This is a genomic window from Asanoa ferruginea (genome assembly GCF_003387075.1).
In the GTDB taxonomy this organism is placed as follows: Bacteria; Actinomycetota; Actinomycetes; order Mycobacteriales; family Micromonosporaceae; genus Asanoa; species Asanoa ferruginea.
This window is the reverse complement of record NZ_QUMQ01000001.1, coordinates 452,035-507,323: the sequence shown is the minus strand read 5'-3', so window position 1 is coordinate 507,323 and position 55,289 is coordinate 452,035. Positions and strand designations below refer to the sequence as shown.

The window sequence follows — 55,289 nt, the reverse complement described above, 5'->3', positions numbered from 1 at the left end:
GGTCGGTGACGGCGCCGATGGCCGGGCTGCCGACGCTGGGTGGGAACGGCGCCGCCTCGCCGACCGAGCGGGTCAGCGCGGCCGAGATCGAGTCGCCGAGCAACACGGCGTCGCCCGTGACCGTGCGGGCGACCTCACCCTGCTGCCACGCCGACGCCGAGCCGGCGAACGCGACGAACGCCTCCTGCTGGCTGGTCAGCGTCGCGACGAAGGCGGAGAACTGTTCCTCGCTCAGGCCACCCGAGGAGAGGGCGACGAAGACGACCGCCTCCTCCTCGGCGGTGGCCGCTTTCGCGCGGGCGAACGCGGCCATCGCGCGCAGGCTCTCGGCGAGGTCGCCCTCACCGGAGACCTGGCCGAGGGTGTCGCCGTAGGCGACCAGGTCGTTGAGCACGACGCCGTAGCGCAGCACCACTTCGGCGACCGACATCTGGCCGCGGGCCAGCGCTTCGTCGCGGATGCCGCCCAGGCCGGCGAGGTGGCCGTCGATGGCGGCGAGCCGGCGCTCGACCGGCTCGGGCAGGCCGGACAGGTTGGCCCGGCGGGCTTGGTAGGTGGTCACCAACGCGTCGGTGCTGCGTACGCGCAGGTTGTAGGCGTCGGCTTTGGCCTCCGGCGTGGCCAGGAACGCGGCCGCTGACATCCGCTCCTTGTGCAGGTTCTGCGTCAACGCCGAGACGTCGATGGAGATCTCGCTGAGGGAGCGGATGAGCGTCGCGTCGGAGGCCTGCCGGGAGACGTCGACCAGCCGGGCCGCGGCGAGCGCGACCACAGCGACCAACGGCACCAGCAGCAGCAGGCCGAGCTTCGAACGGATGCGCGCGTCAGCGAGGCGGGGCAACCCGCGCCGCTCGAGCCCGGGTGTCCCCGGGCCGCGCGTGGACAGCAACATCCGTCCGGTGCTCACGCCATCGCCTCCGTGGTGTTGAACGTGGCGGGTCCGCCACCGGTCGTCACGGCGCCCCCGCACTGCACGCGGCACGGCGGCGATTTCATCAGGTTTCGACCCTGGACGGAAGGGTGAAGCGGGTAGCAAACGGTCGGCGGGCACGCATCGGTCAGTCGGAGGTTCGGGGTGGCCATTCGGCCAATGCCCTGAGCTGCCTGGTCATGATCTGCGTATCCGCACGGGCACGTAAAGTAATGTCCATTGTGCGGACTCCGATCTCATATTTCGAGACACTCAGATATGTGAATGCCTGTGCTTGACCAGAGCTGATGTGGTTGGCAAGGTTTCACAACGCTTGCCGACCCCAGCCGGTCGTCGTCTCTCCATTGAGGAACTTGCTCCGTCAAGGAGGCATCCCGTGACGCCCGTCCGTTTCCTGGCCTTCGTAGCTGCCACCGCGGTGGCCCTGGCCGCTGCCGCTTGCGGCTCGGCGGACGACGGGGGTGACGCGGAAGAGCGGGGACCGATCGTGGTGGCCGCCGACCTCGAGCTCTCCGGTGCCGACGCCGCCGCCGGCCGCGCCTTCCAGCGCGCCCTCGAGCTACGCGTCGACCAGCTCAACGGCTCCGGGCTGACCGGTGGCCGCCCGGTCCGGCTGGTGGTCAAGGACAACCGCTCCGACGCGGCCGAGAGCCTGCGCAACATCCAGGACTTCACCGGCGACCGCGCGGTCAGCGCGATCATCATGGGCTCCTGCGGGCAGTGCGCGGTCAACGCCGCGAAAACGCTCAACGCCAAGGCGATCCCGGCCATCTCGCTGGCCGCCGCCGGCTCGGTGGCCAGCCCGGTCGCCGAGCGCCGCTTCATGTTCAAGCTCGGCCCCAACGCCAACGACAACGCCGCCGCGCTGGCCGCCGAGTTGCACCGCACGCCCGGCCTGCGGAAGCTGGGCCTGCTCTACACCCGCGACGGGTACGGCACGGAGGGGCTCGAGGCGCTCGACCGCGAGCTGGGCAAGGTCGGGCTGACGCTGGGCGCGAAGGTCGCGGTGCCGCCGACCGACGACAACCTCGACGGGCCGATCGAAGAGCTCACCGAGGCGACGCCGGACGGCATCATCGTGTGGACCGGTGCCGAGCAGGCCGCGCGGGCCAGCGCGGCCATCGCCGATGTGGAATACCGGGGCCGGCTGTTCTTCGACGCCACCGCGGCCGGCGACCTGTTCCTGGGCAGCGGCGACGGCCGTACCCCCGATGGCAGCACGATGGTGTTCACCCAGACCATGGTGATGGATGACGTGATCGCGACGACGCCCGCGAAGGCGGCGCGTAAGCAGTGGTTCCGCGACTACACGGCCCGCTGGGGCAGTTACTACGGGATCGCGTCGTTCGCCGCCGACGCGCTGCAACTGGTCACCGACGCGGCCGTGCGGGTCGACGCCGACGCGGCGACGCCGGACCGGTCGGCGATCCGGGACCAGCTCGAGATGTCGCAGATGGACGGTCTCTCCGGCCCGATCCGGCTCACTCCCGACAACCACTCCGGGTTGATGCGCCAGTCGTTGACGATGCTGGTCGCCCGTGGTGGCCGCTGGCGCCTGGCCGGCTGACGGCTCACGCCGTGGTTGCTCGTACCCAGGGCAGGGTCATTCGTTCGATCGCCACCAGGGCGTAGAACAGCACGATGCTGATCGCCGAGAGCAGGGCGACGCAGGCGAACGCGAGCGCGGTGTTGCCGCTGCCGCCCGACGAGGTGATCAGGTAGCCGAGGCCGGCGTCGGCGGCGAACAGCTCGCCGACGACCGCGCCGACCAGCGCCAGTGGAAGCGCCACCTTGAGGCCGACGAACACCTGCGGCAGGGCGGCCGGGAAGCGGATCTTCGCGAAGGTCTGCAGCCTTGACGCGGCCAGCGAGCGGCTCAGCTCGACGAGGTCGGCGGGGGTGGTGGTCAGGCCGGCCGCGGTGGCCAGGGTGATCGGGAAGAAGCAGAACAGGACCGCCATCACCACCTTCGGCGCGCTGTCGAAGCCGAACCAGACGATCAGCAGCGGCACGATCGCCACCTTGGGCGCCGCGTTGAGCGCCACCAGCATCGGGTAGACCGCCCGCTCGACGGTGCGCGAGCCGGCGATCAGGGTGCCGATCAGCACGCCCGCGAGCACCGAGATGCCATAGCCGGCAAGGGTTTCGCCGAGCGTCACCTTCGCCTCGGCGAACAGGTCGCCGGGCATGTCGGCGAACACCCGGGCCACCTCGGGCGGTGCCGGGACGAGGTAGGGCTCGATGTCGAAGGCGACAACCGCGAGCCACCAGAGTGCGACGGCCGCGGCGGTGCCGACCACCGGCAGGGTCGCCGCGAGCACTGGGCGCTGCTGCACCATCGTTCCTCCACGGGGGTGCCGGGGGCGGCCGTCGCGACCGCCCCCGGCGGGGATCAGGCGGCCGGCTTGGGGATCAGGTTGAACGAGATGACGTCTTCGGGCTTGAGGCCGTCGGGGATCGCGCCGGCACCCTGGAGGATCGCGATGCTGCGGGCCGCGCGGGCCTGGTCGATCTGGCCGAGGCCGGAGCCCAGGTCGACGTAGGGGCGCATCAGCGTCATCTCCGCCGCGGCGACCGGCGCCGGCTGGGTCTTCTCGAACTTGGCGTAGATCTGACCCGCTTCCTGCGGGTTGTTGATCGTGTCGGCCAGGCCCTTCAGCAGCGCGGTCATGAACCGCTTGACCTGGTCGGGCTTGTCCTGCGCGGTCTTCTTCGACACGCCGATCGCGCCACCGAACAGGTCGGTGATCACGTCGGTGTAGGGCAGCACGACCGCCTTCTTGCCGCCGGCGGCCCGCTCCACGCCCGGCTTGCCGACCGGGAACTGGGTGATCACGTCGACCTTCTTCGAGGCGAGCAGTTGCGGCTGCTGCTGCGGCGCGACGTTCTGGAACTTGACCTTGGTCGCGTCGATGCCGGCGAGCCGGGCGTAGGTCGGGAACAGCACCTGGTTGACCGACCCGGGCTGCGCGCCGATGGTCTTGTTCTCCAGGTCGCGCGGCGTGCTGATGCCGCTCTCCTCGAGCGCCATCAGCGCGGTCAGCGAGCGCTGCTGCACCGCGCCGACGATGGTGAAGTCGTTGATGCCGCCGGCGCGGCCATACTCGAGGAAGGCGCCGGTGAGGTCGATCGAGGCGTACTGGACGGTGCCGGAGCTCAACGCCTTGAGGTTGGGGTTGGTTCCGGTGCCGGGCTTGACCTCGACCTCGAGGCCGGCGTCCCGGAAATAGCCCTTGTCGATGGCGGCGTACACATAGGACTCACGGCCGAAGAGGCCGAAGCCGCTGAGGTAGGTCACCTTCTCGAGGGCGTCGCCGGCGGCGTTCTGGGCGGTGTCGCTGGGCGCTTCGTCGTCGGAGCCGGAGCAGGCAGCCATCGTCAGCAGCAGGGCTGCGGCACCGATGGCGGCTACTGCGCGGAGGGTTCTCATAGCGGGAGGTCCCTTTCGAGGCATCGAAGTATTGACACGCATTGGGGGGGACGACGCACCACCCTAGGGGAAACCCGGCGATTGGCACAGCCCGCCCACCTATCCTTTCCGGGCAGGAAAGGGATAACCTGACGTCGATGCGTCTGCGGATCTTCGCCTCCACCAAGGGAGGCACAAGCTATGACCAGATCGCCGGCCTGGCACGGCATGCGGAGGCCTGCGGCTTCGACGGCTTCTTCCGGCCAGACCACTATCTGCCGCTCGGCGGCCCGCCCGATCCGACCCCGACCGACGTCTGGATGACCCTCGCCGGCCTGGCCCGCGACACCAGCAGGATCCGGCTCGGCTCGCTGATGAGCGCGGCCACGTTCCGGTCGCCGGGCCCACTCGCGGTGGCGGTCACCCAGGTCGACCAGATGAGCGGCGGGCGGGTCGAGTTGGGCCTGGGAACCGGTTGGTACGAGCCGGAGCACGCCGCGTTCGGCATCCCGTTGCCGCCGGTCGGCGAGCGGTTCGCGCGGTTGGCCGAGCAGCTGTCGATCATCACCGGGCTGTGGACGGCCGAGCGCTTCGACTATCTCGGTTCGCACTACCAGCTGGCGGGCGCGCCCGGGCTGCGCGCGACCCAGCGCCCACACCCGCCGGTCATCGTCGGCGGCAAGGGCCCGCGCCGCACGCCGCGCCTGGCGGCCCGCTACGCCGACGAATACAACGTCCAGTTCGCCAGCCCGACCGACACCAAGGAACTGTTCGCCCGGGTCGATCTTGAGTCCGCCCGGGTAGGCCGAGGCTCTCCCGGGCGGCGGCCGTCGGTGCGACGTTCGGTGTGCGTCTCCGTCGCGTGTGGACGCAATGCCGCGACGGTCTCGCGACGGGCGGCGCTGTTGCGGCCGCCGGTGCGGGCGGCCGCGTCGGGCGCCTACGGTTCGGTCGACGAGGTGGTCGACTACCTCGGGCAGTTCGCGTCGATCGGGGCCGAGCGGGCCTACCTGCGGATCGCCGACCTGACCGACCTCGACCACCTCGACCTGATCGCGGCCGAGGTCATGCCACAGGTGGCCGGATGATCCAGCTCTTCGGAGTGTCCCAGGTCTTCAGCGGCCGGGCTGGCACGGTCGAGGCGTTGCGCGACATCGACCTTCAGATCGCCGAGGGCGAGTTCGTCGCCGTGGTCGGCCGGTCGGGCTGCGGCAAGTCGACGCTGCTGCGCCTGGTGGCCGGCCTCCTCCCACCGACCCAGGGCGAGATCCAGGTGGCGGGGGAGCGGGTCACCAAGGCCCGCCGCGACATCGCCCTGCTCTTCCAACGCCCGGCGCTGCTGCCTTGGCGCACGGTGCTCGACAACGTGCTGCTGCCCGCGGAGATCTTCCGACTGGGCCGGTCTTCACTGCGCGCCCGGGCCCTCGGGCTGCTGGAGATGGTCGGCCTTCAGGGTTTCGAGAAGCGGTTGCCCCATGAGCTGTCCGGCGGCATGCAACAGCGGGTGGCACTGTGCCGGTCGTTGCTGACCGGCCCGCGGGTGCTACTGATGGACGAGCCATTCTCCGCCCTGGACGCGTTGACCCGGGAAGACCTGTCGACAGAGCTGCAACGAATCCACATGGAACACCGACCCACGATCATGTTCGTGACGCACTCAATCGACGAGGCCGTGTTGCTCGCCGACCGCGTCGTGGTCCTGAGCCCGCGCCCAGGCCAGATCGTCGAGATCCTCGACATCGACGTCCCGCGCCCACGCTCGCTGGGCCGCACCGCCCATGTGGCCGAGCTCGCCGCCGCCCAAGCCGAGCTGCACGAACTGCTAATGCGCCGCGAGGCGGCCCCGGCCTGACACACCGCGTGCCCTGGCGCGGTGTAGCCACCGGTGCCCGGCCGTAGTGCCTGCGCGAGGCAGGCGACAGGGCTTCGGATGATCGTTTGCACCTGGTCAGCACGGGCGGCCCAGCTCCGCGTGATCGTTTGCACCTCATCGACAACCCGCACGGCGTGTCGTGCCGACCCGATGCACATGATCATGGTGGAAGTCGTGGGTGGTGCAGTTCGTATGCAGACGATCAAGCCCAACGTCCCGATCGAGTAGATCTAGGAAAATTCTGGTAGCTATGGCTACCACTCTTTTCCTAGATCTCCCCGCCACCGGCGCGGCGCCGCGCGACACGCCGACGAAGCAGCGCGGCAGCGCCCGAAGCGCGTGGCGCCGGGCGCCGCCCATTCGTCATCTACCGCGACGCGGTGGCGGCGTTGACGCGGGTGGTGGGTGCTGAGGTGGCGGCGGCAACCACTCATTGGTGGGCTGCCGCCGCGCGGCGGTGTTCCGCGGGGCGGGCGTTGAAGCGGCGGTGGGCGCCGGCGATTGGTCACCGACCGCCGCGCCGGCGGCGGCGTTAGCCCGTGTGTTGGGCGCTGAGGTGGCGCCGGGCGCCGCCCATTCGTCATCTGCCGCGACGCGGTGGCGGCGTTTACGCGGTTGGTGGGTGCTTAGGTAGCGGCGGCCACCACTCATTGGTGAGCTCCCGCCGCGCGGCGGTGTTCCGCGGGGCGGGCGCTGAAGCGGCGGTGGGCGCCGCCGATTGGTCACCGACCGCCGCGCCGGCGGCGTTAGCCCGTGTGTCGGGCGCTGAAGTGGCAACGGGCGCCCCTTCGTCATCCACCGCGACGCGGTAGCGGCGTTAGCCCGTGTGTCGGGCGCTGAAGTGGCGGCGGGCGCCCCTTCGTCATCACTGCGACGCGGTGGTGGCGTTAGCCCGTGTGGTGAGCGCTGAAGCGGCGTCCGGCGCCGCCCAACGCAGACAGACCGCCACGCGGCGGCGGCTTTGACCAGAAACCCATACCCCACCCGCAGGGTAGGGGTGGATCTCCTCGTCGGGCGTAGCCCACAAACCAGGATCTGCGGATGGGGACAAGGTGGAGCGCCCAACTGGACGAACGACCTTGTCCCCATCCGGAGATCCTGGTGCCCTAAGCGAAGCCCGACGAGGAGATCCTCCCCCAGACGGCTGGCATCTCTTTAGAGCGGCCGGGGTCCGGGGCAGCGCCCCGGTGGGGGAAAGGGGCAAAGCCCCAGAAGACCCCCCGCGGACCTGGTGTCCGGCGGGAGCGACGGTCGCGCCCCCGACGGACCCGGGCAAGCCAGCTTTCGATCTAAGCAGCCGGCTGCCACACGTAAGTCTGCGCTGGCACGCTGCGTGACACGGACCGGAAGCGGTTGTTGACCGTCGCGGCTTCGGTGCTGTTCGGGAACGCGTTCGTGCAGGAGACTGGCGCGCTGCTGCCGGACATCAGGTCGGCGCACAAGCCCGTCCGGCGATCCGGCAGGCCGAGGATGTGGCCGAACTCGTGTGTGGAGATCCGCGGCTGGTAGTAGCCGTCGTTGACGGCCTCGCGGCCCATGTACCAGTAGCCGTTGCCGAGCGACGTTGTGTAGGTGCGCGGCCAGCCGTTGTCGGCGTAGACCCGGATGTTGGGCGTGCGGCCCGCGGGCACCGGCTCCAGGCGGACGTTGGTCACCCGGCTGTTCCAGTTTTGCGCGCCCTGGCGGACCACGGCGACGAACTCCTGTGCCTGGCTGGCGTCGTAGTAGAGCACCCGGACCGCGGCCTGGGCCACGCCGGCCGATGCGAGCTGGACGCCGACCAGGGCGGCCGCGATCAGCGCGAGGGATAAGAGTCTGCGGCGTAGGACCATCGGGGGCCTCCTTGTGGGATGGGTGGCTCCCAGGCTATCGAGAGATATCGATCGACTGGCCATCCCGGCGGGCACCTACCGCGGCGGGATGGTAGGGCGGGCCCTACCTCCGGTTGGGTTGCCAGTGGCAATGACTGGGCGCCGCGTACGCGGGAGAGTCATAGCGTTGGGATGCGGTGAGGGGGAGCGACATGGAACGGCGATCCACAGTGGGCATCCGCTTGGCGGCGTTGGTGCTGCTGGCCGCGCTCGGGGTGATGGCGGGTGGTGCGCTGGGGCGGCTGCCCGCGGTGGCCGATCTGACGCGGTTGCCTTCGGTGCCGCCGGTGGGATGGGTGGTCGGCGGGGGACGGTGACCAGGGGCGCCTCCGTGACATTTGGGGCATAAGCCGCGTTATTAATGCGGGCTCGTCCCCGTCCCCAGTAGATCCACGGAGGCTTTGTTGAAAAGAATCCTGGTCGCCCTGCGGCGGCGGTTACCGCTGCTGATCGCGATCTTCGCGCTCGCCTCGCTCGCCGTGCCGTCCGCGGTGGCCGCGGCCCGTCCCATGAGCACGGAAGACGCCTACCCGGTCAAGCCGACCATCGTGCTGGTGCACGGCGCCTGGGCCGACGGCTCGTCCTGGAACGGCGTCACCGAGCGGCTGCACGAGGCGGGCTATCTCGTCCGGGTGCCGCCGAACCCGTTGCGCAGCCTGGCCGGCGACACCGAGACGATCGGCGACTTCCTCTCCACCATCTCAGGGCCGATCGTCCTGGTCGGACACTCCTACGGCGGCGCCGTCATCACCAACGCGGCAACCGGAAACCCGAATGTGCGGGCACTGGTGTACGTGGACGCGTTCGTCCCCGACGAGGGCGAGAAGGTCGCCCCGCTGGTCGGCGACGAGTCGGTGCTGTCCGGCGACCCGGCCCTGGTCTTCGACTTCGTTCCCTACCCGGGTTCCGCGCAGGGCGACGCCGACCTCTACGTGAAGGAGTCGGTGTTCGTCAACGGTTTCGCCACCGGGTTGCCGGCCGAGGCCGCCCGCGTGCTGTGGGCCAGCCAGCGCCCGCTCGCGGCCAGCGCCAGCGATCAGCCGTCGGGGCCGCCGGCCTGGAAGACGATCAGATCGTGGTATGTGCTGGGCACCCAGGACCAGGTCATCCCGCCCGACCGCCAGCACGCGATGGCCGAGCGCGCGGGTTCGGCGATCACCAAGGTCGACGCCGGCCACCTGTCACTGATCACCAACCCCGACGAGGTGACGTCGGTCATCGTCAACGCGGTGGAGCACTCCTGACCGGAGCGCGTGGGGCGTGCCCGGCTATCGGCTGGGCGCGCCCTCGCGGGCTTCGTTGAGGCCGCGGTTGGCCAGCCGGTCGGCGCGCTCGTTCTCCGGGTGGCCCGAGTGGCCCTTGACCCAGAACCAGCTCACCTCGTGCGGCGCGAGCGCGGCTTCGAGCCGCTGCCACAGGTCGACGTTCTTCACCGGGGTCTTCGCGGCGGTCTGCCAACCGTTGGCCTTCCAGCGCTGTAGCCACTTGGTGATGCCGTCGCGGACATACACGCTGTCGGTGTGCAGCCGAACCGTCACCGGCCGGGTCAGGCTCTCCAGCGCGCTGATCGGCGCCATCAGTTCCATCCGGTTGTTGGTGGTCGAGGTCGCCTCGCCGCCGCACAACTCCTTCTCGACCGTCCCGAAGCGCAGCACCGCGCCCCAGCCGCCCGGCCCCGGGTTGCCGCTGCACGCGCCGTCTGTCCAGATGTCCACGGTCATGCCGGCACCCTACCGACGGCAGATGGCCGGGTGCCGCGCGGCTCGCCCGCATGTACCATCTGGTACATGATGCTGACGACGAGCGCTGTCGCCCGGGCCGACCTGGGTGCCGCCTGGGCGGTGCTGCGCGACGTGACGGACTGGCCGCGGTGGACGGCCTCGATGACGACGGTCGAGCGGCTCGACGACGGGCCGTTGCGGTTGGGCAGCCAGGCCCGGATCAAGCAGCCCGGCATGCCGGCGCTGGTCTGGGAGGTCACCACGTTCGAAGACGAGGCCGAGTTCTCCTGGACCAACCGCTCACCGGGGGTACGCACGGTCGGCCGGCACCTGCTGCACCGCAACGCCGACGGCTCCACCCGGATCACCCTCGAGCTGCACCAGACCGGCCCGATCGCCGGCTTGCTCAACCTGATGTCCGGCCGGCGCAACCGGCGCTACCTGGAGCTGGAGGTGGCGGGGCTGAAGGCCGCGAGCGAAGCCGCCGACCAGGGGTGAGCGCCGCCCGCGAAGCCCTGCTCGACCGCTGCTTCGAGGTCGTCCGGCGGCGCGGGTTCAGCGACCTGAGCCTGCGCGAGATCGCCGCCGAGGCGGGCACCAGCCACCGGATGCTGATCTACCACTTCGGCTCCCGCGACGGCCTGCTCGCCGAGGTGGTCGGCCGGATGGAGGCGGCGCAGCGGGCGCTGCTGGCCGACCTGGTCACCGAGGAGGCCGACATCTTCGCCGTGTCGGCCGCCTTCTGGGCGCACCTAACTACCCCGGACCTGCTCGCCGCGCAGCGGTTGTTCTTCGAGATCTATGTGCAGGCGCTCTACGGTCGAGAGTGGACGACCACGTTCCGCGAGTCGGTGATCCGGGCGTGGGAGGGTCCGCTCGTGGAGCTGTTCTCCCGGGTCGGTATCGCCGGCGACCGGGCGCGGGCGCACGCGCGGCTGGGGCTCGCCGTCACCCGCGGGTTGGGGCTCGACCTGCTGATGACGGGGGAGCGGGCCGAGGTCGACGCGGCGATGACCCTCTACGGCGAGCTGGCCCGGCGCGACCTCCCGCCGGCTTAGTTGATCTCCTCTTGCTCTGCTGCCACATAGGCAGCACCAGCGGCGGTGCCCGCTGCCTATTTGGCAGCAGAGCAAAGGACTCACGCACTGGCCGCAGGAGCCGGCTCCGGAACCGGCCGCGCTTCGGCCCGGACCAGCGACGCCGGACCCGGGCCGGCCAGCCACCGGAACGTCAGCCCGGCCACGATGCAGCCCACCCCTTGCACGGTCAGCAGGGTGATCACGTCGACCTTGTCGCCCAACGCCCCGGCCACCGCCGCGCCGATCACCGACGCGATCGACGCGCCCATCCAGATCGCCGAGAACGCGCGGCCGCGCAGCCGGTCCGGGGTCTCGATCTGGAACAGCGTCCAGATCGCTCCGAGATGGATACCGACCGGAAGACCGACGATCACGAACAGCGCGAGTACGGGCCAGAACGCACCGTCCCACCGCGGATAGTTGAAGATCACCACGTCGACCACGCCGAAGAAGGTCCAGCACGTGGCGATCAGCGGAACCGGGCGGAACCGCGCGGTGACCCGGGTCGCGGCCAGGCTGCCGATGATGCCGCCGACCGCCTGGGCCGACATCAGCCAACCGAGTTCGCGGCCGCCGGCGTGGAGGGCCTTCGTGACGTAGACCGCGAACAGCGTGCCCATCATGCCCTCTCCCACCGACGAGACGGCGATGATGACGAAGATCGCGCGGACGATCCGGTTGCGGCCGACGGCGCGAAGGCCCTCGGCCAACTCACGCAGCAGATGCCGTTCCGGTTCGGATCCGGTCTCCTGGACCGCACGATGGCTGCCGCGGATCAGTCCACACAGCACGGCCGCGATCGCGAACGTGCCCGCGTCGACCAGCGCGGCGCCGGCCAGCCCGCTGGTCACCGCGATAACCCCGCCGAGCGCCGGGCCGACCAGGCGGGCCAGGTTGTTGTTGAGGGTGTTGAGCGCGTTGGCGGCCGGCAGCCGGTCGGCGTCGACCAGGCGGGGCAGCAGCGCGTTCTCGGCGGGCTGGAAGAACTGCGCGAGCGCCTGCGAAGTGAACGCGACGGCCACCACGATCCAGACCCGGTCCGCGTCGTCGACGAGCAGGAGCGGCAGCAGCGCGAAGACCTGGAGGACGTTGACGACGACCACGACCCGGCGCCGGTCCCAGCGGTCGACGTAGACGCCGGCGACCGTACCGGCGGCGATCGTGCCGAGCAGCGACGCGGCCACCACGGTCGCGACGGCGGCGGGTGAGCCGGTCAGCCCGAGCACCGCGACCGGCAGGGCGATGCCGAGCACCCAGTTGCCGGTCAACGAGATCAGTCCGGCGAAGAACAGCAGGGCGAAGTCGCGCTGGCGAAGCGGGCCGAGGTCCACCCGCCGACTATTCCAGTTCCGCGAGCGCTGCGGGGCCGCTATGCTGAATCAAAATTCAGTGAATCAAGATTCAGGGGGTACGCCTGATGCACGCGATCGTGATCGGCGGCGGAGTGGCCGGAACCGTCAGCGCCATCGCCCTGCGCCGCCAGGGCGCCGAGGTGACGCTGTTCGAAGCCCATCCCGACCCGGGCGGCGAGGTCGGCTCCTTCGTCAGCCTGGCGGTCAACGGATTGCGCGGCCTGGCCGCGATCGACTGCCTGGAGCGGGTCCAGTCCCGCGGCATGCCGATCGCCCGGATGCGCATGTGGTCAGCGAAGGGACAACTGATCGCCGACGTACCCCGCGGCCGCCGCACCACCGACCCGATGCGCAGCATCACCCTGATGCGCGGCCACCTGGTGGCCGAGCTACGCGCGGCGGCCGAAGAGGCCGGCGTCCGGCTGGTGACCGGCGAGCGGCTGGTCGCCGTCGACCCGGACGGCACGGCGCGCTTCGCAAGCGGCCTGACCGCGACCGGCGACCTGCTGGTCGGCGCCGACGGAATCCGCTCAGTGGTGCGCGGCGCCCTCGACCCGGATGCACCGACCCCGCGCTACGCGGGCGTCTGGGTGATCTCCGGCCGCTCACCGGGTGCGGTGGCTGGTCCTTCCGCGCGTGATTCGTCCCCGCGGTCGGTGGGCGAGGTGGGTGCGTCGGTGGTGCCGGTCCCGGGTGATGGGTCCGGACGGTCGGTGGGCGAGGTGGGTGCGTCGGTGGTGCCGGTCGGGGGTGATGGGTCCGGACGGTCGGTGGGCGAGGTGGGTGCGTCGGTGGTGCCGGTCGGGGGTGATGGGTCCGGACGGTCGGTGGGCGAGGTGGGTGCGTCGGTGGTGCCGGTCCCGGGCGTGGCCGGGCGGTCGGTGGGCGATTTCGGCGTGCCGGTGGTTCCGGTCGCGGGTGATGGGTCCGGGTGGTCGGTGGGCGAGGTGGGTGCGTCGGCAGCACCGGTCCCCGGTGTTGCGTCGCGGCGGGCGGTCGATGAAGTGAGCGGCGCGTCGCCTGGCGAGGGCACGTTCAACATGACCGTCGGGGCGCACGGCGCGTTTGTCCACGTTGTCCCACCCAGCGGTGGTGAGGTCTGGTGGCAGGCCCAGGTGAACAGCCCTAACCCACCCGGCGAGCGCGGTGGGGAATGGCTGCTGTGGCTTGACGGGCTCTTCGCCGCGGAGCCGGTGCCGCGGCGGATTATCGCGGCCACCACCCAACTGCACCGGCACAGCGTCAACCAGGTGCTCGACTTGGTGCGGGTCTGGCACGACGCGCGCATCGTGTTGGTCGGCGACGCCGCGCACCCGGTCGGGGCCGGGCAGGGGGCCTCGATGGCGATCGAGGACGGGGTCGTTCTCGGGGCGATGATCGGTGCCGCCGGGACCGTCCACGACGGGCTTGCCCGGTATGAGGCGGCCCGGCGGGAGCGGGTTACCCGGGTGCTGCGGGCCGCCGACGACAACCGTGAGGCCAAGCAAGCCGGGCCGGTCCGCCGGCGGCTCACCGAGATTGGGATGTCGCTCTTCTTCGAACGCTTTTACGAGCGCGCCACCGGGTGGCTTTACGACTACGAACCAGTGCCGACGCTGAAGAGCTAGCCGCGTGTCGCGGCCGCGACACGCCGCCCCGGCCGAGATCTATTGGGGCTAGGGCTAGGGCTTGGTGGTGCGTTGGGGGGCCAGGCCGCTGGCGATCACGGCGGTGGCGACCGTCAGCAGGTCTTCGGTGATCGCGGCGGTGAAGGCGGTGACCTTCTCGGTTCCGGCCCAGCGGCGCCAGGCCGCGCCCGCGTAGCTGCCCGCTATCGAGCCCGCCGCGCCGCACAGGGCGCCCAGGCCCACGTTGGCGCCGGAGCGCCGGGCCAGGGCCGCGCCGGCCAGCAGGCCCGTGGCGATGCGGCCGGTCAGGCCCTGCCTCGACAGGCGGCTCGGGATGTTGGGGAGTTTGTCGCCGACCAACTCCGCGGTGGCGCCGGCCGTCAGCAGGACCCGGCCGCGGGTGGTTGCCGCGCGGTCGAGCAGGCGGTCTTCCCTCGTCGGGTGGGTGGTCAGGGCGATCGTCGCGAGACCGGTCAGGCTGCGGCCGCCGGTCGCGACGCCGACGAGGAAGGCGCCGGTCAGCGCAGTCGACTCCATGGTGGTCACGCTACCGAAAGGCGGCTGGGCAAAGGGGCTAGTCGACCAGGCGGGCGCGGGCCGCCTCCAGCACCTGGGCGTCGACGCCGCAGTCGGCCAGGTATTTGGCGACGCCGCCGTATGCCTGGTGTAGGTGTTCGATGGTGTTGACCATGACGATTCGTTGCACGCCCTCGGTCAGGGCGTAGTCGTCGGCGACCTCGTCTTCCGGCACGCCGGCGACCAGCAGGAGCAGGGCGACCAGCACGCCCGTGCGGTCTTTGCCCTCGTGGCAGTGCACGACCACGCCGCCCGGCGGTGCCTCGGCCACCGCGCGGAACGCGGCGCCGATGCCCGGGCGGCTGTGGTCGAGCAGCGGGGCGTAGGTGTGCGGCAGGATCTCGTAGTCGTTGTCGCCGAGGAGGGGCACGTGCGCGTAGAGCGGGTCCGCGGCGAACGGGCTCGGGTGCGCGGTGCACTCGCGGGCCCAGCGCAGGTCGACGATCCGGCGGACGCCGCCCGCCCGGATCGCCGCGATCGTCTCGGCGGTCAGCCGGTGGTGGTTGTCGGAGCGGAGCAGCGCGTCGGGCCGGATCCGCCGGCCGTCGGTGGTGGTCAGGCCACCGAGGTCGCGCACGTTGGTGCAGTCCGGCCAGTCGAGGATCACGGCGCCGGCTCCTTCCGTGGGGGATCGGAAAAGCCATGATCTCCCACGGAAGCGGCCGGGCGCGACCCGGCTACGCGGCGCGACGTCGGCGGCGTCCGATCAGGACGGTCCCGGCCACGACCAGCGCGGCCACGGCGGCCAGCACGGCGAGCCGGGGCGACGGTCCGGGTCCGGACGGCGTCGACGACGCGACGGGCTCGACCGCGACCGGCTCAACAGCGGCTGCGACCGGCGCCGCCGGCAGCGCGCCGGAATCGGTGGTCACGAACGGGTCCCGCGTCTCGTCGACCGGCAGCACCGGTGGCTTGACCGCGCCGGGCCAGTATTGCGCGAGGTGCTCGGCCGTCAGCGGGGTGACCGTCGGCAACTGCCGGAGGCCGCCCTTCGCGCTGATCGTGCCGACCCGGTAGGGCGCGAACCAGCCCTGGTCGCCGATGACCGTGAACGGCCCCTCATTCGGGAGCACGACCGACACCGCGTAGTGCGCGGGATCCGTCAGCTTGACCGCAGCGAAGCGACTCTCCTTGCCACCCTTGTCGACGAGCCGCAACCCGACCTGGTCGAGCGTGCCCTCATAGGGATGGAACCCGTGCTGGAGCACCCACATCCCGACCGTGTAGGTCTGGTTGACCGTGAGCTGCGCGGGCATCGGCTCCAGGACGGTCGCCGCCCAGCCGCCGGCGTGGGCCGGGCCGGGCGCCGCGATCGCGCCGACGACCGTCGCGAGCAGAGCGGCCGCCGCGGCCGCCAGGGTTCGGCGCAGTGTGTCGGACATATTCGCCACCTCCGCTGGTGACGAGCCGCCCGCGGGTCAGCCGGTTCCCGTCGACTGGGCGCGCAGGGCGTCGAAGCTCAGCGCCGGTCCCGGTAGGACGGTCGTCGCGGCCGCCGCCCGCAGGCCGTCGAGCACGATGTCGGCGTGCCGGTGCGCGAGCTCCGTCTCGACGCCCGCCGGCAGCCCGCCGGGCAGTGGCCGGGACAGCCGCACGACCAGCGTGCCGAGGTCGCCGACGGTCACGTCCGGGCGGAGCAGGCCGGCCGACTGGGCCGAGCGGACCAGCCGGTCGAGGAGGGCGCCGCCCTCGGCGGTGAGCGCCGGGTCGGCGTGCGGCACAAAAGCCAGCAGCGTGGGGATGACCGCGGCGACGCCCAGGTCGAGCGCCTCGTGCACGTAGCGGCGCAGCGCCGCGAACGGATCGGGCTCGGCGGCGATCGCGGCGCGGACGGCGCCGGCGGCCGCGCGCACCGCCGCCTCGACCACCGCCAGCGCGAGCGCGGACCGGTCGGGGAAGTGCCGGTAGAGCGTGGCGATCCCCGTGCCGGCGCGGCGGGCGATCTCGTCGAGCGGGGCGTTCGGCCCGCGCTCGACGAACACCTCGCGCGCGGCGACGAGGATCCGCTCCCGGTTGGCGAGGGCGTCCTTGCGCGTCACGCGACCCACTATACGGAGAAAGATCCTCCAGAAATGGTGGTACGGTCGACGAAGCGGAGGAATTTTCTCCAGAACGAGGGAGTGACGAGCCCCATGCGCCTCAGCATCAACATGACCAACGCCGCCTTCCCCGGCCCGCTGGCCCGGGACCTCGCCGACGTCGCCCGCGCCGCCGACCAGGGCGGGCTCGACACGCTCTGGGTCGGCGACCACCTGATCCAGGCCGAGCCGGGCCTCGACCTCGAGGAGCCGGCCGTCGAGGCTTACACGACGCTGGGTTTCCTGGCCGCGACCACCTCGCGGCTGCGGCTCGGCACGATGGTCTCGGCGGTCACCTTCCGCCCGCCCGCACTGCTGGTCAAGGCCGTGACCACGCTCGACGTGCTGAGCGGCGGGCGGGCCTGGTTCGGCGTCGGCGCCGGCTACCACGAGGCCGAGGCGGCGATGATGGGCCTTCCGCTGCCGCCCGCCGCGGAACGGTTCGCGCTGCTCGACGACACCCTGCGGCTCGCGTTGCGGATGTGGGCGGGCGACCAGTCCACGTTCGACGGTGCCCGGACGCACCTGGACCGGCCGATCGGCAGCCCGGGCCCGCTGACCCGGCCGCACCCGCCGATCCTGGTCGGCGGGATGGGCGAGAAGAAGACCTTGCGGCTGGTGGCGCGCTACGCCCAGGCGTGCAACCTGCCCGACATCCCCGACGGCGGCGGGACCATCCGGCACAAGCTGGAAGTGCTGGCCGAGCACTGCGCGGCCGAGGGCACCGACTTCGCCGCGATCGAGAAGACCGTCAGCACCCGCCTCGGCGCCGACGAGACGCCGGAGCAGTTCTCGGAGCGCGCGACCGCGCTGGCCGGGCTCGGGATCGGCCACCTCGTCGTGATCTTTCGCGGGCCGTGGACCCCGGCGGCCGTCGACCGCCTCGCCGCCGCCGGCCGGTTGCTGGGGTGACGGCCGACACTGTCACGTTCCACCGGGGCTGTCTCGTCGTCAGAGCATGCGCGTACTCGTTATCGGCGGTTCGGGTGTGGTCGGGCGACCCACCGCGAACGCTCTTGTCCAGCGCGGCCACCAGGTCGCGATCCTCACCCGCAGCGGCACCGCCGGGCCGGCCGGCACCGAGGCGCTCCGGGGTGACCTCACCACCGGGGCCGGCCTCGAAATGGCGCTCGCGGGGGTGGACTGCGTGGTCGACTGCGCCAACGTCACGACCCTCTCGAAGGCCACGGCGGTCCGCTATTTCACCGACACCACCACGCGGCTCGGGCGGCTCGCGGAGGCGGCCGGGGTCAAGCATCACGTGGTGCTGAGCATCGTGGGCATCGACAAGATCCCCTACGGTTACTACGTCGCCAAGCTGGCCCAGGAGAAGGCGGTGCTCGACGGCCCGGTGCCGAGCACGATCCTGCGGGTCACCCAGTTCCACGAGTTCGCCGGCCAGATCATGGCGCAGTCGAGCTTCGGCCGGTTCGCGATCGTGCCGAAGGCGGTGACCCAGCCGATCGCGGCGAGCGAGGTGGGCCTCGCGCTCGCCGAGGTCGTCGACGACGGTCCGCGCGGCCGGGTGCCCGACATCGGTGGCCCGCGCGTCGAATACCTGCCCGACCTGGCCCGCCAGTTCGTGCGGCACCGCGGCGAGCGGAAGACCGTGATCGCGGTCAAGCTGCCGGGCAAGGCCGGCCGCGGGATGAACGGCCCCGACCAGCTACCGGGGCCCGGTGCCGTCCTGCGCGGCCCGACCTTCGCCGACTGGCTCGCCGACCAGTAGGAGCGTCTTGCCCACCGTGGAGCGTGCTTCGATGGCCGCGTGTGCGTCGGCGGCACGCTCCAAGGGGAAGCGCTGGCCGATCACCGGTGTCAACCGCCCGTCGGCGGCGAGGCGGAGCGCTTCGGCGGTCAGCGCACGCAACTCCTCGGGCGTGCCGTTGGCGCCGCGCAGCAGGGTCACGCCACGGGCGGCGGCCTGCTCGTCGGTGACGTCTGACCAGGCGCCGCTGGACAGCCCGTAGCTGATCATCCGGCCGCCGCGGTCGAGCAGGTCGAACGCCGCCCGGGCGACGGTGCCGCCGACGCCGTCGAACACCACGTCGACCGGGCCGACCGCGGCCGACCAGCCGTCGGCGGTGTAGTCGACGACCCGATCCGCGCCCAGCGAGCGGACCAGCTCGAGCTTGGCGGCGCCGGCCGCGCCGGTCACCGTCGCGCCGGCCGCCTTCGCGAGTTGGACCAGCAGCGTGCCGACGCCGCCGGCGGCCGCTTCGACCAGGACCCGCTCGCCGGGCTTCGGCGCCGCCGCGCGGATCAGCAGCAGCGCGGTGCGGCCGTCGGCGAGCAGCGCCACCGCGACGTCGAGGTCGAGGCCGTCGGGCACCGGCACCAGGCCGGCCGCGTCGACCGCGACCCGCGACGCGTAGCCGCCCGAACCGCCGGTCGAGGTCACCACCCGGGTGCCGACCAGCTCGGGATCGACGCCGTCGCCCACCGCGCTCACCACGCCGCCGACGCCGTTGCCGGGCACCATCGGGAACTCGCCCTTGAACGGGCCGAACCCGCGCGCCCGGAACATCGTCTCGATGAAGGTGATGTTGGCGTAGGCCACGTCGACCAGGGCCTGGCCCGGACCGGGGGCCGGATCCGGCGCCTCGCCGGGCACCAGCACCGACGGGTCACCGAACCGGGTCAACCACACGACTCGCATACGACGAAGGATCACACCTCAACCGAGGTTGAGGTCAACGTTCGGACACCCCACCGAGTACGGGCTTGACGTCGACGATCGGCGTACGGTCGAGGGCTTCCAGATTGTTGACCTTGACCCGCGGGCCGTCGACCTCGAGCACGGTGACCCGGTGCAGGCCGATCGGGTTGGGCCGGTCCGGCGAGCGGGTGCTGAAGACGCCGGTCAGCGGCCGGTCAGCGGCGCCGCGCGGGCGCACCGCGAGCACGTCGCGGGCCGCTCGGTCGAACCAGGTGAGCACCAGCACCTCCTGGCCCGGCGCGAGGTCGGCCAGCGCGGCGGCGACCGACGGGTCGAACTCGAGCCAGGCGTCGGGGCCGCCCTCGTCGCCCTGCTTCGGCGCGGCCGCGGCGTCGGTGAGCGGCGAGGAGACCACCCCGACCGGCGAGATCTCAAACATCCAACGACTCTAGGCGGCGCGCGAGGTAAGCGCGCTCCGGTTCGTTGCCGACCAGCGCGAGCGCGGCGCGGTAGGCCTCGGCGGCTTCGGCGGTGCGGCCCAGCCGGCGCAGCAGGTCGGCGCGGGCGGCCGGCAGCAGGTGGTAGGCGGCCAGGTGCCGGTCGGCGACCAACTCGTCGAGCAACTCCAGACCGGCGGCCGGACCGTCCACCATGGCCACCGCCACCGCGCGGTTGAGGTCGACCAGCGGCGAGGGTGCCACCGTGCGGAGCACGTCGTAGAGGGCGACCACCTGCGGCCAGTCGGTCGTCGCGACCGATGCGGCGTCGTCGTGCACGGCGGCGATCGCGGCCTGGAGCGCGTAGGGGCCGGGCGGCCCGCCGGTCAACGCCTCGACCACCAGCCGGCGGCCCTCCGTGATCTTGTCGAGGGACCACAGCGAGCGGTCCTGCTCGTCGAGCAGCACCACGTCGCCGCGGGCGTCGACCCGGGCCGGGCGGCGGGCGTCGACCAGCAGCATCAACGCGAGCAGCCCGGTCACCTCGCGCTCGGCCGGCAGCAGCCGGTGCAGGATGCGGGCCAGCCGGATCGCCTCGTCGGCCAGGTCGGCGCGGACGAGTTGGCTGCCGCCGGTCGCGGCGTACCCCTCGGTGAAGATCAGGTAGACCACCCGGAGCACCGCCGGGAGCCGGTCGGGCAGTTCCGCCGCCGATGGCACCCGGAACGGGATCCGGGCCTCGCGGATCTTGCGTTTGGCTCGGACCACCCGCTGCGCCATCGTCGCCGGCGGCACCAGGAACGCCCGCGCCGCCTCGGGTGTGGTCAGGCCGGCCAGGCAGGTGAGGGTGAGCGCGAGTTGGGCGTCGAGCCCGAGCGACGGGTGGCAGCAGGTGAAGAACAGCCGCAGCCGCTCGTCGGGCGCGTCGTCGCTCCACACCGGATCGATCGGCGGCGGGCTGTCCCGCCGGTCGGCTTCGACCTGGAGCAGGGCCAGCTTCGCGGCGAAGACCTTGTCGCGGCGGAGCACGTCGACCGCCCGGTGGCGGGCCACGGTGAGCAGCCACGCCCCCGGGCGGTCGGGGACACCGTCGTTGGGCCAGCGGGCCACGGCGGACGCGACCGCGTCGGCTGCGACCTCTTCGGCCAGATCAAGATCGCCCAGGGTACGGACGAGCGTCGCCAGCAGCCGGCCCCACTCCTCGCGGAAGACGGCCTCGACGGATGCGGCGCCCGTACCCATGGCGGGTCTTTATTCTCCGAACTCCATGATCGGCCGGACCTCGACGGAACCGTATTTCGAACCGGGGCAGCGCTCGGCCCACTCGATCGCGGCGTCCAGGTCGGGCACGTCGATCAGGTAGTAGCCGCCGAGCACCTCACGGGTCTCGGCGAACGGGCCGTCGGTGACCGTCCGCTGCCCGTCCTGGACCCGCACGGTGGTCGCGGTCGTCGACTCCTGGAGCGCGTCGCCGCCCTTGCCGATGCCGGCCTTCTCGATCGCCTCGGAGTAGGCCCAGTATTCGTTCATCACCTTCTCCGCCTCGGCCGGGTCGGGCGTGCCCCGGTTCTCCTCGCTGTAGATCAGCAACAGGTAGCGCATGGGTTTCTCCCTCGGGCATGCAGTGGTCGGTGACCACCTCTCATCCTGTCGACGAACGACTCCGCCGCAATCGACATCGGGTCCGGGATTTTTTAGACGGGTACCGAAAGAGTGACGGTCAGGCCGCTCGCCACCGCACCGGTGACGGTGCCCAGTTGCAGCGAGTAGCCGTCGCTGAACACCATGTCGCTGTCGAGCGAGGTGTTGGCCAGGTTGCGCACGCTCTGCTCGTAGCCGCTGGTCGCGTAGACAGCGGCGCTGGCGTCCTTGGGGAGCGCGAGTTGGCTGGTGCGCAGCTTGTCACTCGCCGTGGTCGCCTTCTCCAGCGTGGCATAGACCTCGAAGTGGATGTGCGGCCATCGGCCGTCGTACGCCGCGGGGTAGATGCTGGTGAAAGTGACCTTCCCGGCGGCGTCGGCGACCTGGACGCCCCGCAGGTAGTTCTCCTGTTCCACGCCCTGCGAATACAGGGAGTAGCGGCCCTGCTGGTCGCAGTGCCAGAGATAGACGGCCGCGCCGGCGAGCGGCTGGCCGGTGCCGCTGCCGGCCACGTCGAGAACGGTCAGGGCGATTTTCAGGGGTACGCCGGTGGCGGTGGCCGAGCCGGTGCCGAAGCTGCGGGTGAGGTCGCTGCGCACGATGCCGCTCTCGGTGAGCACGTTGACGCCGTTGGAGCCGTCGCCGGGGAAGGGGCCGGCCGTTTCCTCCGGTATCTCGCCGTCGGCGGTCGTGGTCTGAGCCTGGCCGGGCCCCGTTGGTGAGTCGCTCGTCGCGTTTGCCGGGCTCGCCGCCGTCTCCGTCGCCGCTCCCGAGCAGCCGGCCAGGGTGGCCGCGCCGGCGATGCCGAGCAGTCCCAGCACGCGGCGGCGGTTGAGGAGCGTCGGGAGGTCGAGCGAGAGTCCCTGGTCGTGCTGGTGCATGGTTGGCCTCCTTTGTCGGTAGTCCCAACCATTCGTCCAGTTACTGCGGCGCGGCTTTCGGCATGCTGTGCGGCGGCTGTGCATCCAACTCCTGGAAGAGCGTGATGTGCAGGTCGCCGGGAGCGTCGAGCCGCGAGTTGAGCGACCGCCAGGGCGTCTCCGTCGGCGCCGCCACCTGCTCGGCGCCCGCGTCGACGAGCGCGGTCGTGCCCGCGGCGGTGTCGTCGACCTCGAACGCGATCCGGAACCGCGGCGCGACCGGGCGCCCGACCTCGACCTCGTCGATGAAGCGGTGGTGTGCGGTGTTGGCGATCTCCAACGTGGCCCGGCCGGCCTCGAGGATCATCACCCGCTCGTCGCCGCCACCGCTGAACGCCGCCTCCTCGGTGAGCCCGAGCGCGTCGCGGAAGAACGCCACCGCGGCGTCGTAGTCGTCGACCTGAACCACCAACCGCATCTGCCTGACCTGTGCCATGAGCGTCAGGCTAACCGCGACTGGACCGGCTCCGCAGCTCGCGCAGGTGCTTGGCGATCGTGCTGATGTCCTGTTGCCCGTAGCCGTCGGCGATCGCCGACTCGACCGCGGCCTTGTTGGCCTGGGCCTGGGCGACCGGCACGCCGACCCGCTCGGCCAGCGCCAGCACCAGGTCGGCGTCTTTGCTCACGAGGTCGAGCGAGAACGCGACCGGGTTGTCGTCGGGGTGCTCGAAGATCGCCCGCTTGTATTTCAGGAACGGCGCGCCGGTGGCGCCGGAGAGGAACACGTCGTAGGCGGTGTCGCGATCGATGCCGGCGGCCTCGGCGAGCACGTAGGCCTCGCTGAGCCCCTGGTTGATCGCGAGCAGCAGCGTGTTGATGGCCACCTTCATGGTCGCGCCGGTGCCGGTCGGTCCGATGTGGAACACCTTGCCGCTCATCGACTCGAGGATCGGCCGCACCCGGTCGACGTCGACCGCCTCGCCGGCGGCCAACGCGGTCAGCGTGCCACCCTCGACGCTCGACACGCTGCCGGAGACCGGGCAGTCGACGTGCACGCCACCGGCGCCGCGGACCATCTCGGCCAACCGCAGCGTGGTGCGCGGGTCGATGGTGCTGGTGTCGACGACGGGGGTGCCCAAGCGCAGCCCGGCGACGATCCCGTCGCGGCCCTCGTGCGCGGCCAGGTCGGCGGCGTCGTTGGCGAGCGCGACGATCACGACGTCGGAGGTGCCGGCGGCCTCGCGCGCGGTGCCTGCGACGGTCGCGCCGGTGCGGGCGGCGACCTGCTCGGCCCGCTCCCGGGTGCGGTTCCAGACGGAGACCGGATAGCCGGCCGCACGCAGCCGCCCGACCATCGCGCCGCCCATGTTTCCGGTGCCGATGATGGCCAGCCTCGGCTTGTCGCTCATCCCACCATCCTTACACCGCGCCGGGCCGGCCCGGCAGCAGACCACAACTCCCGATCGCCGCCACCTAACCGTTGCGCGGACGGGCCGCCGCGAGGCCGGCCAGCCACTGCGCATGCTCGCGGATGCGCGCCGGGTCGTCGGGGAAGCCGGTCTCCCACGACTGGCCCAGGGGCATCCAGGCGGCGGGCTGACCGGGCTCGGCCTCGAGCGGGGCCGCGGGGTCGGCGAACGCGGCGTAGGACAGGCTCAGGGTCGTCGGCTTGTCGGGATGGAATGACCGGACGCAAGCACCCGCTGGCCGGGCGAGGAGCTCGACATCCACGCCGGTCTCTTCACGCAGCTCGCGACGCGCTGCTTCCCGGGGTGTCTCGCCGGGCTCGACCTGGCCGCCGGGCGGAACCCAACCCCGCCACGGATGACTCACCAGCAGAACCTGGGACAGCTCGGCGTCGAACACCCAGACCTCGGCCCCCAGCGGATCGACCGGACTGGCACCAGCGGCAGCCGCCCAGGCCGCGACGTCGTCATATTCGACCCGGGCATTGGCGACGTCGCCCAACGCAGCCTCCAGCGACCGCCGCTGCAACTCGTCACGATTCATGCCCGCAACCTAACGAGGGGGTAGGACAATCCCCGGTCCGCGAATCACCGACCGGGCGCGTCGACGCTGTCCGGCTCCGGGTGGCCGCCGCCGGTGTCGGCGATCCGCGTCGCGATCTTGCTCAATGCGGCGTCCAACGCGGGCCCGGTCGGCCGCTGCCCGTCGCGATCCGGCAGCTTCGTCAACAACCACGTCTTCCACGCCTCGGCCAGCTTGCGGTAGGACTCCTCGCCCTGCTGTGTCAGCCCGAGACACTCGTCGTCGTCGATCGTGACCAACCCCCGCCAGGCCGCGGCGGCGAAGGCGGGTCGCAGCACCGCACCCGGCAGCTTGTAGGCCCGCCCCACCCCGGCCACGTCGACCGGCCCGGCATAGCGGGTACGCAGGTGGATCTGGGTCAGGCACCACGCGTCGGAGGCGGCCAGCTTCGTGCCCGACGCGGCCAGCACCGCCGGGGCGGCGGCCGGCCCCTCGGTGCGGATCACCCGGGAGACCGCCCGCTCGAGCTCGCCGTCGGAGCCCTGCCCGTCTGGCATGCCGAAGCCCTCGCCCAGGTCGGGCGCCGCGGCCCGGGCCATGTCCCGCAGCGGCACCTCCTTGAGAAACCAGGCCAGCGCGAACGCGACCAGCGGGACCGGCACCGCGTAGAGGAACAGAGCGTGCACCGATTGGGCGTACGCCTCGATGATCGGTCCTGATTGTGCGGGTGGCAGGTTGTGCACCGCGGTCGGCAGGCCCAGCACCCCCGGCGGGAGGACGCCCGTCTGCCGGAGCGCGTCGGTCAGGTGGTGGTTGAGCTGGTTGGCGAAGATCGTGCCGAACACCGCCGCGCCGAACGAGCTGCCCAGCGTGCGCAGGAAGGTCACGCCTGAGGTGGCCACGCCGAGATCGCGGTAGGCGACCGTGTTCTGCACGATGATGATCAGGATCTGCATCGACAGGCCGATGCCGACGCCGAAGACAAACATGTAGAGCGACGTGTTCAGCGTCGACGTGCCGGAGCCCATCCTGGACAGCAGGTAGAGGCCGAGGGCCATGATCAGGCCGCCGACGATCGGGAATACCTTGTAGCGGCCCGTCCGGCTCACCGTGTTGCCGGCCAGCACGGCCGTGACCAGCAGACCGACGACAAGGGGCAGCGTGCGTACGCCGGAGACGGTCGCCGACACGCCCTGCACCCACTGGAGGTAGGTGGGCAGGAAGGTGAGCGCGCCGAGCAGCGTGAAGCCGACGACGAAGCTGAGCGCCGCCGAGACCACGAACACCCGCGACTGGAACAGGCGGATCGGCAGCACCGGCTCGCGGGCCCGGCGCTCGGCGAAGCCGAAGGCGATCAGCAGCAGCACGGATACCGCGAACAGCGCGATGATCACGGGGGAGGACCACGCGTACTCGGTGCCGCCCCAGCTTGTCGCCAGGGTCAGGCCGGCAGCGCCGGTGCCGATCAGCACGATGCCGAGATAGTCGATCACCGGTCTGCCGCGGCTCTCGATCGCCGGGATGGTGCGGGCGGCGACCAGGATGACCACGACGGCCAGCGGCACGTTGATGTAGAACACCCAGCGCCAGCCGAGGCTGCTGTCGGTGAACAGCCCGCCGATCAACGGGCCGATCACGGTCGCGAGCCCGAAGACCGCGCCCAGCCCGCCCTGGTAGCGGCCCCGGTCGCGCAGCGGGATCACGTCGCCGATCAGGGCGGTGGCGGTGACCAGCAGGCCGCCGGCGCCGATGCCCTGCACCGCGCGGGAGAAGACCAGCCAGAGCAGGCTCTGCGCGGCGCCGCACAGCACCGAGCCGAGGATGAAGACCATCGCGCTGACCTGGAAGATCCGCTTGCGGCCGAACTGGTCGCCGAACTTGCCGGCGAGGGCCGCGGCGATGGTCTGCGCCAGCAGGTAGGCGGTGACCACCCAGGACAGATGGCTGGCGCCGCCCAGGTCACCGACGATCGTCGGCAGCGCGGTGGCGACCACGGTCTGGTCCATCGCGGCGAGCAGCAGGCCGAGCACGACGGTGCCGTAGATGACGTTCATCTGGCGGCGCGACAGTGCCGGTGGGCGGACGTCGCCGTCCGGAGCCACTGCTGTATCCACTGCCACGCGCACCCCCGTACGCCCGCCGGATCTTCAGCGTACGGGCGGGACCAGCACGGTGAGGCAGGTTACGCAGCCTTCGAGCTTCTCGAACTCGCTGATGTCGACGACGATCGGCGCGAAACCCAGCTGGTGGATCAATGCCGTGGTGTGCGGTGCGGAGGCCGCGATCAGCACCCGTTCGTCGCCGAGCGGCACCAGGTGGCAGCCCGCTTCCTCCTCGACCGGAAGCACCGGCGGCAACGCGTGCGTGTCGAGCAGGTGCGGCAGCGCGACCAGGGTGCCGTCGGGCAGAGCGGTGACAGCGGACTTCAGATGGAGTACGCCGTGCAGCGTGACGGGCGTCGCCGTCTTGCCACGGGTGGCCAGGTGGTCGCGGAGTTGGCCGAAGCCGGCCTCGTTGGTGCGGCCGCCGACGCCGACGTAGACCCGGTCGCCGACCTGGAGCACGTCGCCGCCGTCGAGCGTGCCGGGCGCCTCGATCTCGACCACGTCGAGCAGCAGCGCCTCGGCGGCGGCCCGGGCACCCGCGACTTCTGGCCGCCGCTCTTCCGCGCCGGGCCGGGTCAGGATGGCGAGGTCACCGCAGACCACGACCGTGTCCTCGATGAACACGCTGTCCGGGCACTCGTCGGCGGGGGCCACGTCGACCACGGACCAGCCCGCGCCGGCCAGGGCCGCGCGGTAGGCGTCATGTTGCCGCCGGGCCAGATCGACATCGACGGGGGTACGCGCGATGTGCGTGACGATGCCGTCGGCCAGCTTCGAACTCGGGGCGCGGACGAGCGCCGTACCGCTGATCATGGGTTGATTCTGGTGTTGGCCGGTTAATGCCGCAAACCCGTGGTGATCCGCATCAGCTCGTCGTGGGTGATCGGGCTGCCCTTGCCGCCGCGCGCTTCCTGCATCGCCTTGGCGAGTTGGGCCCGGCGCAGCACCTCGCCGATGTCGGCGCCGCTGAAGCCGTGGCTGACCGAGGCCAGCGCGGCCGGGTCGACGTCGTCGGCGAACATGGTGAAGCCGGCGTATTCGTGGCGCTCGCTCAGGTCGCGGATCTTCATCTTGAAGATCTCGGCCCGGCCGGCCTCGTCGGGCAGCGGGATCGAGAGCTTGACGTCGAACCGACCCGAGCGGATCAGCGAGTCGTCGACCCGGTGCGGGAAGTTGGTCGTCGCCACGACCACCACGTTCTGGTTGTCTTCGATGAGGTTGTTCATCTCCTGCTTGAAGATGCCCGCGACGGCGTTGACGGCCTGGCTGGCCGCGTCGCCGCCCGCACCGGCGTAGCTGATGATGCTGTCGAACTCGTCGAAGAGCATCACCGTCGGGTGCCGGTAGCGGCGGGCCTCCTGGAAGATCGCCTTGATGTTGCGCTCGGAGCCGCCGAGCCACTTGTCGAGGATCTCCGGCGTGCGGATCTCCCGGAACGTCGCGCCGATCTCGTTGGCCAGCGCCCGGGCCAGCATGGTCTTGCCGGTGCCGGGCGGCCCGTAGAGCAGGATGCCCTGCGGCCGGCGAGCGCCCCAGCGGGCCATGATGTCGGGGTGCCGGAAGCTGACGGCGATCTCCCGGAACTGGCCGACGATGCTCTCCAGCCCGCCGACCTGGTCGAGGGTGACGTTCTCGGTGCGGGTCGGCCCCGGCGCGGCGGCCGTCGGCGTGGCCGGCGGCGGCTGGGTCTCGCGCCGGCCGATCACGTAGGTGCGCCCGCGCAACGGCGCCTCACCGCCGACGAACTCGCCGACGACGCGCAGCACCAGCAGCGTCATCTCGCGAAGCAGGTCGGTGGTCATCTCCGGGCTCGGCACGTTGGCCCGGATCGAGATCGTCCGCGGCCCGCTGCGCAGCGGCCCGTCGGCGGAGAACGGGTTGCTGCCGTTGTTCTTGGCGGCGGCCGTCGGGCCTGGGTAGGTGATGGTTGCCTTGAGCCCCGCGGCGTTGGCGGCGGCGAGCGGATCGACCTTCTCGCCGTAGTCGTCGGGCGGCCAGATCGTGCGGACCAGCCGGCTCGGCACGGTCGCGATCACCTCGGCGCCCTGGGCGATCCTGCTGGCGACGGGCCCGTCGTTGCCGAAGCGCCGGGCCAGCATCGCACCGAGCGGCGCGGCGGCCCCGAGCATGGCGGCGTCGAACATCGTGCGGGCGGTCGGCCCACCGCGGACGCTGACATCGGCCGACATCTGGTGCACGGCGGCACCGTCGACGGTCGCGGTGTCGAGCCAGTAGCGCACGTCTTGCACCGGCGCCGGGAAATATCCACCGCCGAGCAACCGCACCCGATCTTCCCGCGCCGCGGCGATGATCCCCGGACCATCGTTGATCATCAGCCGGCCACCGAGCACCTCGACGGTCTCGGTGCCGCTCCGTGGCCCGTTAGAGGTTCCGTCTGACATTGATCCACCCCCGTCAGAGGCCGGGTCGACCCGCACCTAAGACTGACACGCCGCGCCCAGCCCCACCACCGATCGCGATCGAACCGGGGTAGGGGTGGGCGTCGTTCGTGCCTGAATGGGGTGTTTCGGGCTACCGGGCAGCCACCCGGTCGCGGCGGGTGGCGACGTGTTCGACCAGGGCGATCAGCAGGTCTTTGCCCGACTGGCGCTCGCGGGCGTCGCAGAGCAGGACCGGGACGTCTGGATCAAGGTCGAGGGCGTTGCGGACCGAGTCGGGGCTGTGCCGTTGCAGGCCGTCGAAACAGTTGACGCCCACGACGAACGGGGTGTTGCGGGTCTCGAAGTAGTCGACCGACGGGAAGCAGTCGGCCAGCCGGCGGGTGTCGGCCAGCACGACCGCGCCCAGCGCGCCGAAGGCCAGCTCGTCCCAGAGGAACCAGAAGCGGTCCTGGCCGGGCGTGCCGAACAGGTAGACCTGTAGGTCTTCGTTGATCGTGATCCGGCCGAAATCCATCGCCACCGTCGTGGTGGTCTTGCTCTCCACGCCGGAGACGTCGTCGGTGCCCTCGCTGACCGAGCTGAGCACCTCTTCGGTCTGCAGCGGCCGGATTTCGCTCACGGCGCCGACCAGCGTGGTTTTGCCCACGCCGAAGCCGCCCGCGATCAGGATTTTCAGGGCGATCGGGATGTGCTGCCCCTCGCCTGTGCGGTCAGAGCGCACGGAGTCCATTGACCACCGCCTGGAGGATGTCGTGGTTGGGAAGGGCAGCCGCGGGCTGGGGCTCGTAGGAGACCACCAGACCCGCGCTGAGCAAATCACTGAGCAGGATCCGGACGACGCCCAGCGCCAGGTCGACGCGGGCGGCCAACTCGGCCACCGCCACCGGACGCTGTGCGACCTCGATGATGAGGCGGTGTTCGGGCTGTAACGGCGCCAGGTCGACCCGGTCGAGCGGCGCCGCGACCACGAACGCCACCAGGTCGAAGCCGCGTTCCGGTCGGACCCGGCCACCCGTCACCGTGTAGGGGCGGACGACCGGCCCGGCGTCCACGTCGAGCCAGTCGGGGCCGGGAGGCCGGGAATCAGCCGCCATCGGGACTCCCTGGCGGCGGGATCGGCGGGATCCGGGCCGGCGCGGTCAGGTTCTGGCCGACCCGGGTGACCAGCATGGCCATCTCGTAGGCGACCAGGCCGATGTCGGTCTCCGCCGTCGCCAGCAGCGCCAGGCAGGCGCCCGAGCCGGCGGCGGTCACGAACAGGTAGGCCTGCTCCATCTCGACCATCGTCTGCCGCACGGGGCCGGCGTCGAAGTGCCGGCTGGCGCCCTTGGCGAGGCTCTGGAAGCCGGCCGCCATCGCGGCCAGGTGCTCGGCGTCGTCGCGCTCGAGCCCGCTGGTCGACCCCATCAGCAGCCCGTCGGCGGAGAGCACGATCGCCTGCTGCGCCCCGGGCACGCGGGCGACAAGGTCTTCGAGCAGCCAGTCGAGGTTGGACTGCGGCCTGGTCGTCTGCGTCACTTACGCGTCCTTTCCGGATGGATCATTGAGCTGCGACCGGTCGTTCTCGTCGCGCGGTGACGATCTCTGATCAGAGGGTACGGGCGGCGTCGTGGCGCCGTTCCCCTCCGTCTGGTCGGGAAGTTCACCCGACGCACCGTTTCCGGCGACTGGCGTGCCAGACGCGTCCGGAGCCCCGCCCGGGCCTGTGCGGATCCGCACCGCCCGGGTGGAGTCGTCGAGTTCCTTTGCCCTGCCCGGTGCGGGCGGTGTCCACATCGGTGCGGCCGCGGCGGCGCTCTCCTGGCGGCCGCGGCTGGTGCCGGCCTGGAGGGCCGACATGCGGGCCCGCACCTCTTCCGGATCACGCGGGGCGGGCGGCGCCGAGGTCGGCATGGTCGGGCCGCCGAAGCCGGCCGCGAAGCCACCGGAGATCTCGCCGCTCGGATCGTCGGTCGGGCGGCGGAGCTGCGGCGCGAGGTGGCGCTGACGGTTGCGCCGGGGCAGCCCGTCTTCGCCGACGACGAGTTCCGTGGTCGCCTCCTCCGTCGGGCGCCGGCGGCGCTGCACCGGCAGGCCCATCGCCGGCGTGGGCTGCGCGGCGACGTCAGCCGCCGACGACCCGCTCGGGACCGAGCCGGCCGAGTTCGATCCGCCAGCGGTCGGCCCGCCTGGGGTCGATCCGGCCGAGTTCGATCCGCCGGCGGTCGGCCCGCCTGGGGTCGATCCGCCCGCGGTTGCCCCGGCCCAGGTCGGTCCGCCGGGGGTCGATCCCGCAGAAGGGGATCCACCCCACGTCCGTTCCGCCGAGTTGGACCCGGCCCACGGCGACGCGGGCGGCGTCGATCCGCCGGATCTGGGCGGCGTGGAGAAGCTCGAGGTCGGGACCGTCGAGGCGGGGATCGACGACGTGGGCGCGGCGTCCGGCTTGCGGCGGGTCAGGCCGCCGGACAGTGCGGTCGGCCAGTTGGCCCGCGGTGCGGAGCTCAACGCGCCGCCGTCGCCGGGCGCGGTCAAGGCGCCGTCGGGAACCGTCCACACCGGTGCGTCGTCGGCGGTCTCGCCGGGCACCAGGACCGCGTCGGTGTCGCCGGCCGGCAGGGCGCGGTCGGACTGGTCACCGGAGGCCCGGCCGGGCAGGGCCAGCGCTCCCGAGCCGGCGCCGATCAGCGCCGTCGGCAGCAGCGCGACCGCGGTCACGCCGCCGTAGGGGGAGGGGCGGAGCTGCACGCGGACGCCATGGCGGGCACCGAGCTGGGCCACCACGAACAGGCCCAGGCGCGCGGAGTTGGCCGGGTCGAACTCGGGCGGCTCGGAGAGCCGCTGGTTGGCCTCGGCGATCGCTTCCGGCGGCATGCCGAGGCCGCGGTCTTCGATCTCGATCGCGTAGCCGTTGGGCACCGCCTGGCCGGCCACGTGCACCTTGGTGTGCGGCGGCGAGAAGGAGGTGGCGTTTTCGATCAGCTCGGCCAGCAGGTGGATGACGTCGGCGACCGCGCGGCCGGCGACCGCGGCGGGCTCGACGGCCACGATGTTGACCCGCGGATAATCCTCCACCTCGGACACCGCGCCGCGGATGACGTCGATCATCGGGACCGGGACCCGCCAGCCGCGGCCCGGTGCGGCGCCGGCCAGCACGACGAGGTCTTCGGCGTGTCGGCGCATGCGGGTGGCCAGGTGGTCGACGCGGAACAGGTCGCCCAGCTCGTCGGGGTCGGTGGTGCGCCGTTCCATCTTGTCGAGCAGGGCGAGCTGGCGGTGCAGCAGCGTCTGGCTGCGCCGGGCGATGTTGAGGAAGACCTCGCTGAGGCCCCGCCGCAGCGCCGCCTCGTCGACCGCCGACCGGACCGCCGTGCGCTGGACCGCGGCAAACGCGTGCCCCACCTGGCCCAGCTCGTCGCTGCCGTATTCGAGTGGCGGCGACTCCGCGTCGACGTCGACCTCCTGCCCGCGGCGCAGCCGGCCGATCAGGGCGGGCAGCCGGTCGTCGGCCAGCTCGAGCGCGGTGGCCCGCAGCCCGACCAGGCGACGGATCAGGCCGCGGCCGACCCGGATCGAGACGTAGAGCGCGATGCCGACGGCGATCAGGCCGAGGACGCCGGCCAGCGCGAGCCGGATCAGGATGCCGGTCGCGACCGGGACGGCACGGTCGGCGAGCCGGTCGGACGCGTCGAGCTCGAAGTCGCGCAGGGCGTGTTGCACCGTGTCGTAGGACGACTGCCACTCGGTCGCCGTCACCGGTGGCTCCGCCTTGTCGCGGCCCTTGCTCACCAGCGTGTCGAGCATGCCGTTGAGCTGGCTGAACGCGGCACCCTCGGTGAGCTGGTTGTATTGGCCGCGGTCGTCGTCGGGCAGGTCAGCGATCGCCGACTCGTAGAGGTAGCGCTCGGTGCCGATGATCTGCACGAGCTGGCCGTGCTCGTCTTCGCCGAACCGGCCGCCGGCGAACACGCCGCCCAGCAGCGCGTCGGCGCGGGCCAGCACCTCGCGGGCGCGGCCGAGCGAGGTGACCGCCCGACCCTCGCGGCCGAGTTGCTCGTCGGGCAGCGCGACCAGCACGGAGAACGCCCGGAACGCCGAGTCGATCACGCCGTTGTAGAGGCCGAGCGCGCCGGCCTTGTCCATGTCGCGACGGTCGATGAAGTTGCGGCCCGAGGGCAGCACCGCGAACGCCTGGTCGAGCTGCGCCAGCCGGGTGGACAGCAGGTCACTGGTGTTGGCACCGGAGGACCTGCGGCGGAACTCGCCGATCGCGTCGTCGGTCACCGCGCGCTGGGTGGCGAGCCGTTCCGGGCTGCTCTTTCCGGCCAGGTAGATAAGCGACAGTCGGCGTTCCTGCTGCAAGGCGGACACGACGTTTTCACCGGGCTTGCCGATGTCGTCGAGCAAACCTTGCGCGGACAGCAGGCTGAGCGCCGGACCCAGCGTCAACGTGGTCGCGAAGATCCACAATGCGGTGAGCGCGGCGATCGGCACGGCGACCAGGGAAATGATCTTCGAACGGATCGACCAGCTGCGCGAATTCATCAGTCCTCGCCCGAGGGGTTTGGCAGGAGCGACGACACGCGACCTGCCCGCTCCCGCCAGAAAGCCGACACCGCCGAACCGCATGCGCCTTGGGCAGGATACGCAAATGCGCCCGTTGGCACTACAGCCGGACGTCGATGTCCGTTTGAGATTTCCGAACTAGTCCCGCGATACGCGATTGGCGACCGTTGCCATCTGGGAAATAACCCTGGCGAAGGAGGAACGCCATGTCGCCCACCCAGATTGTCGTTCTCGTCATCGTCATCGTGGTGCTCGTCGCGCTCGGCATCTTCGCGTGGAACGCGATGCGCCGCCGGGCCCTGCGCGAGCGGTTCGGCCCGGAATACGACCGGGTCGTCGAAGAACAGGACAGCCGGTCGTCCGCCGAGCGTGAGCTGCGCGAACGCGAGCGCCGGCACGCCGAGCTGACGCTCACCCCGTTGAGCGCGGAGTCGCGCGACCGCTACGCACAGGCATGGGAAGAGCTCCAGGTGCTCTTCGTCGACGACCCCGCCCGCGCGGTCGGCTCCGCCGACGAGCTGGTGACCCGCCTGGTCGCCGAGCGCGGCTACCCGACCGAGGACTACGACGACCAGCTCGCCCACCTCTCCGTCGAGCATGCCCGCACGCTCGGTAACTATCGCGAGGCGCACGAGATCCATCTCGCCAACGAGCGCGGCGAGGCGAGCACCGAGCAGCTCCGCCAGGCCGTCGTCCACTACCGCTCTCTCGTCGCTGAGCTGCTCGGTGACGAGCCCGTACCCACCCACAGCACCGACGGTCCCGTTACCGACGACGCCCGCTAACTCGAGGAGATCCCCCATGACCTACCAGGACCAGCGCAACGACGAATACCCCGAAGCGGTGCGCTCCGACCCGGTGCCGGTGCAGCGCACCGCGCCCGACGACGAGATCGACGAGCGGGACACCGACGGCGACGGCGTCGACGACGCGGTCGAAGCCGACGCGGGCCACCACGAGAACAGCGTCGCGGAGGCCGGTTACCACGACAACGTGGTGACGGCTGACGAGGACGACGACCGGGTCGAAGACGTCGACGCGACCGTCGACGAGGAAGACCGCGATGAGGAAACCGAAGACGAGGAGCGCACCGGGTACGACGAGCCGGTGCTCGCCACCCCCGTCGACACCGACGCCGACCGGGCCGGGGTCGACAGCTCCGAGCTGGACCGGGAGCGAAACGAGGAGACCGACCGCGACGAGACCGACCGCGACGGCTACGACGGGCCGGTGTTCTCCGACTCGGCTCTGACTCCGGTCGCGTTCGGCGCGGCCACGGCCGGTGGCACCGCCGCGGCGGCGGCGATGGCGAACAACCGCACTGACACCCGGACCGACGCCGAGGCGGTCGAAGACCGGGTCGACGAGGACCGCTTTGACGAGGACCGGGTTCACGAGGACCGGGTCGACGACGCACCGGTCGAGGACGACCTGGCCGTGGCCGAGGCGACGACCGACACCGACAGCGACCACGTGGCCGACGAGCACACCGAGCTGATGCCCGGCGAGGTCGACGCCGAGCCGGTCACCGCCCTGGTCGCGGTCGAGGCCGCCCAGGGCTTCCGGGACCGCTGGCGCGAGGTGCAACTCCGCTTCGTCGACGACCCGCGCGGCGCGGCCGGCGAGGCGCAGGGCCTGGCCGAAGAGGCAGCCGACGCGTTGGTCGAGGCGGTCGCCGCGATGCGCACCGGCCTCGGCGGCTGGGAGGCCACCGAGGGTGCCGACACCGAGCAGTTGCGAGTGGTGGTCCGCCGCTACCGCGACTTCCTGGACCGGATGTTGCAGAGCTGACACCCGATCGCCCCGAGGCCATGCCGCTCAGCCGAGCGGCGTGGCCTCGACGCGTTCGCCGTTGACGGTCACGGAACCGGCCGGCAGCTCCAGCGGCGGCGCCGGCTGCGGCTCGCCGTTGACCTCGAGGATGCCGACCTGCTGCCCGTCGACCACGATCCACCCGCCGCGGACCTTGGCGTTGCGCACCTCGGCCGTCGCGCGGTAGAGCCCGGACGGCTTGCGCACCGCGGCGACGTCGAACGCGTAGGTAGCGCGGCCGACGGTGACCGTGCCCTTGGCCCGCTTGGCGTCGAACGATCCACTGACCCGGCCCTCTTCGCCGACCAGGGCGAGCCGTTCGTCGACCGCGGTGCCCTGGAACCACGCCTCGACCCGGTTGCCGTCGCAGAGGTAGGCGATCGCCGCGCCGTCCTTGACCGCGATCGCGATGCTGGCCCGGCCGCCGCGCACCGAACCGGCCCAGGTCACGGTGACCTTCTCCTGTGCCTGGCCCTTGACCGGCGGCGGCGTCACCGCCCGATCGGCGGGCGGGTTGGTGGGGGAGGAGGTCGGTGCAGGCGTCGCGGCCGGCGGCTCGGCCCGGGCCGGCGCCGACACCGGTTTCGGCGCCACCGTCAGCGACTCGTTGGCGAAGTAGAGCCCGGCGCCGGCCGCCAGCCCGACCACCAGGACGACGATCGTTCCCAAGCGCTTCATGACCACTCCCGCGGGCGTCGTTGCGTCCAGGACATCGTGTCCATGATGTCCCTTCCACGGCCAACGACCCAGAGCGGAAAGCCGACAGCGGCAACGCCGCCGATCTGAAGAGTTTTCGCGAACACCGACCCGGGTAGTTCCGCCCGCGATCGATCCGAGCCGTTCGGACCGGCGGGCGAAAGGGGACGGTGTGGACGGTGGGCTGCGACTCAACCTCAACGTCTTGGACTACGTGCTGCTCGCGCTCTACTTCGCGACCGTGCTCGGGGTCGGCTTCGCCGCCCGGCGGGCCATCAAGACGAGCGTCGACTTCTTCCTCTCCGGGCGTTCGCTGCCGGCGTGGGTGACCGGGCTCGCGTTCGTCTCGGCCAACCTCGGCGCGCTGGAAATCATCGGCATGGCCGCCAACGGCGCCCAGTACGGCATCATGACCGTGCACTACTACTGGATCGGCGCCGTGCCGGCGATGGTCTTCCTGGGCATCGTGATGATGCCGTTCTACTACGGCTCCAAGGTCCGCTCGGTGCCGGAATACCTGCGCCGGCGGTTCAACCGGCCGACCCACGTGTTCAACGCGCTCAGCTTCGCGGTCGCCCAGATGCTGATCGCCGGCGTCAACCTCTACGCGCTCGCCCTCGTGCTCGACGCGCTGCTCGGCTGGCCGCTGTGGATCTCCATCATCGCGGGCGCGGCGATCGTGCTGACCTACATCAGCATCGGTGGGCTGACCTCGGCGATCTACAACGAGGTGCTCCAGTTCTTCGTGATCCTGGCCGGGCTCATCCCGATCACCGTGATCGGCCTGGTCAAGGTCGGCGGCATCGACGGTCTGTTCGACAAGGTCCGGAACACCGACCTGGGCGAGGCCGGCCTGCACGCCTGGGCCGACACCGGCTCGTCCGACAACCCGCTCGGCGCGCACTGGCTCGGCATCGTCTTCGGGCTCGGGTTCGTGCTCTCGTTCGGCTACTGGACCACCAACTTCGCCGAGGTGCAGCGGGCGCTGTCGGCCCGCAACATGAGCGCCGCCCGGCGTACGCCGCTGATCGCCGCCTTCCCGAAGCTCTTGATCCCGATCATCACGGTGATTCCCGGCCTGATCGCGGTCGTCACGGTGAAGGGCCTCGGCGCCGACGACGGCGACCTGGTCTACAACAACGCGATCCCGCTGCTGATGAACGACCTGCTGCCCAACGGCGTGCTCGGCATCGCGGTCACCGGCCTGATGGCCTCGTTCATGGCCGGCATGGCGGCCAACGTCAGCGGCTTCAACACCGTCTTCACCTACGACATCTGGCAGACGTACGTGCGGAAGGAGCGCTCCGACGACTACTACATCCGGGTCGGTCGGACAGCGACCCTCGGTGGTGTGGTGGTCGGCATCGGCACGGCGTTCATCGCGGCCGGGTTCAGCAACATCATGAACTACATCCAGGCGCTGTTCTCGGTGTTCAACGCCCCGCTGTTCGCCACGTTCATCGTCGGCATGTTCTGGAAGCGGATGACCGCCGTCGCGGGCTTCTGGTCGCTGCTGTCGGGCACGGTCGTGGCGCTGGCGACGTACTTCCTCTATCTGGGCGGGGCATTGCCGTTCGACACCGACCTGGAGGAGAGCTTCTGGGGTGCCGGCCTGGCGTTCGTGACCGTCCTCGTCGCGGCCTTCGCGATCAGCAAGTTCACCGCGCCCAAGCCGGAGAGCGAGTTGCGCGGTCTGGTCAACGGGGTGGGCGGCGTCGACCTGAAGGGCGACGTGCTCGCCGGCGACGCGGTCTGGTACCGGTCGCCGTTGCTGCTCGGCGGCGTCGCGCTGGCACTTTCCCTGCTGTTCTACATCCCGGTCTGGTGAGAGGAGCCGCGCGATGAGCGACGACGACGACAACGAACTGCTGAACGAGACCGAAGAGGACCAGCGCCGGTCGGCCGCGCGGCGGTTCGACGTACGCCGGGTGATCGGTGGTCTGTTCGTGGTCTATGGCCTGATCGTCGGCCTCGCCGGTGTCTTCGACGGTTCGGCGGCGATCGACAAGGCCCAGGGCGTGCGGATCAACCTCTGGGCCGGGCTGGCGATGCTGGCCGTCGGGCTGCTCTTCCTGCTCTGGCAGTGGCTGTCACCGGCCGAAGCACCGGAGCCGGCGGACCAGGCGCCTCCCGCGGAGTGAAATGGAAACGGGTCCCCGCACCGGCTGTCGTGACCGGAACGGGGACCCGTGGCCTATTTAATTAGGAGAGCGGCGGGTACGCGTTCGCCATGAGCTGGCGGAACTGGGCCGAGAACCACGCGCCGGAGATCGGTGCGTTGGCCAGGGCGCCGGTCGGGTTGTTGCCGTTGAGCCCGTTACCGCCGTACGTCGGATCGCACATCCGGTCGAAGCCCTTGCCGTCGTTGTTGGGGATCTCGGTGCTCGAGCCGTCGGACTCACCCGGCGGCTTGACCCACACGTAGGCGTCGATGCCAGAGGCGGGCGCCGCGGTCGGCCGCTCGCCGAGACCCGCGCCGCTCTGGTTGCACCAGTTGCCGGCGTGGATCCGCCGGTCGATGCGGGACTGGTCGACGAACGTGTTGAGGTCGGTCGAGGTGCTCGCCGCCGTGGGCCGGGCCGAGCCGCCCCAGCCGTTGCGCGACGTGTCGATCAGCATGCCGATGCTGGAGCTGAAGCCCTGGCTGACCAACTGGTTGCGGAACGCCTGGGCGAACGTCAGCTCGTCGACGTAGAAGTTCCAGTCGACCCACTTGGACTGCCGGATCTGCTGGCCGTTGACGGTCGTGTTGATGTTGAAGAACGGCTCGCGCAGGGCCGAGTAGTTGGCCGTGTTGACGATGAAGCCGTGCACGTCGTCGACGGTCGCGCCGGACGCGGTCGCGGCCTGCTTGAGCTTCTGGGCGGTCGGGTTGAAGTTGCTGTCCCAGCCGATCCAGCCGTGGTGCGCGGCGTCGATGTAGTTGTAGACGTTGGGGATCGCGCCGAGCTTGTCGAGCGCGTAGCCGACGCCGTTGACGTAGCCACCGTTGGAGTTCATCGTCGCGCACTTGGCGATGTTGAGGTTGGTGACCAGGTTGGGCAGCGAGTCGATCTCGATGATCGCGATGATCCGCAGGCTGCGGTACTTCGTATCACCCATGATCGCCGCGATCGGGTCGATGTATTCGGTCTTGTAGCGGGGCAGTTCCTCGGTGCCGAGCTCGCCGTTGGACGCCAGGGCGGCGCAGTCGCGGCCGGGCAGGTCGTAGATGACGAACTGGGCGTAGCCGGCACCCTGTGCGAGCGCGGCGTCGAGGTGGGCACGCAGGCCCATCGGGCCGTTGGACTGGCTGTCCGGGGTGCCCGCGATCGCCGCGATCCGGTCGAGCCAGACGGCGGTCGGCTGGTTGGAAACGCGGGAGCCACCCGGCTCGGCGGCGGCCTTGGCCGACCACTCCGGGTTGACGTAGCCGCGGGCACCCGCGTACGGGTTGTCCACCCGCGCGCCGCCGCTGGGCACGTCGTTGTCGGACTCGGTGGCGGTGACGGTCACGTTGCCGGCCGAACTGGTGGCGGTGATCGTCGCGGTGCCGCTGGCGGTGTCGCTGTCCTCGGCGGCGCTCACCGTGACCGGGACGCCGCTGCTCCAGTTTGAGCTGGTCAGCGTCAGGCTGGTCGGCGAGATGGTGATGTCGCTGTCACCGGACTTGGCCAGCGACACGGCGACCGAGCTGGTCGGCGCGGCGCTGAGCCGGTAGGTGACCGTGGCGGAGCCACCTTCGGGAACGCTGACCGCACCGGTGCTGGCCTGCAGCGTCGGGGTGGTCGAGCTGCCGCCGACGGTGAACGGCACGGCGCTGGTGGTGGTCGAGAGCCCGGCGCTGTCGTACGCCCGGGCCGCCGCGGTGTGGCTGCCGGAGGCGACCGAGGTGGCGCTGTAGGCGTAGGGCGCGCTCGTGTCGCTGTTGACCACCGTGCCGTCGATCAGGAACTCGACCCGGCTGATCGGGCCCTCGACGTCGCTGGCGGTCGCGGCGAGCGGCACGGCCGCACCGGCGGCGAAGGTGGCGCCGCTGGTCGGGCTGGTCAGCGTCACGGTGGGCGCGGTGTTGGTCGGTGTGGTGCCGCCACAGGCGACGCCGTTGACGGTGAACGCGGTCGGCTTGGGGTTGCTGCCGCTCCACGCACCGTTGAAGCCGATCGACGTGGACGCGCCGTTGGCCAGGGCGCCGTTGTAGGACATGCTCTGCGCGGTCACGTTCTGGCCCGACTGGGTCCAGGTGGCCGACCAGCCCTGCTGCACGCGCTGGCTGGCGTTGGGGAAGGTGAAGCCGAGCGTCCAGCTGGTCAGCGCGTCACCGGTGTTCTTCAGCGTGACGTTGGCGGTGAACCCGCCGGGCCAGTCGTTGGTGGCGTAGGTGACGTCGCAGGCAACGGCCGCCTGGGCCGCGGATGAGGGCGCGACGATGCCCGCGGCGGCGAGCAGGCCGGCCCCGGCGACGGCGAGCAGTCGCCGTCTTGTCGACAGAGTCATTGCCGTGTCTTCTCCTTGACCAGACCGGGTCCGTACCCGGGAATGGGGGTGGGGGTTGGGTTAGCGATGGCTGCCCGGCCCGGTCAGGCGAAAGCGCGCGGGGTCACATCGCGCCGTCCGCGGTCTGTGTCGACCTGCGGTGCCCTCGGCGTCTGCGTGCGACCCGCGTAGATGCGGCTCGATGGGGATTCTTCCATGGGAGCGCTTCCATCACAAGCGTTTCTGTCGTACGTGGGGTCCAGGATGGCTTTATGACGACAACACTCCAGATCACCGTCGATTGTGCTTCGCCGGTCGACCTCGCCGCCTTCTGGGCGACCGCGTTGCACTACGACCCGGCGCCGCCGCCGGAAGGGTTCGCCAGCTGGCACGCGTGGTACCGCAGCGTCGGGGTTCCCGAGGAGGAGCTGACCGGGCCTGACGGGCCCGACCGCATCGTCGACCCGGCGGGAGTGGGTCCGAAGTTCTGGTTCCAGCAGGTGCCCGAGCCCAAGACGGTGAAGAACAGACTGCATCTCGACCTGGCGGTGAGCGGCGGCCGGGCCCAGCCGCTGGCCGAGCGGCGCGCGGTGATCGAAGCCGAGGTGCACCGCCTGGGGGCGGCCGGCGCCCACGTGTTCCGGATCCACGACGACCCGGCCAACGACTATTTCGCGGTGGTGCTGCAAGACCCCGAGGGCAACGAGTTCTGCGTCTGCTAGCGCGCCCCGGCGAGGGTCGCGACCAGTTCGTCGGCCAGTCGCCGGTCGACGGGATCGGGGGTGGTAAGCAGGCGATACCAGATCACGCCGAAGATGATGTCGGCCACCGTGCCGGGCCGCGGCGTCGGCGGGAGGTCGCCGCGCGCGCTCGCCCGGTCGAGGATCACGGCCAGCGCGTCGCGGCGGCGGCGGATGAACGACGCCCGAAAGCGGTCGCCGAAGTCGGCGTTGATCTGGGCCTCGGCCATCAGCGCCCGGAGCACGGCGACGACGTGCGGGTTGCGACCCAGCGCGAAGCTGGCGACCAGAAAAGCCCGCAGGTCGGCGGCATAGCTGCCCTCGTCGGGCACGGGGATGTGCAGGTCGGCCTTCGTTGCCAGGGCGTCGAGCAGCACGTCGGCCTTGGTCGGCCACCACCTGTAGATCGTCTGCTTGCCCGCACCCGACCGGGTCGCGATGCCCTCGATCGAGAGGCCGGCATAGCCGACCTCGACCACGAGGTCAGCCGCGGCGGCGAGGATCGCCTGCCGGCTCTCCTCGCTGCGCTTGCGCCCCGGGCGGGCCCGGGTCGGTTGGTCGGCCATGGAGTCCATGCTAGCTTAAATCGAACCGGGACGGTTCGGTTCGTTTTAGAGAGAGAGTTCGACATGGCTGAACGCACTGCCCTAGTGGTCGGCGGAACCTCCGGCATCGGCCTGGCCACCGCCCGCCGGCTGCTGGATCGCGGCACGTCGGTGCACGTGGTGGGCCGCGACCAGACCCGCCTCGACGCGCTGGCGAGCACCGACCCGGCACTGATCGGCCACCGCGCCGACGGCGCCGACGCCGCGGCGATCACCGCCGTGGCCCAGGCGATCGGCACGATCGACTGGCTGATCATCACGCTCAGCGGCAGCGAGGGCCCGGGCCCGATCGCCACCCTCGACCTGGCAATGCTCCGGCGAGCGTTCGACGCGAAGTTCTGGGGCCACCTCACCACGATCCAGGCGGCCCTGCCCCACCTGGCGCCGGACGGCTCGATCACCCTGCTGGGCGCGATCACCGCACGCACGGCGATGCCGGGCACCGCGGGGATCGCCGCCATCAACGCCGCCGTCGAGGCCGTCGTGCGGCCACTGGCGGCCGAGCTGGCGCCGATCCGGGTCAACGGCGTGTCGCCGGGTCTGGTCGACACTCCATGGTGGAGCGCGCTGCCCGCCGACGCCCGGTCGGCCTACTTCGCGCAGGCGGCCGCGGCGCTGCCGACCGGCCGGGTCGCGACCGCCGACGACGTGGCGGAGGCCGTGGTCCTGGCGGCGACCAACCCCAACCTCACCGGCACGGTCATCGAGTCCGACGGCGGCGCCCGCCTGGTCGCCCTCACCTGACGGCGTCGCCGCCGGGCGCTAGCCGACGATGACGACGTTGAGGTGTCGGGGGCCGTGCACGCCTTCGACGCGGTTGAGCTCGATGTCGCTGGTCGCCGACGGGCCGGAGATCATGGTGAGCGGGCGGGTCGGGTCGGCCAGCCGGCGCAGCGCGGCCGGTAGGCGGGCGACGATCTGGTCCGCGCGGACCACACAGATGTGGTGGTCGGGCACCAACGTCAGCAGACGGCGGCCCTGGTCCGGGGCGGCGTCGAGGATCAGCGTGCCGGTCTCGGCGACCGCCACCGCGCACCCGGTCACCACCGCGACCCCTGGGGCGTCCAGGTCGGTCACCGTGAGCAGCGCGGGGTCGCCATCCCGGACAAAGGCGGGCCCGCCGTCATTGGCCGAGCCGACGTCATCGGCCGTGCCGGCTTCGTTGGTCGCGCCGGCTTCGTTGGTCGCGCCGGCTTCGTTGGGTGGGCCGATGTCATCGGCCGTGCCGGCTTCGTTGGGTGGGCCGATGTCATCGGCCGTGCCGGCTTCGTTGGCTGTGCCGATGTCGTTGGCTGTGCCGATGTCGTTGGCCGAGCCGCCTTTGTTGGCCGAGCCGCCTTCGTTGGCCGAGCCGGCTTCGTTGGCCGAGCCGGCGCCGTGGGCGGCGGGCGACAGCCATGACGCCGGGACCCCGGGTGGCAGCACCACGGTGGAGGCGCCAGCGAGGACGGTGGCCAGGGCCGCGGGCAGGTCGGCGGGCGCACAACGGCGGACCGTGGCGCGGTAGTCCTCGAGACGGTCGACCAGCAGGTCGATCAGGTCGGCGCCGGCTGGGCCGTCGGCCTCGTCGTAGTCACGAGAGACCGCCACCGGCGACGTGGGGCGGGCGGCCTCGACGCGGCGGAGGATCTCGGCGCGGGCGGACCCACCGGAGCGCGGGGCCGCGGCCGGGTCAGGAGGAGTGCTCACGGGTCCACCATTCGCGGAAGGTCTGCTTGGCCGGGAGTGGGGCGTCGCGGGACGAGGTCCAGGCCGACAACGGCCACGGCAGGTGGCGGATCGCGCCGCGGCGGCCGGCCACCATTCGGAGCGGGGCAGCGCCGCGGCGGGCGGCGCGGAGGGCGGCCGCGTAGCGGCGGCGGTCGCGCATCACGAAGGACATGGTGCGCATCGCCGTGCGTTCGGCGGAGGGGCGGCCGCGGGCCGCGTCCACGCCGGACTGTCGTAGGTGGACCAGCACCTGCGGGATGTCGATCCGGACCGGGCAGGCGTCGAAGCAGGCGCCGCACAGGGTCGACGCGTAGGGGAGGGTGCGGTTGGCGCCCTCGCCGCTCATCTGGGGTGACAGGATCGCGCCGATCGGGCCCGGGTAGACCGAGCCGTAGGCGTGGCCGCCGACCCGCTCGTAGACGGGGCACACGTTGAGGCACGCCGAGCAGCGGATGCAGCGCAGCGCCTGGCGGCCGACCGGGTCCGCGAGGGTGTCGGTGCGGCCGTTGTCGACCAGCACGATGTGCACCGTCTGCGGGCCGTCGCCAGGGGTGACGCCGGTCCACAGCGACGTGTAGGGGTTCATCCGCTCGCCGGTCGACGAACGCGGCAGGAGCTGGAGGAACACCTCCAGGTCGCGGAACGTCGGCAGCAGCTTCTCGATGCCCACCACGGAGATCAGTGTTTCCGGCAGGGTCAGGCACATCCGGCCGTTGCCCTCGGACTCGACGACCGCCAGTGTGCCGCTGTCGGCGATCGCGAAGTTGGCGCCGGAGATGCCGACCTTCGTCGACAGGAAGCGGGCCCGCAGGTGGCGGCGGGCGGCCTCGGCCAGGGCCGGCGGGTCGTCGGTCAGCGCGTCGACGTCGACGCCCGGCATCCGGCGGGCGAAGATGTCGCGGATCTGGGTGCGGTTGTAGTGGATCGCCGGCACCAGGATGTGCGACGGGGTGTCGTCGGCGAGTTGGACGATCAGCTCGGCGAGGTCGGTCTCGACCGCGTTGATCCCTACGGCGGCGAGGGCCTCGTTGAGGCCGATCTCCTGGGTCGCCATCGACTTGACCTTGACCACCTCGGCGGTGCCGGTGGCGCGCACCAGGTCGGCGACGACCGCGCACGCCTCCTCGGCGTCGCGGGCCCAGTGCACCGTCGCGCCGGCCGCGGTGGCCGCGGCCTCGAACTGCTCCAGTAAGAAAGGCAGCCGGGCGAGAACGTCGTCCTTGATCGCGGCGCCGGCGAACCGCAGCGGTTCCCAGTCGGGCACCTCGCCGACCACCCGCAGCCGCTTGTCGCGGATGGTGTGGGTCGCCTTGCGCAGGTTGCGGCGCAGTTGCTCGTCGCCCAACTCACGCCGCGCGGCGGTGGGGAACGGCAACCGGGTGACGATGTTTCCCGTCCCGCTCATTGGGCGGCCAGGATCTGGGCGTAGTGGATGGGGGTGACCGGGGCGTCGCCGCGGGACAGGCCGCCGCCGATGTGGGTCAGGCAGGAGTTGTCGGCGGCGGCCAGAAACTCAGCACCCGTGGTGCGGATCGCCGTGCACTTGTCGGCCAGCATCGCGCCCGAGACGCCGGGGTTCTTCAGCGCGAATGTGCCGCCGAAGCCGCAACACTCCTCGGCGCCTTCCAGCGGCGTCAGGGTTAGGCCCTCGACCGCCTCCAGCAACCGCCGCGGCCGGTCGCCGAGGCGCAGCATGCGCAACCCGTGACAGGTCGGGTGGTAGGTCACCGTATGCGGAAAGCGCGCGCCCACGTCGGTCACCCCCAGTTCGTCGACCAGAAACTCGGACAGCTCGTACGTGCGACCGGCGACCGACGACAGCTCAGCCGACGGCGCGAGCCGTGGGTAGCTCTCCCGGACCATCGCCACGCAGGAGGCCGACGGTGCCACGATCGCGTCGTACTCGGAGAAGGTCTTGACGAAGTTGGCCACCAGCGGCAGCGCCTCTTCGCGGTATCCGCTGTTGGCGTGCATCTGCCCGCAGCAGGTCTGGTCGAGCGGGAACTCGACCTCGTGCCCCAACCGCTCGAGGACGGTCACGACCGCCTTGCCGGTGTCGGGGAACATCAGGTCGTTGACGCACGTGACAAACAGGGCTATCCGCATCGGCTCACCGCGTCTCGAAGTAGGGCAGGTGGCGGTCGCGCGCCGCCGTGAGGTGGTCGCGCATCGCCGTGGCGGCCGCGTCGGCGTCGCCGGTGCTGACCGCGTCGACAACCCGGTGGTGCTCGCGCGCGCTGACGCCGTAGTGCGCGGCCGGGAAGTGCAGCCGGAACAGGTGCAGGTGGGCGCGCAGCCGGACGACCGCGTCGTGCAGCATCCGGTTGCCGGACAGCCCGGCCAGGGTGTGGTGGAAACGGGCGTCCTGCGTGGTGAACGCCGCGATCGCCGCGAACCCGTCGGCGCCAGCCGGGCCGGGCAGGTCAGCCGCCGCGCGCAGGCCGGTCAGGTCGGTCGCGTCCAGACCCGCGCCGGCGGCCCGGGCGGCGGCGACCGGCTCGAGGATCAGCCGCATCTCGACCAGTTCCTCGAACTGCGCCCGGGTCAGCAACGGCGTCGCCGCGTAGCCGACCAGCGGGGTCTTGCTGACCAGGCCGTCGGACTCGAGCCGGGCCAGCGCCTCGCGGACCGGGGTCGGGGAGACCGCGAGCCGGCGGGCCAGCGCGTCGATGTTGATGCGGGCGCCGGGCTGCACCTCGTGATCCATGATCAGGGCCTGCACGGCGGCGTAGACGTCGTCGGTCAGGGTGATCCGTCGGGCGGGCTGCACGATCAAAGATCCTATAGGATCCAGCGGCCGGCCGGCAGGGTGGTGCGGGGAATGATCTGATCAACCGCGTGACCGACGAACTCCTTTACCTCGGCTGCTACACCAGCGAATCCGGCGGTACGGGGGAAGGCATCGTCGCCGCCACCCGCGACCCCCTGACCGGTCGCCTGAGCCCGGGACCGGTGGTCGCGCGTACGCCGTCGCCGTCGTTCCTGACCTGGCACCCCACGCTGCCGGTGCTCTACGCCGCCAACGAGCTGGCCGAGGGTGAGGTCAGCGGCTGGGCAGTGGATAACGCGGTGGACGGCGCGGGTCCGCTGCAACCGCGCGGGCGGGCCGGCACCGGTGGCACCGAACCGTGCCACGTCGCGGTCACCGCCGACGGCCGGCACCTGCTGGCCGCCAACTATGCGAGCGGCTCGATCTCCGTACACCCGCTGGATCCGGCGACCGGCGCGGTGGGCGACCGCAGCGACCTGGTCGTGCACGACGGGCACGGCCCCGACCGCGACCGGCAGGCCGGGCCGCACCTGCACATGATCTCCATCGACCCGGCCGGCGGCCCGCTGGTCGCCGTCGACCTCGGCACCGACGGTCTTTATCCCTACCGGGTCGTCGACGACCGGCTGGTGCCGGCCGGCGACCCGCTGCGGGTGACGGCGGGCGCCGGGCCGCGGCACATCGCCCGGCATCCCGACGGGCACCGCGCCTACCTGGTCGACGAGCTCGACGCGATGGTCACCAGCTTCGATATCGGCGGGGAGGGCTGGCGCGAGCGGAACCGGCTCGAGGCGAGCACCCGGCCCGGGGAGAAGTTCCCGTCGGAGATCGCCTGCCGGGCCGACGGGCGCTATCTCTACCTGGCCACCCGCGGTGTCGACACGCTGTCGGTGTTCGCGTTGGACGGTGCCGCGCCGCGCCTGGTCACCGAGGTCGACTGCGGCGGTCGTTGGCCGCGGCACCTGGCGCTGGCCGGCGACCACCTCTACGTCGCCAACCAGCTCGGCAACTCGGTTTCGACGTTCGCGATCGATCCGCGGACGGGCGTGCCGACGATGGTTGCCGATCCGGTGGCGGTGGCAAGTCCGACTTGTGTGTTAGCTCCGCGCGAGACCGTCATTTCGGGATCCGCGGAAAAGGTTGCTGCGTAAGCGATTTCAGGGACTCGTTGGAGCCCCGCAGTCACAGGAAGTGACGAAAACCGATCGCTTCGTTGCTCCTGCGTAACTTTAAGCCGAACGTACCTGGCAATGCGGGCCCTGGCTACGCAAGATGGTCGGGTGTCTGGCCGGCATCGCATGCATATGAAGCTCCGCGGGGCTGGCGTCATCGCCGCCGCGATGGCGCTTGTCCTCGTTTCCGTTGGCGTCTACTTCGGTTACCGACAGGTAAGTCAGCCCGGTTGCTCGGGCTCGGCGAAGTTGACGGTCTCGGCGGCGTCGGAGATAGCGCCCGCGATCAAGGATGCCGCCAAGTCGTGGGTCGACGGCGGTGCGGAGGCCGACGGTGTCTGCGTCGCGGTCGACGTCATCGCGCAGGACCCGGTCGAGGTCGCCGCAGTTGTGGCCGGCAAGCACGGCGTAGCGCTTTCCGGTGTTGGCCAGGCCAACGGCGACGCGACGATGCCCGACGTCTGGGTGCCGGACTCGTCGACCTGGTTGCTGCGGCTACAGGGCCAGGCGTCGGGCTTCGCGCCGACCAACGGCCAGTCGATCGCACGCAGCCCGATCGTCATCGCCATGCCCGAGCCCGTCGCCGCCGCCATCGGCTGGCCGCAGAAGAAGCTCGGCTGGCAGGACCTGCTCACCCAGCTCACCACCAGCAACTCGATCAAGCCCGGCATCGTCGAGCCGACCCGCGACGCCGCCGGTCTCGCCGGTCTGCTCGCCCTCGGTGAGCAGGCCGGGAAGCTCGGCGCCAAGGCGCAGGAGGCGCAGACCTCGGTGCTGCGCGCGCTGGCGTCCGGCAAGTCGGCGCTGCGCGAGGACCTGCTCGCCAAGTTCCCGAACTCGACCGACCCGGCCAGCATCGCGCAGGCGCTCTCCGCGGCGCCGCTGTCCGAGGAAGACGTCGTGCGATACAACGCGGCCAAGCCGCCGATCCCGCTGGCCGCGCTCTATCTCGAACCGGCGCCGACCTCGCTCGACTACCCCTACGCGGTCATGCCGGGCACCGACCCGGTGAAGGCGAAGGCGGCTGCGGGCCTGTTCCGGGTGCTGAGCACCAAAGACTTCAAGAACCAACTCGGTGCGGCGCACCTGCGTGCCGCCGACGGCACCTGGGGCGACGGCTTCGAGGCGCCGGCCGGCGCGCCCAGCCCGGCCGGCACGCCGCAGGTGACCTCGTCGGCCAACCCCGGCGGGAGCGCCGCCGGCAACGCCGACCCGAAGATCATCGACACCGTGCTCGCCACCTGGACCGCGGTCACACTGCCCGGCCGGCTGCTCGCGGTCATCGACATCTCGGGCACGATGGGCGGCAAGGTGGCCAGCGCCGGCAACCTGACCCGTATGCAGATCACCCAGCAGGCCGCGAGCAAGGGCCTCGGTCTGTTCAGCGACGACTGGGCGGTCGGGCTCTGGGTGTTCTCCAGCAACCTCGGTGGCGGCAAGGACTACAAGGAACTGGTGCCGATCCAGCCGGTCTCCAGCGGTCGGTCGAAGCTGGCCGCCCAACTCGGTGCGGTCAAGCCCAAGAAGGGCGGCGACACCGGTCTCTACGACACGATCCTCGCGGCCTACAAGAACGTGCAGAACGACTGGCAGAGCGGCCGGGTCAACTCGATCGTGCTGCTGACCGACGGCATCGGCAACGACGACCCGGACGGCGGCATCACCCACCCGGCTCTGCTCAACGAGCTGAAGCGGATCAAGGACGACAAGAGGCCGGTTCAGCTGATCATCATTGGGCTCGGCGACGAGGTCAACCGCGGTCCGCTCGACCAGATCACCAAGGTCACCGGTGGCCAGGTGTTCGTCGCGAACGACCCGACCGCGATCGGCGACATCTTCCTCAAGGCGATCTCGCTTCGGCCCACCACGCCGAAGTAGACCGACCCTTGTCGTTTGCCTAGCTAACGGCTTGCCGTCAAGTAAGTGACGGTTTTCCGTCGCAGCTCCACCGGGTGACGTTGGATGGGCGAAGATGTCCAGGCACCGCACTCCGGTGCGTCGACACCCACGAGCTGGGGAGGGCTTTGTGACGTCGGCGACGCTGGTTAACCCTGCTGCCGCACGCCCGGAAAGCGGGCGTCACGCCGTTAACGCGGCATTGGTGAGGGCCCGACAACGCACATATGTGCGCGCCGTTTTTCTGGTCGACGTCGCGATGGTCACGCTCGCGGTGCTCGGCGGTTATGCCGTGCGCTTCGGCGCGCTCTCCGACCGGTTCGGGGGTGGCGCGCCGCGCGACTCGACGCCCTACGCCCTCATCATGGTCGGCCTCGGCCTGGTCTGGCTCCTGTCGCTCAAGCTGATGCGCAGCTACGACATCGGGCTGATGGGCTACGGCGTCGACGAATACCGGCGGGTCTCGGCGGCGACGATCCGGCTGGCCGGTGCGATCGCGATCGTGGGCTACGTCGTCGACCTCGGCGTCGCCCGCTGGTTCCTGGTGCTGAGCTTCGCGCTCGGCCTGGTCGGCCTGGTGATCGGCCGCTACGGCGCCCGCAAGTGGCTGCACCACGCCCGCAAGCGAGACGGCTCCTGGTCGCGCCAGGTGCTGGTGGTCGGCGACGCGGTGCACATCAACGAACTGGTCGCGACGCTGCGCCGCGAGCCCTACGCCGGCTACCACGTGGTCGGCGCCTGCATCCCCGACGCGCTGATCGCGCCGGTGCCGCAGCGCCTCGGCGACGTGCCGGTGGTCGGCTCGTTCCGCACCGTCCTGGAGGCCGTCGAGTCGACCGGGGTCGACACGGTCGCGGTCACCACCTCGGGCGAGCTGACCGCGATCCGGTTGCGCCGGCTCGGCTGGCAGCTCGAGGGCACCGGCGTCGACATGGTGCTGGCGCCGGCACTGACCGATGTGGCCGGTCCGCGCATCCATACCCGGCCGGTCGCCGGGCTGCCGCTGATCCACGTCGAGGCGCCCGAGTTCCGCGGTGGCCGCAAGCTGGTCAAGGGCTTCTTCGACCGGGCCGCGGCGCTGATCGCGTTGACGCTGGCGTTCCCGGTCCTGTTGGTCATCGCCATCGCGATCAAGCTCGACGGTCGCGGGCCGGTGTTCTTCCGGCAGACCCGGGTGGGCATGTCCGGCAAGGAGTTCGGGGTCTTCAAGTTCCGCACCATGGTGGTCAACGCCGAAGAGGTCCTCGCGCAGCTCAAGGCGCGCAACGAGACCGACGGGCTGATGTTCAAGATGCGCGACGACCCGCGGGTCACCCGGGTCGGCCGGTTCCTGCGCCGCTACTCGCTCGACGAGTTGCCGCAACTGGTCAACGTGCTGCTCGGGCAGATGAGCCTGGTCGGTCCGCGCCCGCCGCTGCCCCGCGAGGTGGCCCGTTACGACGGCGACGTGGCCCGCCGGCTGCTCGTCAAGCCCGGCATCACCGGGCTCTGGCAGGTCAGCGGCCGCTCCGACCTGAGCTGGGAAGACGGCATCCGGCTCGACCTCTACTACGTGGAGAACTGGAGCCTGACCGCCGACCTGGCGATCCTGTGGAAAACCCTCGGCGCGGTGGTCGCCAGCCGCGGCGCCTACTGAGACTTCGGCCCGTTCCAGTCGAGGCAGACGACCACCGCGTCGTCGACCAGATCAGCGGCGACGTGCGCGCGCAGCTCACCGAGCAGCGCGCGCACCGCGTCGAGCGGCGACTGCCGCCGGCTGCGCCGGACAAACCGGGTCAGCGCGGTCTCGCCATAACGCCCGCCGGCCTCGTTGACCGCGTCGAAGACGCCGTCGCTGATCACGAACAGCCGGTCGCCGACCTCCAGCTCGAAGGTCTGCGGCCGGTAGATGGTGCCGTCGAACATGCCCAGCGGCAACTGCGCCTCAAGCTCCACATCGGACGCCTCCTCGCCGCGCAGCAACAGCAGCCGCGGTGAGCCGGCGTCGACCGCGGTGACCACGCCGCTGGCCAGGTCGACCGAGAGCAGAAGGGCGGCCAGGTGCTGCTCGCCCCGATAGTGCGAGTAGATCGCCTGGTCGGCCAATGCCACCTGGTCAGCCAGGTCGAGCCCGCCCCGGCGGGCGTTGCGCAGGGCGAACGTGGCGAGGCTGGTGAGCGTCGCCGCCGCGACGCCCTCGCCGGAGCCGTTCACCGCCGACATCCAGAGCCGGTGCCCGTCGTCGGCCCAGTCGAAGCTGTCACCCCGCACGGCGTACGCCGGTTCGAGCTGACCGGCCAGCGAGAAGGAGGGCCGGGTCCGGCTGCGCCCCGGCAGCAACTCCCACTGCATCTCGGCGGCCAGCGTCAACCGGCGGGCCCGCGCGGCGACCAGGTATGCGTCGGTGCTGTCGCGTACCGCGGCCACCTCGTGCGCGAGGTAGACGGCCAGCCGGGCCAGGTCGCCGTGTGCGGCCTCGTCGTCGCCGGGCACCGGGGCCAGCCGGAGCACACCGATCCGGTCACCACGCATGGTGACCGGGAGGAACAGGACGTCGCCGTCGAAAACCTCGGACTGATGGTCGAAGCTCCGCCAGGCCGGGTGGCCGGGATGGGTCAACGGCTCACCGCCGCCCAGTGGCAGCAGCGCGGCGAGCCGGTAGTCGACCAGGAACAGCTCCGCGTCCGTGATCCCGTAGTGCTTCTCGACCTCTTCCCCGAGCCGTTCCACGAGCAGGTCGGCCTCCGCGTGCGACAGCGCGCGTTCGACATCGACTAACCGTTCGTTCATCGGTGGTCCCCTCGCCGAGGTGGCGACCAACGCCGCCGGGGTAGGGTTTTCCCACCATGGCCGATCACCATGCGTCCGACGACGTAGCCGCCCAGGCCGCTGCACTCGACAGTGCGGCCGAGGCGTTGCTGCGCGTGTGGGACGCGGCTCGCGAAGGTGCCGCCGATCGAGTCTCGGGGTCACAGTTGCGGGCGATGCTGGTGGTCGAGGAGTGCGACGGGATCAACCTGCGCGGCCTGGCCGGCAGCCTCGGCATGATCCTCTCGTCGGCCAGCCGGCTCTGCGACCGGCTGGTCGCGGCCGGCATGATCGAGCGCTTCCCGGGCCGCACCGACCGCCGCGAGATCTCGCTGCATCTGACCCAGACCGGTCGCCGGTTGCTGGACGAGCTGCGGGCCGAGCGTCAGCGCCGGCTGCGCGAGGTGCTGGCGCAGATGAGCCCGGCCGCCCGGCAGTCCCTGCTGCGCGGCCTGAGCGAGTTCGGCGACGCGATGGGCAAGCCCGACTCCGACGCGCTCACGGCCTGAGCCACTCCGCCGGTTCGGCCAGGATGTCGCGGATCACCGCGCCGGCCGCACCGACCGCCGCCGCGGCCGCCCCCAACGCCGAGGCCCGCACGGTCATCGGCGACCACGCCGAGGTCAGCACCCGCCGGGCCAGTTCGGCCTCGACCGCGGGTGCCAGCCAGGGTGTCAGCGGCCCGAAGATGCCGCCGAGCACCACAGTGTCGACGTCGAGCATGTTGACCACGCCGGCCAGCGCCACACCCAGCGACGTGCCCGCGGCCGGCAGCCGGCTGTCGGCCAGTGCGGTGTCGTCGCGCAGCCGGGCCAGGCCGGTCTCGCCCGCCGGCAGGTCGCGCAGCAGCGCCTCCTGGCCCGCGTATTGCTCGAGGCAGCCGAGCGCACCGCACCGGCAGAGCGGGCCGTCGGGCCGGACGCAGACGTGGCCGAGTTCGCCGCTCCAGCCGCGGGCGCCGCGGAACAGGGTGCGGTGCAGCACGATGCCGGCGCCGATGCCGATCTCACCGGACACGTAGACGAAGCTGTCCAGCCCGTCGCCGTCGGCGTGCAACTCGGCCAGCGCGGCCAGGTTGGCCTCGTTGTCGATGGTCAGCGGCAGGTCGCCGAGCGGCCCGCCGGCCAGCGCGCCGGCCGCGTCGACGTCGTGCCAGGCCAGGTTGGGCGCCCGGTGCACCAGGCCGGCCCCCGAGACCAGCCCCGGAACGGCGAGGGCGGCGCCGGCGACGACCCGCCCGGCCGCGGCGGCCTCGGAACGCAGCCGCGCGCCGAGGTCGGCGACGGCGTCGAGCACCGCGCGGGGGCCCAGGATCCGCTGGTCGCCGTGCAGCACCAGACGGTGGATGACGGTGCCGGTCAGGTCGACGACGCAGCCGGCCAGGTAGTCGACGTTGATCTCCAGTCCGAGCCCGGCCGGTCCGTACCCGTTAAGGACGAGCCCGACCGCCGGCCGGCCGGCGCCGGTCCGCGGCGCCGGACCCACCTCGGTGATCAGGCCGCCGCCGACCAGGTCGTCGACGAGCGCGGAGACGGTGGCCCGGGTCAGCCCGGTGCTGCCGGCGAGGTCGGCGCGGGACGGCGGGCGGGGCGCACCGGCCACCTGGCGGAGCACGAGTGCCAGGTTGTGGGCACGCACACTGGCCTGCCGCACCGGAAATTCGCCGTTCACGCCTTGACACTGCCACGTCGCGGTCAAATAATTCAACCGCTAAACAAATTAACGCGCTCGAAACCATACTTCTCGGAGGAGGCCCCGATGGCAGCCGATCCCACCCGTGCCGACAAGTTCTCGTTCGGCCTGTGGACCGTGGGCTGGCAGGCCCGCGACCCGTTCGGCGACGCCACCCGGCCGCCGCTCGACCCGGTGGAGTCGGTGCACCGGCTCTCCGAGCTGGGCGCCTACGGCGTGACGTTCCACGACGACGACGTGATCCCGTTCGGCTCCGACGACGCGACCCGGGCCGAGCACATCGCCCGGTTCCGCAAGGCGCTCGACGAGACCGGCATCGTCGTGCCGATGGTGACCACCAACCTGTTCACCCACCCGGTGTTCAAGGACGGCGGCTTCACCAGCAACGACCGGTCCATCCGCCGGTTCGCGCTGCGCAAGGTGATGCGCAACATGGAGCTGGCCGCCGAGCTCGGCGCGCAGACCTACGTGATGTGGGGCGGCCGCGAGGGCTCCGAATACGACTCGGCCAAAGACGTGCAGGCGGCTCTCGACCGCTACCGCGAGGGCGTCGACTTCCTGGCGCAATACTCGATCGACCGCGGCTTCGGCCTGCGCTTCGCCATCGAGCCCAAGCCCAACGAGCCGCGCGGCGACATCCTGCTGCCGACCGTCGGCCACGCGATCGCGTTCATCAACAGCCTTGAGCACGGCGACCTGGTCGGCCTCAACCCCGAGGTCGGGCACGAGCAGATGGCCGGCCTCAACTACGCGCACGGCATCGCCCAGGCGCTCTGGCACGGCAAGCTCTTCCACCTCGACCTCAACGGCCAGCGCGGCATCAAATACGACCAGGACCTGGTCTTCGGCCACGGCGACCTGGCCAACGCGTTCGCCCTGGTCGACCTGATCGAGCACGGCGCGCCCGGCGGCGGCCCGGCCTACGAGGGCCCGCGGCACTTCGACTACAAGCCCTCGCGCACCGAGGACTTCGACGGCGTGTGGGCCTCGGCGGCCGCCAACATGCGGATGTACCTGCTGCTCAAGGAGCGGGCACAGGCGTTCCGGGCCGACCCGGAGGTGCAGGAGGCGCTGGCGGTTTCCAAGGTGGGCGAGCTGCGCGAGCCGACCGTGGGCACCGGCGAGAGCTACACCGACCTGCTCGCCGACCGGTCCGCCTACGAGGATTTCGACGCCGACACGGTCGCCGAGCGCGGCTTCGGCTTCGTCCGCCTCAACCAGTTGGCGCTCGAGCACCTGCTCGGCGCACGGGGCTAAGGGAGTAACGACCATGCCGCTGGTCGCCGGCGTCGACACGTCCACGCAGTCGTGCAAGGTGGTGGTCCGCGACGCCGAGACCGGCGCGCTGGTCCGCGAGGGGCGCGCCACGCATCCGGAGGGCACCGAGGTGCATCCGGACGCGTGGTGGCGCGCCCTGACCGAGGCCACGCGCCAGGCCGGCGGGCTGGATGACGTGGCCGCGGTCGCCGTCGGCGGCCAGCAGCACGGCATGGTCTGTCTCGACGAGTCGGGCGAGGTCGTTCGCCCGGCTCTGCTCTGGAACGACACCCGCTCGGCCCAGGCCGCTTCCGACCTGACCGCCGAGCTGGGCGGCCCGAAGGCCTGGGCCGACGCCGTCGGCTCGGTGCCGGTGGCCAGCTTCACCGTCACCAAGCTGCGCTGGCTGGCCGAGCACGAGCCCGACAACGCCGCCCGCACCGCCGCGGTCTGCCTGCCGCACGACTGGCTGACCTGGCGGCTCGGCGGCACCGGCGACCTCGCCGACCTGCGCACCGACCGGGGCGACGCGAGCGGCACCGGCTACTGGTCGCCGGCGACC

The 55,289-nt window shown here is 71.4% G+C and carries 56 protein-coding genes (2 of these 56 only partly in view); 22 read left to right on the top strand and 34 right to left on the bottom strand.

What is annotated here, in order from left to right; translation table 11 throughout:
- A protein-coding gene (locus DFJ67_RS02480; RefSeq protein ID WP_116066360.1) for a sensor histidine kinase crosses the window boundary here: on the bottom strand, positions 1-892 show its 5' portion. The gene continues 1,853 nt to the left of window position 1, outside the view; 892 of the gene's 2,745 nt are visible here — the first part of the coding sequence; the start codon lies at positions 890-892; its stop codon lies beyond the left edge, outside the window.
- A gap of 415 nt (positions 893-1,307) precedes the next feature.
- On the opposite strand from DFJ67_RS02480, the gene DFJ67_RS02475 reads away from it, so the two are divergent.
- Positions 1,308-2,498 (top strand): ABC transporter substrate-binding protein, encoded by a 1,191-nt coding sequence (locus tag DFJ67_RS02475; RefSeq protein WP_116066359.1) that lies wholly within the window; start codon positions 1,308-1,310, stop codon positions 2,496-2,498.
- Positions 2,499-2,502: 4 nt separating this feature from the next.
- Here DFJ67_RS02475 and DFJ67_RS02470 read toward each other — a convergent pair whose 3' ends face one another.
- Both DFJ67_RS02470 and DFJ67_RS02465 read right to left on the bottom strand, forming a co-directional pair.
- Entirely contained in the window at positions 2,503-3,270 is a 768-nt protein-coding gene (locus DFJ67_RS02470; protein ID WP_116066358.1) for an ABC transporter permease, read from the bottom strand.
- 53 nt (positions 3,271-3,323) lie between these two features.
- Complete coding sequence (locus DFJ67_RS02465; protein ID WP_116066357.1) at positions 3,324-4,361, bottom strand: ABC transporter substrate-binding protein; 1,038 nt, start codon at positions 4,359-4,361, stop codon at positions 3,324-3,326.
- Positions 4,362-4,498: 137 nt separating this feature from the next.
- Between DFJ67_RS02465 and DFJ67_RS02460 the strand changes: the two genes are divergently transcribed.
- Together DFJ67_RS02460 and DFJ67_RS02455 are read left to right on the top strand one after the other, a co-directional pair.
- The gene (locus tag DFJ67_RS02460) at positions 4,499-5,428 is read left to right on the top strand and encodes a TIGR03560 family F420-dependent LLM class oxidoreductase (protein WP_116066356.1); all 930 of its coding nucleotides are present in this window, start codon (positions 4,499-4,501) and stop codon (positions 5,426-5,428) included.
- Entirely contained in the window at positions 5,425-6,192 is a 768-nt protein-coding gene (locus DFJ67_RS02455; RefSeq protein ID WP_116066355.1) for an ABC transporter ATP-binding protein, read from the top strand. The genes DFJ67_RS02460 and DFJ67_RS02455 overlap by 4 nt, the downstream gene beginning before the upstream one ends.
- 1,310 nt (positions 6,193-7,502) lie before the next feature.
- Here DFJ67_RS02455 and DFJ67_RS02445 read toward each other — a convergent pair.
- Complete coding sequence (locus DFJ67_RS02445) at positions 7,503-8,045, bottom strand: snapalysin family zinc-dependent metalloprotease (protein WP_116066353.1); 543 nt, start codon at positions 8,043-8,045, stop codon at positions 7,503-7,505.
- A 191-nt stretch (positions 8,046-8,236) separates the two neighbouring features.
- On the opposite strand from DFJ67_RS02445, the gene DFJ67_RS42505 reads away from it, so the two are divergent.
- Positions 8,237-8,401 carry a hypothetical protein gene (locus tag DFJ67_RS42505; protein WP_170215721.1) on the top strand — a complete coding sequence of 55 codons (165 nt, stop codon included), beginning with the start codon at positions 8,237-8,239 and terminating at the stop codon, positions 8,399-8,401.
- Positions 8,402-8,488: 87 nt separating this feature from the next.
- Complete coding sequence (locus DFJ67_RS02440) at positions 8,489-9,328, top strand: alpha/beta fold hydrolase (protein WP_239097462.1); 840 nt, start codon at positions 8,489-8,491, stop codon at positions 9,326-9,328.
- Between the two features lie 24 nt (positions 9,329-9,352).
- Here the strand turns inward: DFJ67_RS02440 and rnhA are convergent, their stop codons facing one another.
- A complete protein-coding gene (rnhA, locus tag DFJ67_RS02435) occupies positions 9,353-9,805 on the bottom strand; it encodes a ribonuclease HI (protein WP_116066352.1) in 453 nt (150 codons plus the stop codon).
- Between the two features lie 66 nt (positions 9,806-9,871).
- Here rnhA and DFJ67_RS02430 point away from each other — a divergent pair, with 66 nt between their 5' ends.
- Positions 9,872-10,303, top strand: coding sequence for an SRPBCC family protein (locus DFJ67_RS02430; RefSeq protein WP_116066351.1), 432 nt, complete (start codon positions 9,872-9,874; stop codon positions 10,301-10,303).
- On the top strand, positions 10,300-10,863 hold the full coding sequence (locus tag DFJ67_RS02425; RefSeq protein ID WP_116066350.1) for a TetR/AcrR family transcriptional regulator: 564 nt from the start codon (positions 10,300-10,302) through the stop codon (positions 10,861-10,863). The genes DFJ67_RS02430 and DFJ67_RS02425 overlap by 4 nt, the downstream gene beginning before the upstream one ends.
- 80 nt (positions 10,864-10,943) lie before the next feature.
- On the opposite strand, the gene DFJ67_RS02420 is transcribed toward DFJ67_RS02425, so the two are convergent.
- Positions 10,944-12,215, bottom strand: a complete 1,272-nt coding sequence (locus DFJ67_RS02420; RefSeq protein ID WP_170215720.1) for an MFS transporter — start codon at positions 12,213-12,215, stop codon at positions 10,944-10,946.
- Between the two features lie 86 nt (positions 12,216-12,301).
- Here DFJ67_RS02420 and DFJ67_RS02415 point away from each other — a divergent pair, with 86 nt between their 5' ends.
- Positions 12,302-13,843: an FAD-dependent oxidoreductase gene (locus DFJ67_RS02415; protein WP_116066348.1), complete on the top strand. Its 1,542-nt coding sequence runs from the start codon at positions 12,302-12,304 to the stop codon at positions 13,841-13,843.
- Positions 13,844-13,897: 54 nt separating this feature from the next.
- On the opposite strand, the gene DFJ67_RS02410 is transcribed toward DFJ67_RS02415, so the two are convergent.
- From DFJ67_RS02410 to DFJ67_RS02395, 4 genes are all read right to left on the bottom strand, one after another.
- Positions 13,898-14,380, bottom strand: coding sequence for a hypothetical protein (locus DFJ67_RS02410; RefSeq protein WP_147315395.1), 483 nt, complete (start codon positions 14,378-14,380; stop codon positions 13,898-13,900).
- A gap of 37 nt (positions 14,381-14,417) precedes the next feature.
- Positions 14,418-15,026 (bottom strand): tyrosine-protein phosphatase, encoded by a 609-nt coding sequence (locus tag DFJ67_RS02405; RefSeq protein WP_239097463.1) that lies wholly within the window; start codon positions 15,024-15,026, stop codon positions 14,418-14,420.
- Positions 15,027-15,096: 70 nt separating this feature from the next.
- Entirely contained in the window at positions 15,097-15,801 is a 705-nt protein-coding gene (locus DFJ67_RS02400) for a hypothetical protein (protein WP_116066346.1), read from the bottom strand.
- Between the two features lie 36 nt (positions 15,802-15,837).
- Positions 15,838-16,458, bottom strand: coding sequence for a TetR/AcrR family transcriptional regulator (locus DFJ67_RS02395; RefSeq protein WP_203784065.1), 621 nt, complete (start codon positions 16,456-16,458; stop codon positions 15,838-15,840).
- Between the two features lie 93 nt (positions 16,459-16,551).
- Here DFJ67_RS02395 and DFJ67_RS02390 point away from each other — a divergent pair, with 93 nt between their 5' ends.
- Together DFJ67_RS02390 and DFJ67_RS02385 are read left to right on the top strand one after the other, a co-directional pair.
- Entirely contained in the window at positions 16,552-17,409 is an 858-nt protein-coding gene (locus tag DFJ67_RS02390) for a TIGR03560 family F420-dependent LLM class oxidoreductase (RefSeq protein ID WP_116066345.1), read from the top strand.
- Positions 17,410-17,455: 46 nt separating this feature from the next.
- On the top strand, positions 17,456-18,226 hold the full coding sequence (locus tag DFJ67_RS02385; RefSeq protein WP_116066344.1) for an SDR family oxidoreductase: 771 nt from the start codon (positions 17,456-17,458) through the stop codon (positions 18,224-18,226).
- On the opposite strand, the gene DFJ67_RS02380 is transcribed toward DFJ67_RS02385, so the two are convergent.
- The 15 genes from DFJ67_RS02380 to DFJ67_RS43625 form a co-directional block, all read right to left on the bottom strand.
- Positions 18,164-19,156, bottom strand: coding sequence for a zinc-binding dehydrogenase (locus DFJ67_RS02380; protein WP_116066343.1), 993 nt, complete (start codon positions 19,154-19,156; stop codon positions 18,164-18,166). The two genes, DFJ67_RS02385 and DFJ67_RS02380, sit on opposite strands and share 63 nt — an antisense overlap.
- 34 nt (positions 19,157-19,190) lie before the next feature.
- On the bottom strand, positions 19,191-19,595 hold the full coding sequence (tsaA, locus tag DFJ67_RS02375; protein WP_116066342.1) for a tRNA (N6-threonylcarbamoyladenosine(37)-N6)-methyltransferase TrmO: 405 nt from the start codon (positions 19,593-19,595) through the stop codon (positions 19,191-19,193).
- A complete protein-coding gene (locus tag DFJ67_RS02370) occupies positions 19,588-20,835 on the bottom strand; it encodes an RNA polymerase sigma factor (RefSeq protein WP_116066341.1) in 1,248 nt (415 codons plus the stop codon). Before DFJ67_RS02370 ends, tsaA begins: the two co-directional genes overlap by 8 nt.
- Before the next feature lie 9 nt (positions 20,836-20,844).
- Positions 20,845-21,195: a YciI family protein gene (locus DFJ67_RS02365; protein ID WP_116066340.1), complete on the bottom strand. Its 351-nt coding sequence runs from the start codon at positions 21,193-21,195 to the stop codon at positions 20,845-20,847.
- Positions 21,196-21,287: 92 nt separating this feature from the next.
- Positions 21,288-22,115: a dioxygenase family protein gene (locus tag DFJ67_RS02360; protein ID WP_116066339.1), complete on the bottom strand. Its 828-nt coding sequence runs from the start codon at positions 22,113-22,115 to the stop codon at positions 21,288-21,290.
- A 40-nt stretch (positions 22,116-22,155) separates the two neighbouring features.
- Positions 22,156-22,590, bottom strand: coding sequence for a VOC family protein (locus DFJ67_RS02355; RefSeq protein WP_239097464.1), 435 nt, complete (start codon positions 22,588-22,590; stop codon positions 22,156-22,158).
- Positions 22,591-22,600: 10 nt separating this feature from the next.
- Positions 22,601-23,503, bottom strand: coding sequence for an NAD(P)-dependent oxidoreductase (locus tag DFJ67_RS02350; protein ID WP_170215719.1), 903 nt, complete (start codon positions 23,501-23,503; stop codon positions 22,601-22,603).
- Between the two features lie 64 nt (positions 23,504-23,567).
- Complete coding sequence (locus DFJ67_RS02345) at positions 23,568-24,104, bottom strand: NUDIX domain-containing protein (RefSeq protein WP_203784066.1); 537 nt, start codon at positions 24,102-24,104, stop codon at positions 23,568-23,570.
- Between the two features lie 44 nt (positions 24,105-24,148).
- The gene (locus DFJ67_RS02340) at positions 24,149-26,197 is read right to left on the bottom strand and encodes an MDR family MFS transporter (protein WP_239097465.1); all 2,049 of its coding nucleotides are present in this window, start codon (positions 26,195-26,197) and stop codon (positions 24,149-24,151) included.
- 33 nt (positions 26,198-26,230) lie between these two features.
- Positions 26,231-27,001 carry a dimethylargininase gene (gene ddaH, locus DFJ67_RS02335; protein ID WP_116066336.1) on the bottom strand — a complete coding sequence of 257 codons (771 nt, stop codon included), beginning with the start codon at positions 26,999-27,001 and terminating at the stop codon, positions 26,231-26,233.
- 23 nt (positions 27,002-27,024) lie between these two features.
- Complete coding sequence (locus tag DFJ67_RS02330) at positions 27,025-28,590, bottom strand: ATP-binding protein (RefSeq protein ID WP_116066335.1); 1,566 nt, start codon at positions 28,588-28,590, stop codon at positions 27,025-27,027.
- Positions 28,591-28,720: 130 nt separating this feature from the next.
- The gene (locus DFJ67_RS02325) at positions 28,721-29,320 is read right to left on the bottom strand and encodes a GTP-binding protein (RefSeq protein ID WP_116066334.1); all 600 of its coding nucleotides are present in this window, start codon (positions 29,318-29,320) and stop codon (positions 28,721-28,723) included.
- On the bottom strand, positions 29,301-29,684 hold the full coding sequence (locus tag DFJ67_RS02320) for a DUF742 domain-containing protein (RefSeq protein WP_116066333.1): 384 nt from the start codon (positions 29,682-29,684) through the stop codon (positions 29,301-29,303). Before DFJ67_RS02320 ends, DFJ67_RS02325 begins: the two co-directional genes overlap by 20 nt.
- Complete coding sequence (locus DFJ67_RS02315) at positions 29,674-30,108, bottom strand: roadblock/LC7 domain-containing protein (RefSeq protein ID WP_116066332.1); 435 nt, start codon at positions 30,106-30,108, stop codon at positions 29,674-29,676. The genes DFJ67_RS02320 and DFJ67_RS02315 overlap by 11 nt, the downstream gene beginning before the upstream one ends.
- Complete coding sequence (locus tag DFJ67_RS43625) at positions 30,109-33,114, bottom strand: nitrate- and nitrite sensing domain-containing protein (protein ID WP_239097466.1); 3,006 nt, start codon at positions 33,112-33,114, stop codon at positions 30,109-30,111.
- A 227-nt stretch (positions 33,115-33,341) separates the two neighbouring features.
- On the opposite strand from DFJ67_RS43625, the gene DFJ67_RS02305 reads away from it, so the two are divergent.
- Positions 33,342-33,920: a hypothetical protein gene (locus tag DFJ67_RS02305; protein ID WP_116066331.1), complete on the top strand. Its 579-nt coding sequence runs from the start codon at positions 33,342-33,344 to the stop codon at positions 33,918-33,920.
- A gap of 16 nt (positions 33,921-33,936) precedes the next feature.
- Positions 33,937-34,926, top strand: coding sequence for a hypothetical protein (locus tag DFJ67_RS02300; protein ID WP_116066330.1), 990 nt, complete (start codon positions 33,937-33,939; stop codon positions 34,924-34,926).
- 27 nt (positions 34,927-34,953) lie between these two features.
- Here DFJ67_RS02300 and DFJ67_RS02295 read toward each other — a convergent pair whose 3' ends face one another.
- Complete coding sequence (locus tag DFJ67_RS02295; RefSeq protein WP_147315394.1) at positions 34,954-35,625, bottom strand: hypothetical protein; 672 nt, start codon at positions 35,623-35,625, stop codon at positions 34,954-34,956.
- 190 nt (positions 35,626-35,815) lie between these two features.
- Between DFJ67_RS02295 and DFJ67_RS02290 the strand changes: the two genes are divergently transcribed.
- A complete protein-coding gene (locus DFJ67_RS02290) occupies positions 35,816-37,471 on the top strand; it encodes a sodium:solute symporter family protein (protein ID WP_116066328.1) in 1,656 nt (551 codons plus the stop codon).
- Between the two features lie 13 nt (positions 37,472-37,484).
- Positions 37,485-37,784: a hypothetical protein gene (locus DFJ67_RS02285; RefSeq protein WP_116066327.1), complete on the top strand. Its 300-nt coding sequence runs from the start codon at positions 37,485-37,487 to the stop codon at positions 37,782-37,784.
- Positions 37,785-37,845: 61 nt separating this feature from the next.
- Here DFJ67_RS02285 and DFJ67_RS02280 read toward each other — a convergent pair whose 3' ends face one another.
- The gene (locus DFJ67_RS02280; RefSeq protein ID WP_116066326.1) at positions 37,846-40,119 is read right to left on the bottom strand and encodes a glycoside hydrolase family 6 protein; all 2,274 of its coding nucleotides are present in this window, start codon (positions 40,117-40,119) and stop codon (positions 37,846-37,848) included.
- Between the two features lie 251 nt (positions 40,120-40,370).
- Here DFJ67_RS02280 and DFJ67_RS02275 point away from each other — a divergent pair, with 251 nt between their 5' ends.
- A complete protein-coding gene (locus tag DFJ67_RS02275; RefSeq protein ID WP_116066325.1) occupies positions 40,371-40,820 on the top strand; it encodes a VOC family protein in 450 nt (149 codons plus the stop codon).
- Here the strand turns inward: DFJ67_RS02275 and DFJ67_RS02270 are convergent.
- Positions 40,817-41,404, bottom strand: coding sequence for a TetR/AcrR family transcriptional regulator (locus DFJ67_RS02270; protein WP_116075521.1), 588 nt, complete (start codon positions 41,402-41,404; stop codon positions 40,817-40,819). The genes DFJ67_RS02275 and DFJ67_RS02270 overlap by 4 nt on opposite strands.
- Before the next feature lie 63 nt (positions 41,405-41,467).
- Here DFJ67_RS02270 and DFJ67_RS02265 point away from each other — a divergent pair, with 63 nt between their 5' ends.
- Entirely contained in the window at positions 41,468-42,187 is a 720-nt protein-coding gene (locus DFJ67_RS02265) for an SDR family oxidoreductase (protein WP_116066324.1), read from the top strand.
- 18 nt (positions 42,188-42,205) lie between these two features.
- On the opposite strand, the gene DFJ67_RS43615 is transcribed toward DFJ67_RS02265, so the two are convergent.
- The 4 genes from DFJ67_RS43615 to DFJ67_RS02245 are packed head-to-tail and all read right to left on the bottom strand — an operon-like array spanning position 42,206 to position 45,923.
- A complete protein-coding gene (locus tag DFJ67_RS43615) occupies positions 42,206-43,132 on the bottom strand; it encodes a LutC/YkgG family protein (RefSeq protein WP_239097467.1) in 927 nt (308 codons plus the stop codon).
- Positions 43,116-44,558, bottom strand: coding sequence for a LutB/LldF family L-lactate oxidation iron-sulfur protein (locus DFJ67_RS02255; protein WP_116066323.1), 1,443 nt, complete (start codon positions 44,556-44,558; stop codon positions 43,116-43,118). Before DFJ67_RS02255 ends, DFJ67_RS43615 begins: the two co-directional genes overlap by 17 nt.
- The gene (locus tag DFJ67_RS02250) at positions 44,555-45,259 is read right to left on the bottom strand and encodes a (Fe-S)-binding protein (protein ID WP_116066322.1); all 705 of its coding nucleotides are present in this window, start codon (positions 45,257-45,259) and stop codon (positions 44,555-44,557) included. The genes DFJ67_RS02255 and DFJ67_RS02250 overlap by 4 nt, the downstream gene beginning before the upstream one ends.
- Positions 45,260-45,263: 4 nt before the next feature.
- Positions 45,264-45,923: a GntR family transcriptional regulator gene (locus DFJ67_RS02245; RefSeq protein WP_239097468.1), complete on the bottom strand. Its 660-nt coding sequence runs from the start codon at positions 45,921-45,923 to the stop codon at positions 45,264-45,266.
- 68 nt (positions 45,924-45,991) lie between these two features.
- Between DFJ67_RS02245 and DFJ67_RS02240 the strand changes: the two genes are divergently transcribed.
- From DFJ67_RS02240 to DFJ67_RS02230, 3 genes are all read left to right on the top strand, one after another.
- The gene (locus DFJ67_RS02240) at positions 45,992-47,074 is read left to right on the top strand and encodes a lactonase family protein (protein WP_409362962.1); all 1,083 of its coding nucleotides are present in this window, start codon (positions 45,992-45,994) and stop codon (positions 47,072-47,074) included.
- Between the two features lie 147 nt (positions 47,075-47,221).
- The gene (locus DFJ67_RS02235; protein WP_116066319.1) at positions 47,222-48,973 is read left to right on the top strand and encodes a VWA domain-containing protein; all 1,752 of its coding nucleotides are present in this window, start codon (positions 47,222-47,224) and stop codon (positions 48,971-48,973) included.
- 148 nt (positions 48,974-49,121) lie between these two features.
- Positions 49,122-50,627: a sugar transferase gene (locus DFJ67_RS02230; RefSeq protein WP_308442572.1), complete on the top strand. Its 1,506-nt coding sequence runs from the start codon at positions 49,122-49,124 to the stop codon at positions 50,625-50,627.
- Here DFJ67_RS02230 and DFJ67_RS02225 read toward each other — a convergent pair.
- Complete coding sequence (locus tag DFJ67_RS02225) at positions 50,621-51,760, bottom strand: PP2C family protein-serine/threonine phosphatase (RefSeq protein WP_116066317.1); 1,140 nt, start codon at positions 51,758-51,760, stop codon at positions 50,621-50,623. The two genes, DFJ67_RS02230 and DFJ67_RS02225, sit on opposite strands and share 7 nt — an antisense overlap.
- A 56-nt stretch (positions 51,761-51,816) precedes the next feature.
- Between DFJ67_RS02225 and DFJ67_RS02220 the strand changes: the two genes are divergently transcribed.
- Positions 51,817-52,287, top strand: a complete 471-nt coding sequence (locus tag DFJ67_RS02220; protein ID WP_116066316.1) for a MarR family winged helix-turn-helix transcriptional regulator — start codon at positions 51,817-51,819, stop codon at positions 52,285-52,287.
- On the opposite strand, the gene DFJ67_RS02215 is transcribed toward DFJ67_RS02220, so the two are convergent.
- Complete coding sequence (locus DFJ67_RS02215; protein ID WP_239097470.1) at positions 52,277-53,449, bottom strand: ROK family transcriptional regulator; 1,173 nt, start codon at positions 53,447-53,449, stop codon at positions 52,277-52,279. The two genes, DFJ67_RS02220 and DFJ67_RS02215, sit on opposite strands and share 11 nt — an antisense overlap.
- 87 nt (positions 53,450-53,536) lie before the next feature.
- Here DFJ67_RS02215 and xylA point away from each other — a divergent pair, with 87 nt between their 5' ends.
- Both xylA and xylB read left to right on the top strand, forming a co-directional pair.
- A complete protein-coding gene (gene xylA, locus DFJ67_RS02210; RefSeq protein WP_116066315.1) occupies positions 53,537-54,727 on the top strand; it encodes a xylose isomerase in 1,191 nt (396 codons plus the stop codon).
- Positions 54,728-54,740: 13 nt separating this feature from the next.
- Positions 54,741-55,289: the 5' end (the start) of a xylulokinase gene (gene xylB, locus DFJ67_RS02205; RefSeq protein WP_116066314.1), read on the top strand. The gene runs 852 nt beyond the window's last position; only the first 549 of its 1,401 coding nucleotides appear in the window; the start codon lies at positions 54,741-54,743; its stop codon lies off the right edge, out of view.

Excerpts from the sequence above, each read along its gene's own strand:
- xylA (WP_116066315.1), top strand. The coding sequence starts at position 53,537 with ATGGCAGCCGATCCCACCCGTGCCGACAAGTTCTCGTTCGGCCTGTGG.
- rnhA (WP_116066352.1), bottom strand. The coding sequence starts at position 9,805 with ATGACCGTGGACATCTGGACAGACGGCGCGTGCAGCGGCAACCCGGGG.
- DFJ67_RS02270 (WP_116075521.1), bottom strand. The coding sequence starts at position 41,404 with ATGGCCGACCAACCGACCCGGGCCCGCCCGGGGCGCAAGCGCAGCGAG.
- DFJ67_RS02445 (WP_116066353.1), bottom strand. The coding sequence starts at position 8,045 with ATGGTCCTACGCCGCAGACTCTTATCCCTCGCGCTGATCGCGGCCGCC.
- DFJ67_RS02415 (WP_116066348.1), top strand. The coding sequence starts at position 12,302 with ATGCACGCGATCGTGATCGGCGGCGGAGTGGCCGGAACCGTCAGCGCC.
- DFJ67_RS02225 (WP_116066317.1), bottom strand. The coding sequence starts at position 51,760 with ATGAACGAACGGTTAGTCGATGTCGAACGCGCGCTGTCGCACGCGGAG.
- DFJ67_RS02330 (WP_116066335.1), bottom strand. The coding sequence starts at position 28,590 with ATGTCAGACGGAACCTCTAACGGGCCACGGAGCGGCACCGAGACCGTC.
- DFJ67_RS02345 (WP_203784066.1), bottom strand. The coding sequence starts at position 24,104 with ATGAATCGTGACGAGTTGCAGCGGCGGTCGCTGGAGGCTGCGTTGGGC.
- DFJ67_RS02320 (WP_116066333.1), bottom strand. The coding sequence starts at position 29,684 with ATGGCGGCTGATTCCCGGCCTCCCGGCCCCGACTGGCTCGACGTGGAC.
- DFJ67_RS02255 (WP_116066323.1), bottom strand. The coding sequence starts at position 44,558 with ATGAGCGGGACGGGAAACATCGTCACCCGGTTGCCGTTCCCCACCGCC.
- DFJ67_RS02410 (WP_147315395.1), bottom strand. The coding sequence starts at position 14,380 with ATGGAGTCGACTGCGCTGACCGGCGCCTTCCTCGTCGGCGTCGCGACC.
- DFJ67_RS02235 (WP_116066319.1), top strand. The coding sequence starts at position 47,222 with ATGCATATGAAGCTCCGCGGGGCTGGCGTCATCGCCGCCGCGATGGCG.
- DFJ67_RS02265 (WP_116066324.1), top strand. The coding sequence starts at position 41,468 with ATGGCTGAACGCACTGCCCTAGTGGTCGGCGGAACCTCCGGCATCGGC.
- DFJ67_RS02360 (WP_116066339.1), bottom strand. The coding sequence starts at position 22,115 with ATGCACCAGCACGACCAGGGACTCTCGCTCGACCTCCCGACGCTCCTC.
- DFJ67_RS02325 (WP_116066334.1), bottom strand. The coding sequence starts at position 29,320 with ATGGACTCCGTGCGCTCTGACCGCACAGGCGAGGGGCAGCACATCCCG.
- DFJ67_RS42505 (WP_170215721.1), top strand. The coding sequence starts at position 8,237 with ATGGAACGGCGATCCACAGTGGGCATCCGCTTGGCGGCGTTGGTGCTG.
- DFJ67_RS02350 (WP_170215719.1), bottom strand. The coding sequence starts at position 23,503 with ATGAGCGACAAGCCGAGGCTGGCCATCATCGGCACCGGAAACATGGGC.
- DFJ67_RS02275 (WP_116066325.1), top strand. The coding sequence starts at position 40,371 with ATGACGACAACACTCCAGATCACCGTCGATTGTGCTTCGCCGGTCGAC.
- DFJ67_RS02355 (WP_239097464.1), bottom strand. The coding sequence starts at position 22,590 with ATGGCACAGGTCAGGCAGATGCGGTTGGTGGTTCAGGTCGACGACTAC.
- tsaA (WP_116066342.1), bottom strand. The coding sequence starts at position 19,595 with ATGTTTGAGATCTCGCCGGTCGGGGTGGTCTCCTCGCCGCTCACCGAC.
- DFJ67_RS02385 (WP_116066344.1), top strand. The coding sequence starts at position 17,456 with ATGCGCGTACTCGTTATCGGCGGTTCGGGTGTGGTCGGGCGACCCACC.
- DFJ67_RS02285 (WP_116066327.1), top strand. The coding sequence starts at position 37,485 with ATGAGCGACGACGACGACAACGAACTGCTGAACGAGACCGAAGAGGAC.
- ddaH (WP_116066336.1), bottom strand. The coding sequence starts at position 27,001 with ATGATCAGCGGTACGGCGCTCGTCCGCGCCCCGAGTTCGAAGCTGGCC.
- DFJ67_RS02220 (WP_116066316.1), top strand. The coding sequence starts at position 51,817 with ATGGCCGATCACCATGCGTCCGACGACGTAGCCGCCCAGGCCGCTGCA.
- DFJ67_RS02280 (WP_116066326.1), bottom strand. The coding sequence starts at position 40,119 with ATGACTCTGTCGACAAGACGGCGACTGCTCGCCGTCGCCGGGGCCGGC.
- DFJ67_RS02390 (WP_116066345.1), top strand. The coding sequence starts at position 16,552 with ATGCGCCTCAGCATCAACATGACCAACGCCGCCTTCCCCGGCCCGCTG.
- DFJ67_RS02300 (WP_116066330.1), top strand. The coding sequence starts at position 33,937 with ATGACCTACCAGGACCAGCGCAACGACGAATACCCCGAAGCGGTGCGC.
- DFJ67_RS02465 (WP_116066357.1), bottom strand. The coding sequence starts at position 4,361 with ATGAGAACCCTCCGCGCAGTAGCCGCCATCGGTGCCGCAGCCCTGCTG.
- DFJ67_RS02365 (WP_116066340.1), bottom strand. The coding sequence starts at position 21,195 with ATGCGCTACCTGTTGCTGATCTACAGCGAGGAGAACCGGGGCACGCCC.
- DFJ67_RS43625 (WP_239097466.1), bottom strand. The coding sequence starts at position 33,114 with ATGAATTCGCGCAGCTGGTCGATCCGTTCGAAGATCATTTCCCTGGTC.
- DFJ67_RS02295 (WP_147315394.1), bottom strand. The coding sequence starts at position 35,625 with ATGAAGCGCTTGGGAACGATCGTCGTCCTGGTGGTCGGGCTGGCGGCC.
- DFJ67_RS02380 (WP_116066343.1), bottom strand. The coding sequence starts at position 19,156 with ATGCGAGTCGTGTGGTTGACCCGGTTCGGTGACCCGTCGGTGCTGGTG.
- DFJ67_RS02370 (WP_116066341.1), bottom strand. The coding sequence starts at position 20,835 with ATGGGTACGGGCGCCGCATCCGTCGAGGCCGTCTTCCGCGAGGAGTGG.
- DFJ67_RS02430 (WP_116066351.1), top strand. The coding sequence starts at position 9,872 with ATGATGCTGACGACGAGCGCTGTCGCCCGGGCCGACCTGGGTGCCGCC.
- DFJ67_RS02400 (WP_116066346.1), bottom strand. The coding sequence starts at position 15,801 with ATGTCCGACACACTGCGCCGAACCCTGGCGGCCGCGGCGGCCGCTCTG.
- DFJ67_RS02305 (WP_116066331.1), top strand. The coding sequence starts at position 33,342 with ATGTCGCCCACCCAGATTGTCGTTCTCGTCATCGTCATCGTGGTGCTC.
- DFJ67_RS02250 (WP_116066322.1), bottom strand. The coding sequence starts at position 45,259 with ATGCGGATAGCCCTGTTTGTCACGTGCGTCAACGACCTGATGTTCCCC.
- DFJ67_RS02455 (WP_116066355.1), top strand. The coding sequence starts at position 5,425 with ATGATCCAGCTCTTCGGAGTGTCCCAGGTCTTCAGCGGCCGGGCTGGC.
- DFJ67_RS02460 (WP_116066356.1), top strand. The coding sequence starts at position 4,499 with ATGCGTCTGCGGATCTTCGCCTCCACCAAGGGAGGCACAAGCTATGAC.
- DFJ67_RS02470 (WP_116066358.1), bottom strand. The coding sequence starts at position 3,270 with ATGGTGCAGCAGCGCCCAGTGCTCGCGGCGACCCTGCCGGTGGTCGGC.